The sequence below is a fragment of the Pseudomonas sp. B21_DOA genome, from assembly GCA_030544685.1.
Taxonomy (GTDB): domain Bacteria; phylum Pseudomonadota; class Gammaproteobacteria; order Pseudomonadales; family Pseudomonadaceae; genus Aquipseudomonas; species Aquipseudomonas fluorescens_AO.
Window position 1 is genome coordinate 5,065,769 of sequence record CP086683.1, and the last position, 57,671, is coordinate 5,123,439.

41 protein-coding genes and 17 pseudogenes (1 of these 58 cut by a window edge) are annotated in these 57,671 nt (G+C 61.1%); 24 read left to right on the plus strand and 34 right to left on the minus strand.

The window, feature by feature from the left end; all coding sequences use genetic code 11:
- Positions 1–2,333: pseudogene (locus LJU32_23365) on the plus strand (HD domain-containing protein) (it extends 610 nt beyond the left edge of the window).
- Here LJU32_23365 and LJU32_23370 read toward each other — a convergent pair.
- Together LJU32_23370 and LJU32_23375 are read right to left on the minus strand one after the other, a co-directional pair.
- The gene (locus LJU32_23370; GenBank protein WKV88357.1) at positions 2,334–2,816 is read right to left on the minus strand and encodes a GAF domain-containing protein; all 483 of its coding nucleotides are present in this window, start codon (positions 2,814–2,816) and stop codon (positions 2,334–2,336) included.
- A complete protein-coding gene (locus LJU32_23375; protein ID WKV88358.1) occupies positions 2,813–3,703 on the minus strand; it encodes an ATP-binding protein in 891 nt (296 codons plus the stop codon). Before LJU32_23375 ends, LJU32_23370 begins: the two co-directional genes overlap by 4 nt.
- Before the next feature lie 165 nt (positions 3,704–3,868).
- On the opposite strand from LJU32_23375, the gene LJU32_23380 reads away from it, so the two are divergent.
- Complete coding sequence (locus tag LJU32_23380) at positions 3,869–6,190, plus strand: response regulator (protein ID WKV88359.1); 2,322 nt, start codon at positions 3,869–3,871, stop codon at positions 6,188–6,190.
- On the opposite strand, the gene LJU32_23385 is transcribed toward LJU32_23380, so the two are convergent.
- From LJU32_23385 to msrB, 3 genes are all read right to left on the minus strand, one after another.
- On the minus strand, positions 6,174–6,632 hold the full coding sequence (locus LJU32_23385; GenBank protein WKV88360.1) for a MarR family transcriptional regulator: 459 nt from the start codon (positions 6,630–6,632) through the stop codon (positions 6,174–6,176). The two genes, LJU32_23380 and LJU32_23385, sit on opposite strands and share 17 nt — an antisense overlap.
- On the minus strand, positions 6,629–7,114 hold the full coding sequence (locus LJU32_23390; protein WKV88361.1) for a glutathione peroxidase: 486 nt from the start codon (positions 7,112–7,114) through the stop codon (positions 6,629–6,631). Before LJU32_23390 ends, LJU32_23385 begins: the two co-directional genes overlap by 4 nt.
- Positions 7,115–7,219: 105 nt before the next feature.
- The gene (gene msrB, locus LJU32_23395; GenBank protein ID WKV88362.1) at positions 7,220–7,615 is read right to left on the minus strand and encodes a peptide-methionine (R)-S-oxide reductase MsrB; all 396 of its coding nucleotides are present in this window, start codon (positions 7,613–7,615) and stop codon (positions 7,220–7,222) included.
- Positions 7,616–7,839: 224 nt separating this feature from the next.
- Between msrB and LJU32_23400 the strand changes: the two genes are divergently transcribed.
- Both LJU32_23400 and htpX read left to right on the plus strand, forming a co-directional pair.
- Entirely contained in the window at positions 7,840–9,051 is a 1,212-nt protein-coding gene (locus tag LJU32_23400) for a pyridoxal phosphate-dependent aminotransferase (GenBank protein WKV88363.1), read from the plus strand.
- A gap of 303 nt (positions 9,052–9,354) precedes the next feature.
- The gene (htpX, locus tag LJU32_23405) at positions 9,355–10,242 is read left to right on the plus strand and encodes a protease HtpX (protein WKV88364.1); all 888 of its coding nucleotides are present in this window, start codon (positions 9,355–9,357) and stop codon (positions 10,240–10,242) included.
- A 169-nt stretch (positions 10,243–10,411) separates the two neighbouring features.
- On the opposite strand, the pseudogene LJU32_23410 reads toward htpX, so the two are convergent.
- Positions 10,412–11,067 (minus strand): annotated as a pseudogene (locus tag LJU32_23410) (thiopurine S-methyltransferase).
- A 104-nt stretch (positions 11,068–11,171) separates the two neighbouring features.
- Between LJU32_23410 and LJU32_23415 the strand changes: the two are divergent.
- Positions 11,172–11,937 (plus strand): annotated as a pseudogene (locus tag LJU32_23415) (dioxygenase).
- Positions 11,938–12,039: 102 nt separating this feature from the next.
- Here the strand turns inward: LJU32_23415 and LJU32_23420 are convergent.
- Complete coding sequence (locus tag LJU32_23420; GenBank protein WKV88365.1) at positions 12,040–13,713, minus strand: DEAD/DEAH box helicase; 1,674 nt, start codon at positions 13,711–13,713, stop codon at positions 12,040–12,042.
- Between the two features lie 420 nt (positions 13,714–14,133).
- Between LJU32_23420 and LJU32_23425 the strand changes: the two are divergent.
- A pseudogene (locus LJU32_23425) lies at positions 14,134–14,924 on the plus strand (crotonase/enoyl-CoA hydratase family protein).
- Between the two features lie 131 nt (positions 14,925–15,055).
- On the opposite strand, the pseudogene LJU32_23430 reads toward LJU32_23425, so the two are convergent.
- Positions 15,056–15,810, minus strand: a pseudogene (locus LJU32_23430) (spermidine synthase).
- A 151-nt stretch (positions 15,811–15,961) separates the two neighbouring features.
- On the opposite strand from LJU32_23430, the gene LJU32_23435 reads away from it, so the two are divergent.
- Positions 15,962–17,308, plus strand: a complete 1,347-nt coding sequence (locus LJU32_23435; GenBank protein WKV88366.1) for a 3-deoxy-7-phosphoheptulonate synthase class II — start codon at positions 15,962–15,964, stop codon at positions 17,306–17,308.
- 97 nt (positions 17,309–17,405) lie between these two features.
- Here LJU32_23435 and LJU32_23440 read toward each other — a convergent pair.
- Both LJU32_23440 and LJU32_23445 read right to left on the minus strand, forming a co-directional pair.
- Positions 17,406–18,631, minus strand: a pseudogene (locus LJU32_23440) (winged helix-turn-helix domain-containing protein).
- Between the two features lie 64 nt (positions 18,632–18,695).
- Positions 18,696–18,917, minus strand: coding sequence for a DUF1127 domain-containing protein (locus LJU32_23445; GenBank protein WKV88367.1), 222 nt, complete (start codon positions 18,915–18,917; stop codon positions 18,696–18,698).
- A gap of 97 nt (positions 18,918–19,014) precedes the next feature.
- Between LJU32_23445 and LJU32_23450 the strand changes: the two genes are divergently transcribed.
- Entirely contained in the window at positions 19,015–19,869 is an 855-nt protein-coding gene (locus LJU32_23450; GenBank protein ID WKV91183.1) for a LysR family transcriptional regulator, read from the plus strand.
- Here the strand turns inward: LJU32_23450 and LJU32_23455 are convergent.
- Positions 19,859–20,606 (minus strand): annotated as a pseudogene (locus LJU32_23455) (sulfite exporter TauE/SafE family protein). The gene LJU32_23450 and the pseudogene LJU32_23455 sit on opposite strands and share 11 nt — an antisense overlap.
- A gap of 109 nt (positions 20,607–20,715) precedes the next feature.
- Here LJU32_23455 and LJU32_23460 point away from each other — a divergent pair.
- The 4 genes from LJU32_23460 to LJU32_23475 all read left to right on the plus strand — a co-directional run bounded on the left by LJU32_23460 (position 20,716) and on the right by LJU32_23475 (position 24,011).
- Positions 20,716–21,672 carry a LysR family transcriptional regulator gene (locus LJU32_23460; protein ID WKV88368.1) on the plus strand — a complete coding sequence of 319 codons (957 nt, stop codon included), beginning with the start codon at positions 20,716–20,718 and terminating at the stop codon, positions 21,670–21,672.
- A 75-nt stretch (positions 21,673–21,747) separates the two neighbouring features.
- Positions 21,748–22,203 carry a MarR family transcriptional regulator gene (locus LJU32_23465; protein ID WKV88369.1) on the plus strand — a complete coding sequence of 152 codons (456 nt, stop codon included), beginning with the start codon at positions 21,748–21,750 and terminating at the stop codon, positions 22,201–22,203.
- A gap of 340 nt (positions 22,204–22,543) precedes the next feature.
- Positions 22,544–22,963: an organic hydroperoxide resistance protein gene (locus LJU32_23470; GenBank protein ID WKV88370.1), complete on the plus strand. Its 420-nt coding sequence runs from the start codon at positions 22,544–22,546 to the stop codon at positions 22,961–22,963.
- A gap of 37 nt (positions 22,964–23,000) precedes the next feature.
- A complete protein-coding gene (locus LJU32_23475) occupies positions 23,001–24,011 on the plus strand; it encodes an alpha/beta hydrolase (GenBank protein ID WKV88371.1) in 1,011 nt (336 codons plus the stop codon).
- Between the two features lie 89 nt (positions 24,012–24,100).
- Here LJU32_23475 and LJU32_23480 read toward each other — a convergent pair whose 3' ends face one another.
- Together LJU32_23480 and earP are read right to left on the minus strand one after the other, a co-directional pair.
- Positions 24,101–24,670: an elongation factor P gene (locus LJU32_23480; GenBank protein ID WKV88372.1), complete on the minus strand. Its 570-nt coding sequence runs from the start codon at positions 24,668–24,670 to the stop codon at positions 24,101–24,103.
- Between the two features lie 48 nt (positions 24,671–24,718).
- On the minus strand, positions 24,719–25,861 hold the full coding sequence (earP, locus tag LJU32_23485) for an elongation factor P maturation arginine rhamnosyltransferase EarP (GenBank protein ID WKV88373.1): 1,143 nt from the start codon (positions 25,859–25,861) through the stop codon (positions 24,719–24,721).
- 125 nt (positions 25,862–25,986) lie between these two features.
- Here earP and LJU32_23490 point away from each other — a divergent pair, with 125 nt between their 5' ends.
- The gene (locus LJU32_23490) at positions 25,987–26,403 is read left to right on the plus strand and encodes a hypothetical protein (protein WKV88374.1); all 417 of its coding nucleotides are present in this window, start codon (positions 25,987–25,989) and stop codon (positions 26,401–26,403) included.
- Positions 26,404–26,405: 2 nt separating this feature from the next.
- Positions 26,406–26,888, plus strand: coding sequence for a GreA/GreB family elongation factor (locus LJU32_23495; GenBank protein ID WKV88375.1), 483 nt, complete (start codon positions 26,406–26,408; stop codon positions 26,886–26,888).
- Between the two features lie 9 nt (positions 26,889–26,897).
- Here LJU32_23495 and cysB read toward each other — a convergent pair whose 3' ends face one another.
- The 5 genes from cysB to LJU32_23520 all read right to left on the minus strand — a co-directional run bounded on the left by cysB (position 26,898) and on the right by LJU32_23520 (position 30,853).
- Positions 26,898–27,872: an HTH-type transcriptional regulator CysB gene (gene cysB, locus LJU32_23500; protein WKV88376.1), complete on the minus strand. Its 975-nt coding sequence runs from the start codon at positions 27,870–27,872 to the stop codon at positions 26,898–26,900.
- Positions 27,873–27,985: 113 nt separating this feature from the next.
- Positions 27,986–28,489 (minus strand): universal stress protein, encoded by a 504-nt coding sequence (locus tag LJU32_23505; GenBank protein WKV88377.1) that lies wholly within the window; start codon positions 28,487–28,489, stop codon positions 27,986–27,988.
- A 97-nt stretch (positions 28,490–28,586) separates the two neighbouring features.
- Positions 28,587–29,492, minus strand: coding sequence for a 5'-nucleotidase (locus LJU32_23510; protein WKV88378.1), 906 nt, complete (start codon positions 29,490–29,492; stop codon positions 28,587–28,589).
- A 21-nt stretch (positions 29,493–29,513) separates the two neighbouring features.
- Complete coding sequence (locus LJU32_23515; protein WKV88379.1) at positions 29,514–30,470, minus strand: putative 2-dehydropantoate 2-reductase; 957 nt, start codon at positions 30,468–30,470, stop codon at positions 29,514–29,516.
- Positions 30,467–30,853, minus strand: a complete 387-nt coding sequence (locus tag LJU32_23520) for a thioredoxin family protein (GenBank protein WKV88380.1) — start codon at positions 30,851–30,853, stop codon at positions 30,467–30,469. The genes LJU32_23515 and LJU32_23520 overlap by 4 nt, the downstream gene beginning before the upstream one ends.
- Here LJU32_23520 and LJU32_23525 point away from each other — a divergent pair.
- Both LJU32_23525 and LJU32_23530 read left to right on the plus strand, forming a co-directional pair.
- Positions 30,852–31,294 (plus strand): annotated as a pseudogene (locus LJU32_23525) (PilZ domain-containing protein). The gene LJU32_23520 and the pseudogene LJU32_23525 overlap by 2 nt on opposite strands.
- Before the next feature lie 128 nt (positions 31,295–31,422).
- A pseudogene (locus LJU32_23530) lies at positions 31,423–32,498 on the plus strand (3-deoxy-7-phosphoheptulonate synthase).
- 60 nt (positions 32,499–32,558) lie between these two features.
- Here the strand turns inward: LJU32_23530 and LJU32_23535 are convergent.
- Positions 32,559–32,840: an N-acetyltransferase gene (locus LJU32_23535; protein WKV88381.1), complete on the minus strand. Its 282-nt coding sequence runs from the start codon at positions 32,838–32,840 to the stop codon at positions 32,559–32,561.
- A gap of 638 nt (positions 32,841–33,478) precedes the next feature.
- Between LJU32_23535 and oprI the strand changes: the two genes are divergently transcribed.
- Positions 33,479–33,730, plus strand: coding sequence for an outer membrane lipoprotei OprI (gene oprI / locus LJU32_23540; GenBank protein WKV88382.1), 252 nt, complete (start codon positions 33,479–33,481; stop codon positions 33,728–33,730).
- Between the two features lie 126 nt (positions 33,731–33,856).
- Here oprI and LJU32_23545 read toward each other — a convergent pair.
- From LJU32_23545 to LJU32_23555, 3 genes and pseudogenes are all read right to left on the minus strand, one after another.
- Positions 33,857–34,827: pseudogene (locus LJU32_23545) on the minus strand (L,D-transpeptidase family protein).
- Positions 34,828–35,038: 211 nt separating this feature from the next.
- A complete protein-coding gene (locus LJU32_23550) occupies positions 35,039–35,332 on the minus strand; it encodes a hypothetical protein (GenBank protein WKV88383.1) in 294 nt (97 codons plus the stop codon).
- Between the two features lie 57 nt (positions 35,333–35,389).
- On the minus strand, positions 35,390–35,995 hold the full coding sequence (locus LJU32_23555; GenBank protein WKV88384.1) for an arylesterase: 606 nt from the start codon (positions 35,993–35,995) through the stop codon (positions 35,390–35,392).
- A 10-nt stretch (positions 35,996–36,005) separates the two neighbouring features.
- On the opposite strand from LJU32_23555, the gene LJU32_23560 reads away from it, so the two are divergent.
- From LJU32_23560 to greB, 3 genes are read left to right on the plus strand one after another with little or no spacing between them, the layout of a single operon-like run.
- Complete coding sequence (locus LJU32_23560) at positions 36,006–36,689, plus strand: ABC transporter ATP-binding protein (protein WKV88385.1); 684 nt, start codon at positions 36,006–36,008, stop codon at positions 36,687–36,689.
- Positions 36,689–39,193, plus strand: a complete 2,505-nt coding sequence (locus LJU32_23565) for an ABC transporter permease (protein ID WKV88386.1) — start codon at positions 36,689–36,691, stop codon at positions 39,191–39,193. The genes LJU32_23560 and LJU32_23565 overlap by 1 nt, the downstream gene beginning before the upstream one ends.
- Before the next feature lie 34 nt (positions 39,194–39,227).
- Positions 39,228–39,725 carry a transcription elongation factor GreB gene (gene greB, locus LJU32_23570; protein ID WKV88387.1) on the plus strand — a complete coding sequence of 166 codons (498 nt, stop codon included), beginning with the start codon at positions 39,228–39,230 and terminating at the stop codon, positions 39,723–39,725.
- Between the two features lie 6 nt (positions 39,726–39,731).
- On the opposite strand, the gene LJU32_23575 is transcribed toward greB, so the two are convergent.
- The 3 genes and pseudogenes from LJU32_23575 to LJU32_23585 form a co-directional block, all read right to left on the minus strand.
- A complete protein-coding gene (locus tag LJU32_23575) occupies positions 39,732–40,040 on the minus strand; it encodes a class I SAM-dependent methyltransferase (GenBank protein ID WKV88388.1) in 309 nt (102 codons plus the stop codon).
- A gap of 247 nt (positions 40,041–40,287) precedes the next feature.
- Positions 40,288–40,721 (minus strand): annotated as a pseudogene (locus LJU32_23580) (DoxX family protein).
- 113 nt (positions 40,722–40,834) lie between these two features.
- Positions 40,835–42,255 (minus strand): annotated as a pseudogene (locus LJU32_23585) (transglycosylase SLT domain-containing protein).
- A 234-nt stretch (positions 42,256–42,489) separates the two neighbouring features.
- On the opposite strand from LJU32_23585, the gene LJU32_23590 reads away from it, so the two are divergent.
- The 3 genes and pseudogenes from LJU32_23590 to LJU32_23600 all read left to right on the plus strand — a co-directional run bounded on the left by LJU32_23590 (position 42,490) and on the right by LJU32_23600 (position 45,576).
- Positions 42,490–43,296 carry a TatD family hydrolase gene (locus tag LJU32_23590; protein ID WKV88389.1) on the plus strand — a complete coding sequence of 269 codons (807 nt, stop codon included), beginning with the start codon at positions 42,490–42,492 and terminating at the stop codon, positions 43,294–43,296.
- A gap of 206 nt (positions 43,297–43,502) precedes the next feature.
- Positions 43,503–44,983, plus strand: a pseudogene (locus LJU32_23595) (methyl-accepting chemotaxis protein).
- Positions 44,984–45,210: 227 nt separating this feature from the next.
- Entirely contained in the window at positions 45,211–45,576 is a 366-nt protein-coding gene (locus tag LJU32_23600; GenBank protein WKV88390.1) for a terminase, read from the plus strand.
- Position 45,577: 1 nt separating this feature from the next.
- On the opposite strand, the pseudogene LJU32_23605 reads toward LJU32_23600, so the two are convergent.
- From LJU32_23605 to LJU32_23615, 3 genes and pseudogenes are all read right to left on the minus strand, one after another.
- Positions 45,578–46,371: pseudogene (locus LJU32_23605) on the minus strand (thioesterase family protein).
- 233 nt (positions 46,372–46,604) lie between these two features.
- Positions 46,605–47,363 (minus strand): CHAD domain-containing protein, encoded by a 759-nt coding sequence (locus tag LJU32_23610; protein WKV88391.1) that lies wholly within the window; start codon positions 47,361–47,363, stop codon positions 46,605–46,607.
- A 105-nt stretch (positions 47,364–47,468) separates the two neighbouring features.
- Complete coding sequence (locus LJU32_23615; protein ID WKV88392.1) at positions 47,469–47,747, minus strand: hypothetical protein; 279 nt, start codon at positions 47,745–47,747, stop codon at positions 47,469–47,471.
- A gap of 214 nt (positions 47,748–47,961) precedes the next feature.
- Here LJU32_23615 and LJU32_23620 point away from each other — a divergent pair, with 214 nt between their 5' ends.
- Complete coding sequence (locus LJU32_23620; protein ID WKV88393.1) at positions 47,962–48,999, plus strand: patatin-like phospholipase family protein; 1,038 nt, start codon at positions 47,962–47,964, stop codon at positions 48,997–48,999.
- Between the two features lie 147 nt (positions 49,000–49,146).
- On the opposite strand, the pseudogene LJU32_23625 reads toward LJU32_23620, so the two are convergent.
- The 6 genes and pseudogenes from LJU32_23625 to kdpF all read right to left on the minus strand — a co-directional run bounded on the left by LJU32_23625 (position 49,147) and on the right by kdpF (position 57,327).
- Positions 49,147–49,844: pseudogene (locus tag LJU32_23625) on the minus strand (response regulator).
- 48 nt (positions 49,845–49,892) lie between these two features.
- The gene (locus LJU32_23630) at positions 49,893–52,544 is read right to left on the minus strand and encodes a sensor histidine kinase KdpD (GenBank protein ID WKV88394.1); all 2,652 of its coding nucleotides are present in this window, start codon (positions 52,542–52,544) and stop codon (positions 49,893–49,895) included.
- A gap of 152 nt (positions 52,545–52,696) precedes the next feature.
- A complete protein-coding gene (gene kdpC / locus LJU32_23635; GenBank protein ID WKV88395.1) occupies positions 52,697–53,242 on the minus strand; it encodes a potassium-transporting ATPase subunit KdpC in 546 nt (181 codons plus the stop codon).
- Between the two features lie 227 nt (positions 53,243–53,469).
- Positions 53,470–55,525: pseudogene (gene kdpB, locus LJU32_23640) on the minus strand (potassium-transporting ATPase subunit KdpB).
- A gap of 10 nt (positions 55,526–55,535) precedes the next feature.
- Positions 55,536–57,229 (minus strand): annotated as a pseudogene (gene kdpA / locus LJU32_23645) (potassium-transporting ATPase subunit KdpA).
- Between the two features lie 8 nt (positions 57,230–57,237).
- Positions 57,238–57,327: a K(+)-transporting ATPase subunit F gene (kdpF, locus tag LJU32_23650; GenBank protein ID WKV88396.1), complete on the minus strand. Its 90-nt coding sequence runs from the start codon at positions 57,325–57,327 to the stop codon at positions 57,238–57,240.
- Between the last annotated feature and the right edge of the window lie 344 nt (positions 57,328–57,671).

Consider the following 57,671-nt stretch of genomic DNA (forward strand, 5'->3'; position numbering starts at 1 on the left):
ACGTATTTTTTCCACCCATAACGTCGGCACCACCCTGGCCCGACGCGCCGGCGAGCATGCCGTGATCGGTGCCGACCTGACGCTGGCCGCGTTGTCGACGACGCTGAACAAACATCGGGTCACCGCGTCGACCGAAATCGCCTTGTACGATGCCGATGGCAATGCCGTGGCTTATCCCGACAGCAGTCGCCTGATCGTCGATGACCGCACCGCGCGGCTCGCCAGAGCCGCCGATCTCAGCCCGGAGTTGAGCGCGCTGTTGAGCACTGAAAATAACGGCAAGCGCCTGCAGGTCAACGGTCGACAGTGGATTGTTGCGCGCACGAGTATTCAGGAAGGCGGACCGAAAGGTCTGCAATTGGCGCTGCTGGTGCCGGAAGACGAATTACTGGTGGATGCATTCCGCATGCGCTGGCAAGCCGCGCTGATTACCCTGACCATCCTCTTGCTGTGCCTGCCATTGGGCTGGGTGATTTCGCGGATTCTGGTCAAGCCGCTGCACGCCCTGGTCAAGGAAGCCGATGCGATCCGCAGCTTCGACTTCAATTTTCCGCTGGCGCGACGCTCCCTCGTACTGGAAGTCGATCAATTGAGCCTGTCAATGGCGCGGATGAGGGAAACCCTGGGGAGCTTCTTCCGGATCACCGACAGCCTGTGCGCCGAAACACGTTTTGCCCCGCTGCTCGAGCGCGTGCTGTTCGAAACCGTACAGATTGCCCAGGCGCAGGCCGGTCTGATCTACCTGCGCGAAGCCGATGGTGCGCGCATGGAACCTTATGGTCTGATCATCAACGGCGTGCCCCAGGCACTGGAGGCGTTCGATATTCAGGGGCGTGACCTGCACAAGAACACCGGGCCGGCCTGGTTCGAACAACTGGTCAGCGCGAACAATGTGGTCAGCCACCTGGGCTTCGATCAGGCGGGCGACTTGCAGAAAATCCTGCTGGCCATGGAATCGCCGCGCATTCATCTGATCGGTATCCGCCTGCACAACCAGCATGACGAAACCATCGGCCTGCTGATTTTGCTGGTCAATGACAGCGGCGCGCCGAGCGATCTGGAAAAGCTGCGGCCCGACCGCATCGCGTTTTTGCAAGCCGTCTCGGGCGCGGCGGCGGTCAGCATTGAAAGCCAGCGCCTGCAGGCCCGGCAAAAACAGTTGCTGGACGCGTTCATCCAACTGCTCGCCAGCGCAATCGACGCCAAGAGTCCGTACACCGGCGGCCATTGCCAGCGCGTGCCGGAGCTGACGCTGATGCTCGCCCAGGCTGCCGCCGCCAGCCAGGAACCGGCCTTCAGCGCCTATCAACCGAGCGAAGATGAATGGGAGGCGCTGCACATCGCCGCGTGGCTGCACGATTGCGGCAAGGTCACGACGCCGGAGTACGTGGTCGACAAAGCCACCAAACTCGAGACCATCCACGACCGCATCCACGAGATCCGCACCCGCTTCGAAGTGCTCAAGCGTGACGTGTGGATCAACTACTGGCAGACGCTGGCGGCAGGCGCAGACGAAGCTGCGCTGGCCGCTCGCGCGACCATGAGTTGCTGACGCTGGATGAAGATTTTGCCTTTGTCGCCCGCTGCAATCTCGGTGGCGAGGCCATGGCCGAGGCCGATCTGCAACGCCTTGAGCAGATTGCCAAGCGCACCTGGATGCGCACACTCGACGATCGCCTCGGTGTGTCCTGGGAGGAAAACGGCCGTCAGGCAAAAACGCCGGCGCCGGCGTTGCCCGTCAGCGAAAGGCTGCTCGCCGACAAACCCGAGCACCTGATCGAACGCAACCAGAACGAACTGATCCCGGAAGACAACCCCTGGGGCTTCAAGCTCGATGTGCCCACCTACAAATACAACCGCGGTGAGCTGTACAACCTGAAGATCAACCGTGGCACGCTGACCCGCGAAGAGCGCTACATCATCAATCACCACATGGTGCAGACGATCATGATGCTCAGCCACCTGCCCTTCCCCGGCCACCTGGACAGCATTGCCGAGATCGCCGGCGGTCATCATGAAAAAATGGACGGCACCGGCTATCCGAAACGGTTGAAGCGCGAGGAAATGAGCCTGCCGGCCAGAATGATGGCAGTTGCTGATATTTTCGAAGCGCTGACAGCGGCCGATCGGCCTTACAAGAAAGCCAAGACGCTGAGCGAGGCGCTGGGGATCATGGCGACCATGTGCCGTGAAGCGCACATCGATGCGCCACTGTTTGGCCTGTTCATCAACGAGGGGTGTACATGCAGTACGCGACGCGGTTTCTCGATCCAGCGCAAATCGACAGCGTGGACACGGCCAGCCTGTTGCACAAGGCTGGCCTCAGCGGTTGATCAGCAGTCGGTCAGGCGCAGGAAAATCGCCGCCAGCTGCTCGATGCCGGCCTGATCTTCGGCGCCGAAACGCGCCAGCTTCGGGCTGTCGAGGTCGAGCACGCCGATCAGGCGACCGTCCTTGACCAACGGCACAACCAGTTCGCTGTTGGACGCGCTGTCGCAGGCGATGTGGCCGGGGAATGCATGCACATCCTCGACGCGCTGGGTCTGCAGACTGGCAGCAGCGGCGCCACATACGCCACGGCCGAACGGGATGCGCACGCAAGCGATCTGGCCCTGAAACGGGCCGAGCACCAGTTCTTCGTTGCGATTGAGGTAGAAACCGGCCCAGTTCAGATCATCGAGCTGGTTGAACAGGAACGCGGAAAACTGCGCGGCATTGGCGATGAAATCGCGCTCGTCCGCCAGCAGCGATTCCAGTTGCGCGGCCAACATACCGTAGCCTTCAAGGCCCCGGCCGCTGTGTTGCAAATCAATCATGCCTTGTGCTCCAGCAATTTCAGTCCCACCCAGTAGCGGGCGAATTGATACGCGCAACGTCCGTTGCGATTACCGCGGCCGGTGGCCCAGCGCACGGCGAGAATGTCCAGTGCTTCGTCGCGCTCCCAGCTCAGGCCGGCCTTGGCAGCCAACTGGCCGATCCAGTGTTCGACGACATTGAGGAAATGTTCTTGGGTAAACGGGTAGAACGACAGCCACAAGCCGAAACGGTCCGACAAGGCAATCTTGTCTTCCACCGCTTCGCTCGGGTGCAATTCGCCGTCGACGCGCTTCCAGTTTTCGTTGTCGCTTTCCTTTTCCGGCACCAGGTGGCGGCGGTTGGAAGTGGCGTACAGCAAGACGTTGTCGGGGGCCTGCTCGAGCGAACCATCGAGCACGCTTTTCAGCACGCGGTAGTCACCTTCGCCGGATTCGAACGACAAGTCATCGCAGAACAGCACGAAACGTTGCGGCAATTTGGCGACTTGCTCGACCACTCGTGGCAAGTCCGCCAGATGATCGCGCTCAATTTCGATCAGACGCAGGCCCGCGCCAGCGTGTTCGGCAAGCAACGCACGCACCAGCGAGGACTTGCCGGTACCGCGCGAGCCCCAGAGCAAGGCGTGGTTGGCCGGCATGCCATCAAGAAATTGTTGTGTGTTGCGGCCCAACTGCTCCAGCTGACGGTCGACGCCGATCAGGTCCGACAGGCGCATGTCGAGGCTGACTTCCAGCGGCAGCAGATAACCGCTGCGCCCGTCACGCTGCCAGCGCGCCGCCAGGCAAGTGTTCCAGTCAATCACAGGACGCGGTGCCGGCAACAGCGGTTCGATTCGCGCCAGAACCGACTCGGCGCGTTCAAGAAAAGCATTCAATCGTGAATCCACGTCTTCTCCTCGGGCACTTTCACAGTGATGATGACGATCCAGCGACCCTGCACAGATAGAAGTGCCCGAGCAAGCCTTGTTACAAGGCGATTCGGGAACCTCGGTATCCATACATGATCGACTATGCTTGAGCAGCGAAGGGAAACGGAAGTGGTTCAACACCCCATGGATATCAAATTCACCCACCGGCTGTCTTACAAGCAAGCCAGGCTTACCGTGCTGGTCGGGTTCATTCTGGGCACCCTGCTCAGTCTGCTGCAGATCGGCATCGATTATGCCAGCGAAGACGCGTCCATCAACCGTGAAATCCTCGCGCTGCTGGAAATCAGCCACAATCCGGCCTCGCGCATCGCCTATAACATCGACGCCGAACTGGCGCAGGAACTCACCCTGGGCCTGCTGCGCTCGCCCGCGATCATCGCCGCGCAACTGATCGACAACAACGATACCGTGCTGGCCAACGTCAAACGCCCGGAGCTGCAGAGCAACTACCGGCTGATCAGCGACTTCCTGTTCGGCGCCAAGCGTCATTTCGAAGACCGCCTGTACCTTGACCACTTGCCCAACGAATCCCTCGGCGTGCTCAAACTGGAAGTCGACACTTACGCCTTTGGCAGTCGCTTCCTGCGCCGCGCCGAAGTCACCCTGCTCAACGGTTTCGCCCGCAGCCTGCTGCTGACCGGGATCCTCCTGGCGCTGTTCTACGTGATGCTGACCAAGCCGCTGGTGCGGGTCATCCGTGAACTCAGCGGCCGTGATCCACGCAGCGCCGAGCCGACCACGCTCGAGTGCCCCGCCGGCCACGGCAACGATGAAATCGGCGTACTGGTCAAAGTTGCCAACCAGCAATTCGAGAACATCGCCACCGAAATCCAGCAACGGCGCACAGCGGAAAACCGCCTGACCGAATACCTCGCGCAACTGGAAGACATCGTCTCGGCGCGCACCGCCGAGCTCAAGGCCATCAATACCCGCCTCAGCCAATCCAACGAAGAACTCGAAGCGGCGCGCCGCACTGCGTTGGACATGGCCGAAGCACGTTCGGCGTTTCTGGCCAACATGAGCCATGAAATCCGCACGCCACTCAACGGGTTGCTGGGGATGATCGCGCTGTCGCTGGACGGCCCGCTGAACGCCGAGCAGCAGCAACAACTGTCGATTGCCCACGATTCGGGCAAGGTGCTGGTGGAGCTGCTCAACGATATTCTCGATCTGTCGAAATTCGACGCCGGGCAACTGGAGCTGGAAAACATCCCGTTCGATCTCGGTTCGTTGATCGAAGATACCGCCAACCTACTTTCGCAGAATGCCGCACCGAGCGTCGAATTGACCTGCCTGATCGAGCCGAACTTTCCGGCGCTGGTGCTGGGCGACCCGACGCGAGTGCGGCAGATTGTCAGCAACCTGTTGTCGAATGCGCTGAAATTCACCCGCTTCGGTCGGGTCGATGTGCGTTTGTCAGCTCACAAGGATGGCGTGCGCATCGAAGTCTGCGACACCGGCATCGGCATCGCCCAGGAAGCCCAGGTGAAAATCTTCCAGCCGTTTACTCAGGCCGGTGCTGGTATCACCCGGCAATACGGCGGCACCGGGTTGGGTCTGGCGCTGACGTACAACCTCTGCGAAGCGATGCAGGGTCGTCTGACCATCAGTTCCGAAAGCGGCTTCGGCAGCCAGTTCTGTGCCGAGCTGCCACTGCCCTCTCACACCCGCGCGTTGGTACCGGAGCCGTTACGCGGCAAGGTTCTGGCGATCACCGCTGCCAGCAGCGGTCTGGCGGAGTTGCTGAAAAGCTTGTTGCCGGTTTGGGGGCTGGAGTACATGCAACGCACCATCGACGATTCGCGGCTGGGCCTCAATCCCGACGTGGTGATCACCGATTGCCCGGAATGCCTGTTCGGTTTGCGCCCGAGCATCACTGCGCCGATCTTGCTGGTGACGGCTTACGGCAGTTTTCTGCCCAGCGAAGAAGCCGCCGCCCTCGCCCCGCTGCAACAGCAAGCCCGGCCGCTGGCGCGTAATGCGCTGCACCAGCATCTGCGGCGGATTCTGCAACCGGATGTCGGCACCCTCAGTGAATCGCAAGCGGACGCCTCGCCGTCCGCGCGTCGCGGCAAGGTGCTGCTGGTCGAGGACAACCCCGTCAACCAGTTGGTCGCCAAAGGCATGCTCGGCAAGCTTGGCTGCGACGTGGTGGTGGCCGGCCATGGTGCCGAGGCGCTGGATCAGCTGGAATTCACCGATTTCGATCTGGTGCTGATGGATTGCAACATGCCGGTGATGGATGGCTATGAAGCCAGTCGGCAGATTCGCCAGAGCGGGCGCTGGCCGAATCTGCCGATTGTCGCGCTGACTGCCAATGCCATGTCCGAAGAGCGCGAACGTTGCCGCGCGGCCGGCATGAGCGACTATCTGGCGAAACCGTTTCGCCGCGAAGAACTCGCGGCGTTGCTCGATCAATGGATGCCGACTACGACAGCGCTTTGATCTGCCCGAGCAAGTGATCAAGGCCGGCGCGCAAGTCGTTGAGCCGGTCGAGATCAACGCCGCTGTCGCACAGCAGCCGCGCTTTCAGCGGCCCGACCTGCTCACGCAACGCCCGTCCGGCAGACGTCAGGCTCAAATGAACCTCGCGTTCATCACGTGCCGAACGTCGGCGCTGGACCAGATCAATCTGCTCCAGACGCTTGAGCAACGGCGTCAACGTGCCCGAGTCCAGCGCCAGACGCTCGCCCAAGGCCTTGACCGTCGGTTGCTCCGGCGCAGCATCCTGCCATTCCCACAGCACCAGCATCGCCAGGTACTGCGGGTACGTCAGGCCCAACTGATCGAGCATCGGCTTGTAGGCGCGAATCACCGCCCGTGAGGCCGCGTACAGCTTGAAGCACAACTGGCTGTCGAGCTTCAGCGAGTCACCCGGCTGGTTCATTTGAGCAGAGCTTCGATCTCGCCGCTCAAGTCCTGCGGCTTGGTCGTCGGCGCGAAACGCTTGACCATCTGGCCGTCCTTGCCGATCAGGAACTTGGTGAAGTTCCACTTGATGCCTTGCGAACCGAGCACGCCGGGAGCGCGTTTCTTCAACTGCACGAACAGCGGATGAGCATCGGCGCCGTTGACGTCTATCTTTTTGAACAGCGGGAAGCTGACGCCGAAATTCAATTCGCAGAACTCGCTGATGGCGCCCTCGTTGCCCGGTTCCTGCTTGCCGAACTGGTTGCAAGGAAAGCCCAGCACCACCAGCCCTTGGTCCTTGTAGGTCTGCCAGAGCTCTTCGAGGCCCTTGTATTGCGGAGTGAAGCCACACTTGCTCGCCGTGTTGACCACCAACACGGCTTTGCCGGCGTAGTCAGCCAAGGTTTTTTGCTCACCTTTGATGGTGATGCAAGGGATATTCAGCAGGTTGTCGCTCATGGGTCGGCTCCGCAATTATCAGGAAGGCGCAAACATAACGAGCAATTGAATTGTGTGCAATTCAATTAACCGAAACAAAGGCGACACAACCTGTCGCCTTGTTCGTTACTCGCGGGGCTTGAGATCCAGGCACACCGAGTTGATGCAATAACGCAGGCCGGTCGGCGGCGGGCCATCCGGGAACACATGACCCAAGTGCGCATCACAGCGCGCGCACTTCACTTCAGTGCGGATCATGCCGTGGCTGGTGTCACGAATTTCGGTCATCGCGCTTTCGCCAATCGGCGCATAGAAGCTCGGCCAGCCGCAGCCAGAGTCGAATTTGGTCTTGGAATCGAACAGCGGCTCGTTGCAGCAGACGCAGTGGTAGACACCGTCGGTCTTGGTGTCGTTGTATTTGCCCGAGAACGGGCGCTCGGTGGCACTCAGGCGGCAGACGTTGTACTGCTCGGGGTCGAGCATGGCCTTCCACTCTTCCAGGGTTTTCTGCAACTTTTCCATCATCACACCTCAGCGGCTGAAAAAGCCCGATCTGTACCTTTTCCACGGATCGGGCGGCACGTATGATTGCGCCTCGTCACGCGCCAGTCTGGCAGCCAGACCGGGCGCATTCAAACGGATTCTGAGCACAAAAGCGCCAGACCTCCGCCTGTGCGAAGACGCAGCAATCCCAGTACGGTTGTCCATTTGCCGCCTGGATCGTTCATTTTCGGGATCACATCGCCATGCAGTTCAGCAAATCGAACAAGCTCGCCAACGTCTGCTACGACATTCGCGGCCCGGTGCTCAAGCACGCCAAACGACTGGAAGAGGAAGGCCAGCGCATCCTCAAGCTGAACATCGGCAACCCGGCGCCGTTTGGTTTCGAAGCGCCGGACGAAATCCTTCAGGACGTGATCCGCAACCTCCCCACCGCGCAAGGCTACAGCGATTCCAAAGGCCTGTTCAGCGCGCGCAAGGCGGTGATGCAGTACTACCAGCAAAAGCAGGTTGAAGGCGTCGGCATCGAAGACATCTACCTGGGCAACGGTGTGTCCGAGCTGATCGTGATGTCGCTGCAGGCGCTGCTCAACAACGGCGACGAAGTGCTGGTGCCAGCCCCGGACTATCCGCTATGGACCGCCGCCGTCAGCCTCGCCGGCGGTAACGCTGTGCATTATCTGTGCGACGAAGGCGCCGACTGGTTCCCGGATCTGGCTGACATCAAGGCCAAGATCACCCCGAACACCAAGGCCATGGTGATCATCAACCCGAACAACCCGACCGGTGCGGTGTACTCGAAGGAAGTGCTGCTGGGCATGCTGGAAATCGCCCGTGCGCACAACCTGGTGGTGTTCTCCGATGAGATCTACGACAAGATTCTGTATGACGATGCCGTGCACGTCTGCACCGCGTCGCTGGCACCTGACCTGCTCTGCCTGACCTTCAACGGCTTGTCGAAATCCTACCGTGTGGCCGGTTTCCGCTCCGGCTGGATCGCCATCTCCGGGCCGAAACACAACGCGCAGAGCTACATCGAAGGCATCGACATGCTGGCCAACATGCGTCTGTGCGCCAACGTGCCGAGCCAGCACGCGATCCAGACCGCGCTGGGCGGTTATCAGAGCATCAACGACCTGGTGCTGCCGCAAGGTCGCCTGCTGGAACAGCGCAACCGCACCTGGGAATTGCTCAACGACATTCCCGGGGTCAGCTGCGTCAAGCCAATGGGCGCGCTGTACGCCTTCCCGAAGATCGACCCGAAGGTCTGCCCGATCCACAACGACGAAAAGTTCGTCCTCGACCTGCTGCTTTCCGAGAAGCTGCTGGTGGTGCAGGGCACGGCATTCAACTGGCCGTGGCCGGATCACTTCCGTGTGGTCACCCTGCCCCGCGTCGATGACCTGGAAATGGCCATCGGCCGTATCGGTAACTTCCTCAAGTCCTACCGCCAGTAATAGGCCATTAGTGCGCAACGGATTGCCCGTTGCGCGCTGTCTGATTCAGCAACACATCTTTGTCCCGCACCTTTGCAGCCCTTCTACACTTGCGATGCGAGCCGTAAAGGCCTGTCCGACCTAATGCGCGCGGGGCGAAAGGGTGTGTCAGCTGTATCGGAATCGAGGGTGGGAATTTTCTTTCCCCTCAGGAAACTGCTGTAGGACACAGTTTGAAATAGTCACTCGGTTGAATAGCCCGGTGCCGCACCTTATATACCCCGCAGTACGCTACATCTTTAGCTTGAGGAGAGTTCTACAACCATGATGCGCATCCTGCTGTTTTTGGCCACTAACCTGGCGGTCGTGCTGATAGCCAGCATCACCCTGAGCCTGTTCGGCTTCAACGGGTTCATGGCGGCCAACGGGGTCGACCTCGACCTCAGTCAGCTGCTGGTTTTCTGTGCGGTCTTTGGTTTCGCCGGCTCGTTGTTCTCGCTGTTCATCTCCAAGTGGATGGCCAAGATGAGCACCGGCACGCAAATCATCAGCCAGCCACGCACCCGTCATGAGCAATGGCTGCTGCAAACGGTCGAGCAACTGTCGCGCGAAGCCGGGATCAAGATGCCTGAGGTCGGGATTTTCCCGGCCTACGAAGCGAATGCCTTCGCTACCGGCTGGAACAAGAACGACGCGCTGGTCGCGGTCAGCCAAGGCCTGCTCGAGCGTTTCTCGCCCGATGAGGTGAAAGCCGTACTGGCTCACGAAATCGGTCACGTAGCCAACGGTGACATGGTGACGCTGGCGCTGATCCAGGGCGTGGTGAACACCTTTGTGATGTTCTTCGCGCGGATCATCGGCAACTTCGTCGACAAGGTCATCTTCAAGAACGAAGAAGGCCAGGGCATCGCCTATTACGTGGCGACCATCTTCGCCGAACTGGTGCTGGGCATCCTCGCCAGCGCAATCGTCATGTGGTTCTCGCGCAAGCGCGAATTCCGCGCCGACGAAGCCGGCGCCCGCCTGGCCGGTACCAGCGCGATGATCGGCGCACTGCAACGTCTGCGTGCCGAACAGGGCCTGCCGGTGCACATGCCCGACACCCTGAACGCCTTCGGCATCAACGGTGGCATCAAGCAGGGCTTCGCCCGCATGTTCATGAGCCACCCGCCGCTGGAAGAGCGTATTGACGCACTGCGTCGTCGCGGTTGATTTGATCGAAGTGAAAAGAAGGCCCGCAGTGATGCGGGCTTTTTTGCATCTTCAGATCATGCGTTGTCAGCAAAGTCCCATTCGCTAGCAGGCTCGCTCCCACCTTTGGAATGCGTTCCCCTGTGGGAGCGAGCCTGCTCGCGAAGACGCCGGAGCTGCTAACAGAAAACTATCTGGAAGAAACCCGATAGACCCGCTCCACCAACCACTCAACCCCGCCCTGCAGAAACTTCGGGCTCTCAGCCAGAATATCCCGCTCTTGCAGGTTCTCCACCTGCCAACCCTGGCCCAGCAAGCGCTGCACCTCATCATCATTCACCGCAAACGGCGGCCCCGGAATCTGCGTCTGATCGTAATCCAGGGTAATCACCAGCCCTTTCACCCTCGGCGCCAGCAACTGCTGCAGATGCGCCGCGTAGCGCTCGCGCATCGCTTCCGGCAAGGCAATCAGCGCGGCACGGTCATACAATGCCGTGCAATCGGCGACATCTTCCGTCGTCAGCGCAAAAAATCTCCGCACCACAGCTCGACGGCATCACTGCGATACACCTTGAATGCGCCCTGCTCGCTGATCTGCGGTTCAATCTTGTGCTCAACGAAAAAATCCTCGACGGCCCTTTCCGACAGCTCCACTCCAAGCACCTGATGTCCCTGCCCGGCGAGCCAGAGCAGATCCAGACTTTTCCCGCACAGCGGCACCAGCACGCGCGCTGACGGTGCAATCGCCAGCTCCGGCCAATAGCGCTGCAAATACGGGTTTGCCTCAAACTGGTGAAAGCCGATCTGGTTCGAATCCCATTTCTTGTACCAAAATTCTGGCTGCATGGATCACTCCCGAAAAACCGATGAAAAACCGCAGAAACTTATATTAGATTCAGATCGATGATCTGGCTGAAGATGGCTCATCTTAATCGTTCAGGAGCCCGTCCATGTTGCCCAGCCTGTTTATCTCCCACGGCTCGCCGATGCTGGCGCTGGAACCTGGTGCCAGCGGCCCGGCACTGGCGCGACTGGCCACCGAACTGCCGCGCCCCAAAGCCATCGTCATCATCTCGGCGCACTGGGAAAGCCAAGAACTGCTGGTCAGCAGCCATCCGCACCCGGACACCTGGCACGACTTCGGCGGTTTCCCCGAGCGCTGTTTGAAGTGCAGTACCCGGCCCCGGGTAATTCGCAACTGGCCGCAGAGGTGGCTGAGCTGCTGAACGCCAATGACCTGCCAGCGCGGCTCGATCCGCAGCGACCGTTCGATCATGGTGTTTGGGTGCCGCTGTCATTGATGTATCCGCAGGCCGACATTCCGGTAGTGCAAGTCTCGCTGCCGAGTCGTGGCGGGCCGGCGTTGCAGACGCGGGTTGGCCGTGCGCTGGCGAGCCTGCGCGAAAAAGACATCTTGTTGATCGGCTCCGGCAGCATCACCCATAACCTGCGGGAGCTGGACTGGCATGCCGGGCCGGAAAGCATTGAACCGTGGGCGCGGGATTTTCGTGACTGGATGATCGACAAGCTGGCGGCCGACGATGAAACGGCACTGCATGATTATCGCCAGCAGGCGCCGAATGCCGTGCGCAGCCATCCGAGTGATGAGCATCTGTTGCCGTTGTATTTTGCGCGGGTGCCGGTGGGAGGTTTAGCGTGGCGCATCAGGGATTCACGATGGGCGCGCTGGGCATGGATATTTATCGCTTCGGTTGAAGCATTCGCGAGCAGGCTCGCTCCCACAGGAGCCAAAAAAGGCAAAAAAATCCCCGAACCAGTCGGGGATTTTTTATGTGCGATCAATCAGCCCGGGGCGGATCAATCTTCGCGGTAGCGACGCAGCTTGAGCTGCTTACCGGCCACGCGAGTGTCCTTCAGTTTGGTCAGGAGCTTTTCCAGACCTTCTTCCGGCAGCTCGACGAGGCTGAAGCTGTCACGCACCTGGATGCGACCGATCGCTTCACGGGCCAGACCGCCTTCGTTGAGGATGGCGCCCAGCAGGTTTTTCGCAGCGATACCGTCACGCGCACCCAGCGCGGTACGGCAACGAGCACGGCCTTCGCCCAACGGCATTGGCGCGCGACGCTCGCGGTCACCACGATCAGGGCGATCACCGGAACGTTCAGGACGGTCGCCACGCGGTGCGTTGTTCGGCACCAGTGGACGTTCCTTCTCGATCGCCGCCAGGTTCAGTGCTTGACCGTTGGTAGCCTTGCGCAGCAGCGCAGCGGCCAGTGCACGTGGGGTGCAACCGATGTCAGCGGTCAGGCGATCAAGCAGCTCGCCGTGGGTCGATTCGGCATCACCCACCAGCGGCGACAGGCTGTTGGTCAGTTTCTTGATGCGCGCATCGAGAACAGCCTGAGCGTCCGGCAGACGTACTTCGGCAACCTTCTGCCCGGTTACACGCTCGATCACTTGCAGCATGCGGCGCTCACGCGGAGTCACCAGCAGCAGCGCACGACCTTCGCGACCGGCACGGCCGGTACGGCCGATACGGTGCACGTAGGACTCTGGGTCGTACGGCATGTCAACGTTGAATACGTGAGTGATACGCGGAACGTCGAGACCACGGGCAGCAACGTCGGTGGCGACAACGATGTCCAGACGGCCATCTTTGAGCGAGTCGATCACGCGCTCACGCTGGTTCTGGGCGATGTCACCGTTCAACGCGGCGGCTTTGTAGCCTTTGGCGTCGAGGGCGCTGGCCAGGTCCAGGGTCGCTTGCTTGGTGCGCACGAACATGATCAGGGCGTCGAAGTCTTCGACTTCCAGCAGGCTGAGTACGGCCGAGGTTTTCTGGTCAGCGTGAACCAACAGGTGAGCCTGTTCGATCGCGGTAACGGTCTGGGTCTTGGTCTGGATCTTCACGTGTTGCGGATCGCGCAGGTGGCGTTCGGCAATGGCGCGGATCGACTGCGGCAGGGTCGCCGAGAACAAAACGGTCTGGCGGGTCGCTGGCAGAGCCTTGAAGATGACTTCCAGGTCATCCATGAAGCCCAGCTTCAACATTTCGTCGGCTTCGTCGAGAACCAGATGGTTCACGGTCGACAGGACTTTCTCGTCGCGACGCAGGTGGTCGCACAGACGACCCGGAGTGGCGACAACGATCTGTGCGCCATTACGGATTGCCTTGAGTTGCGGGCCCATCGGCGCGCCGCCGTAAACGGCCACGACGGTGACGCCTGGCATTTGCTTGGCGTAGGTTTCAAAAGCGGTTGCTACTTGCAGCGCCAACTCTCGGGTTGGCGCCAGGATCAGGGCTTGCGGTTCGCGCTTGGCAGGATCGATGCGGTGCAGAATAGGCAGTGCGAACGCGGCGGTTTTACCGGTACCGGTTTGCGCCTGGCCAATCATGTCCTGGCCGGCCATGATGATCGGGATCGATTGCTGCTGAATCGCCGAAGGCTCTTCGTAGCCGGTCGCTGCGACGGCTGCAAGAATATTCGGGTTGAGATTAAAAGCGGCGAATCCGCCGGTTTCCTGGGTCATGGGTCTGCCTCTAAGTGCATCCGCAAAGACCCATGCTCCAAAGCTGCGCATGCCGTGTTGAGACTCAAGAGTCGCCCTGGCAGCTTTGTCGGCGGGGATTTGCGAAAACGAATGAATGAAGATGAATCGTCAAGGAAGAGCCCGCAGTGCGGACGTGCAGCCGAAGCTGACTTCGGGAAATTGCGCTACCTAAACGCGGCCCGGTTAAAGGCCGGCGCGCACTATACCGGATTTTGCCCAAAAAGGGAGCTTTTTTTATCGCCACAATCCGTGTGTCACCGCCGTGTAACGGGCTTTTGCGGATAATCGTGCAACGGTCTATTTTGCAAAGGCCCGGCCCTGTGGGCGATGCCGCTAAAACGATTCACCGACCTGCGGCAAAGCGCCGCGCCTTCGCCCTTCCCGCTTGAGGATTTAGCCATGAATCAGCCCTGCGCCGGCCGCGTCAGCCGAGAACGTCGTGGCCACGTGCACCTGATCGGCCTTGATCGGGCGGCCAAGCGCAACGCTTTCGATATCGACCTGCTCAATGATCTGAGCCTGGCCTACGGCGAATTCGAAGCTGACCGCGAAGCGCGAGTGGCGGTGGTGTTTGGCCACGGCGAACACTTCACCGCCGGGCTCGATCTGGTCAACGCCAGTGCAGCACTGGCCGAAGGCTGGCAGGTTCCAAGCGGCGGGTGCGATCCCTGGGGTGTTTTCGTCGGCCCACGGGTGAGCAAACCGGTCATCGTCGCCGCGCAGGGTTACTGCCTGACCATCGGCATCGAGCTGATGCTGGCGGCAGACATCAACCTGTGCGCGAGCAATACCCGCTTCGCGCAGATGGAAGTGCAGCGTGGGATCTTTGCTTTCGGTGGTGCGACTTTACGTTTCCAGCAGATCGCCGGCTGGGGCAATGCGATGCGCTGGTTGCTCACTGGCGATGAGTTCGATGCCCACGATGCGTTGCATCTGGGCTTGGTCCAGGAAGTGATGGCCAGCGAAGACTTGCTGCCCCGAGCGATCGAACTGGCCGAACGGATTGCCCGGCAGGCGCCGCTGGGCGTGCAGGCGACGTTGATGTCAGCGAGACAGGCGCGTTATGAGGGTGAGACAGCGGCGGCGCAGGCGTTACCGGCGCTGGTGAAGAAGTTGCTCGCCACTGAGGATGCCCGGGAGGGGTGCGGTCGTTGGTGGAACGGCGGCCTGGGGTTTTCAAAGGGATCTGAAAGATGTTGTGACTATCAGGACGCCTTCGCGGGCAAGCCCGCTCCCACAATGACCGAGTCGTCCACACGTTTTACGTACGGCGCGAATCCTGTGGGAGCTGGCTTGCCAGCGAAGGGGCGGTACTGCCGGCTCAGGTCGCCGGGCGAATCGCGTTGATCAACGATTGCAACGAATACCCCAACCGCGGCGCCAGCGCTTCGGCCCGTTGGGTCAGCGCCTGCATGTCCAGTGCCTGATCGAGATCGGCCGGGACAATCAGAATCACGTTGCCCTCCTTCACCGGCAATTCCCAGTAGTGCCGGTGATAGAGGCCACGCAACAACGCCGCGCCCAGCGGTTTGCCGTCGTCGGTGGCCCACTGGTTGATCACCAGCCAGCCGCCCGGATTCAAGCGCTTCTGACAGTCGCCAAGAAAACTCCACGCCAGATGCCCGACACCGGGGCCGACATCGGTATAGAGGTCGACGAAAATCAGATCCGCCGGCTCGGCAGTCGGCAGCAATTCCAGCGCATCGCCGACGCGGATGTACAAACGCGGATCATCGTCCAGGCCGAGATATTCGATGGCCAGACGCGGCACGTCCGGGCGCAGTTCGATGGCTTCGACGTCTTCCAGCGGCAGAAACTTCAGGCAAGCCTGGGTCAGCGTGCCCGCCCCAAACCGAGAAACAGTGCGCTCTCCGGCTGCTCGTGGCACAGCGCGCCGATCAGCATGGCGCGGGTATAGTCGTACTCCAGCCAGCTCGGATCGGCGGTGAACACGCAGCTCTGCTCGATCGCATCGCCGAACTCGAGAAAGCGGTAATCGGCCACTTCCAGCACGCGAATCACGCCGAACTCATCCTGTACTTCGGCGAGCAGATGCTCGACGCGCTCCTCAGTCATTTCGTCTCCTGATGGTCACCGGGCGCGGTGACGCGATGGCACCGCTGTGGCGCCGTGGCAAAGCGGCGATTGTCGGCGATGGGGCGGGAGCAGGTCACGCACTAATTGCTGCTAACATGGCGCTCCCCTGCGTACGAACTTCGAGACCGTGATGAGCCAACCGTGGAGCCCTGACAGCTGGCGCGCCCTGCCGATCCAGCAACAACCGCAATACCCCGACGCCGCGCACCTGCGCCAGGTCGAGCAGACCCTGGCCAGCTATCCGCCGCTGGTGTTCGCCGGCGAAGCGCGCGAATTGCGCCGCCAGTTTGCCGAAGTCACCCAGGGCCGCGCGTTCCTGTTGCAGGGCGGCGATTGCGCGGAAAGCTTCGCCGAATTCTCCGCCGCGAAGATCCGCGACACCTTTAAAGTGTTGCTGCAAATGGCAATCGTCATGACCTTCGCCGCTGGCTGCCCGGTGGTCAAGGTCGGGCGCATGGCCGGCCAGTTCGCCAAGCCGCGTTCGGCCAACGACGAAACCATCGGCGGCGTGACCCTGCCGGCCTACCGTGGCGACATCGTCAACGGCATCGGCTTCGACGAAAAGAGCCGCGTGCCGGATCCGGAACGTCTGCTGCAGTCCTACCATCAGTCCACGGCGACCCTGAACCTGTTGCGCGCTTTCGCTCAGGGCGGTTTTGCCGACCTGCATCAGGTGCACAAGTGGAACCTGGATTTCATCGCCAACTCGGCGCTGGCCGAGAAGTACAGCCACCTCGCCGACCGCATTGATGAAACCCTCGCGTTCATGCGCGCCTGCGGCATGGACAGCTCGCCGCAACTGCGCGAAACCAGCTTCTTCACCGCCCACGAAGCGTTGCTGCTGAACTACGAAGAAGCCTTCGTGCGCCGCGACAGCCTGACCAACGATTACTACGACTGCTCGGCGCACATGCTGTGGATCGGCGACCGCACCCGCCAGCTCGACGGCGCGCACGTCGAATTTCTGCGCGGGGTGAACAACCCGATCGGCGTCAAGGTCGGCCCGAGCATGAATCCCGATGATCTGATTCGCCTGATCGACGTGCTCAACCCGGACAACGATCCGGGCCGCTTGAACCTGATCGCGCGGATGGGCGCGAACAAGGTCGGCGATCATCTGCCGGCACTGATCCGCGCGGTCCAGCGCGAAGGCAAGCAGGTGCTGTGGAGCTCCGACCCGATGCACGGCAACACCATCAAGGCCAGCAGCGGCTACAAGACCCGTGACTTCGCGCAGATTCTTGGCGAGGTGAAGCAGTTCTTCCAGGTGCACGAAGCGGAAGGCAGTTATGCCGGCGGCATTCACATCGAGATGACCGGGCAGAACGTCACCGAGTGCATCGGCGGCGCCCGACCGATTACCGAGGATGGCTTGTCCGACCGTTATCACACCCACTGCGATCCGCGGATGAATGCTGATCAGTCGCTGGAATTGGCGTTTTTGATTGCCGAAACCCTGAAGCAAGTCCGGCGCTAGACCGAGTCGCCATCTTCGCGAGCAAGCTCGCTCACACACAGGACCTGTGGCCTACACAAAACCAATGTGGGAGCGAGCTTGCTCGCGAAGGGCCAGCTCAGATACCCTCAACCTGCGCGAACGCGACTCTGAGCCGAGCCGCACTCTCGCGCTGACAATTCAACTGCACCCGCTCAAGCCCCAGCCAACCCGCCATTCGCCGCAAATTCAGCGCCAGCGCCGACATCCCCTCTTCATCCAGCCCCGGCTCTTCCTCGTGAACCGCATGCACCGCCAACTGCCCTGCTGCCCGTTCGGCACGCAGATCAACCCGCGCGGCGATCCGCTCGTTGTGCAAAAACGGCAGCACGTAATAGCCGTAAACCCGCTTGGGCTGCGGTGTGTAGATTTCCAGACGATAGCGAAAATCGAACAGGCGCTCGGTGCGACTGCGTTCCCAGATCAGCGAGTCGAACGGCGACAGCAGCGCGATGGCAATGACCTTGCGCGGCACTTTGGGCTCCGGCAGGCAATAGGCGATCTGCCGCCAGTCGGCGACTTCGCACATCTGCAATTGCCCCGCCTCAACCAACTCAGCCAGACGCGGCCGCGCATCCGCAGGGCTCAGACGGAAATAATCGCGCAGGTCTTTTTCCGTACCAATACCCAATGCTTGCGCCGCATGCAGCAGCAAACCGCGTTGCGCCTCGGCCTCGTCCGGTTGGGGCTGCTGCAGAATCGCTGCCGGAATCACTCGCTCGGGCAAATCGTACAAGCGCTCGAAACCGCGTCGCCCCGCTACTGTGACCTCACCGGCGGCGAACAACCATTCCAGCGCATGTTTCTCGGCACTCCAGTCCCACCATGGCCCGGCCTTGTCTTCGCGGGTTGACAGACTGCCGGCCCCCAGCGCGCCCGCTCCTCCACCGCAGTCAGCACGCGGCGGATGGTTTCCTGCTGTTCGCGACCAAACTTTGCCAGTTGCTGATAGATGTCTTCGCCACGCTTGGCGCGTTGCATGCGCCAACCCAGCAACGGGTACATCGACATCGGTAACAGCGACGCTTCGTGGCCCCAATATTCGAACAGCGTGCGCCGACGCCCCGAACTCCAGGCAGCCTGGTCGAGCAAGTCGGAAGGATAGGAACCGAGACGGGAAAACAGCGGCAGGTAGTGCGAGCGCACCACGGCATTGACGGAATCGATTTGCAGCAGGCCCAGCCGTTCGATCAGCCGGTTGAGATGACTGGCATTGACGGTCGGCAGCTGGCGCCCGTTGAACCCTTGGGCGGCCAGCGCCAGACGTCGCGCCTGTTTGAGGGAAAAGGACACTGTCGCGGGCATTTATTCCTCCATGTCTGCTCGCAACCTACCTCACCTGAAAGGGGTTTGTGTAGCGATAGCCTCATCATTTATGCATCGGGTCGTCCCAGAACGGCCGCACGGTTTCGTGTTCGACATCGGCGCGGCTGATGCCGATGTCCTTCAGCGCCTCATCGCTCAGACCGGCGAGCATTTCCCGTTCACGATGCAGCTCATACCAACGGCTGAATTTGTGCAGCAGATCGGACACGATATGGCCATGGCCGGACAGCTGTTCTTCGTTCACATACTCTCTTTGACCTTTCATCGTCTTGCCTCCTTTTGTGGATGGCTCAAGTCTCGCGCCGGCGCTAAGATCAATCCAACGAATGTTTCTGATGGCATGCATCACGGAGATTCATCAATTGTCCGCCTACCCCAGTATCGATACCGATGTCCTGCGCACCTTCGTCGCGATTGCCGATCAGGGCGGTTTCACCCGTGCTGGCGAGATGGTCAACCGCACCCAGTCGGCGGTGAGCATGCAGATGAAACGCCTGGAAGAGGATGTGTTGCAGCGCCAACTGTTCGAGCGCGATGGCCGTCAGGTGCGCCTGACGGCCGAAGGCCAAGTGCTGCTCGGTTATGCGCGGCGCATCCTCAAACTGCACAGTGAAGTGTTCAACACCCTGCGCGAGCCGCACATGGTCGGCACCGTGCGCATCGGTACGCCGGATGATTATGTGATGCGATTTCTGCCGGGGATTCTGTCGCGGTTCGCGCAGTTCTATCCGCTGATCCAGATCGAGGTGCATTGCGAGTCGAGCAAACAGTTGCTGCAACGCACCGACCTGGATTTGTCGATCGTCACCCGTGAGCCGGGCAACGAGATTGGCCAGTTGCTGCGCAAGGAGCGCTTTGTCTGGGCCGAGGCGCAGAACTTCAGCGCCCACGAACAGACGCCGCTGCCCCTGGCGATGTTCAACAGTGATTGTTTCTGCCGTTTGTGGGCGTGCAATGCGCTGGACGCGATGGGCCGCGATTACCGCATCGCCTACAACAGCAGCAGCCTGTCGGCGCTGATGGCCGTGGTCAGCGCAGGGCTAGCGATCACCGCGCAACTGGAAAGCCTGATCACCCCGGACATGCGCATCCTTGGCGCCGCCGAAGATCTGCCGCTGTTGCCCGAGGCGAGCATCATGCTGATCCGCAATCTGAACAATCCGTCGCCGATCACCGAGTGCCTGGCCGAGCACATCGTCGAGGGCTTCAAACTTTAAACGCGAGCATCACCGCACACAGCACCAGGAACCCGCAGAACAGCCCACGCAGAATTTTTCCGGCATGGCGTGGGCCACTTTCACGCCCCAACTGATGCTGAGCAGACCTCCGACCGCCAGAGGCAGGCCGATCATCCAATCGACTTCGTGGTGCACCGCGTAAGTCACCAGCGTCACCCGGTGCTCGGCAAGGCCAGCGCCAATGACAAGCCCTGAGCGACCACTTGCGTGGTGCCGAACAGGCTGGTCAGCACTGGCGTGGCGACCACTGCGCCGCCGACGCCGAACAAGCCGCCCATGGTTCCCGACGCGGCGCCGAGCACGCCCAGCCACGGCCACGAATAGCGCATCTCGGCAGTCGGCGCTGGGCGCGGACCGAACATCTTCAACAGGTTGTAGGCCGATAGCGCCACCAGAAAGGCGACAAAACCGATGCGCATGGTTTGCGCGTCGATGCCCACCGCCCAGATCGAACCAAGCCAGGCAAAGCAGAAACCCATCACTGCCAGCGGCAGCGCATGGCGCAACTCGATGCGATTGCGCTGGTGATAACGCCACAGCGCGAGCATCACGTTCGGTACCACCATCACCAACGCCGTGCCTTGGGCGATCTGCTGATCAAGCCCAAACCACACGCCAAGCAACGGAATCGCAATCAAGCCACCGCCAATGCCAAAGATCCCGCCCAATGTGCCAAGGGCAGCGCCGAACAGCAGGTACAACAGAAAATCCATCACAACGGTAATCCTCTAACGACAGGTGGCCAATGCTACGCATTCACGCCTAGCAGGGAAACGCACAGCAACGCACAATGGCTATGCCGATTCTGCACAAGCGTGGTTTCCCATGAACCTCAATCAATTGACCGATCAGCTCGGTCTCTTTCTCGATGTGCTGGAGAGTGGCAGCTTTTCTGCCGCTTCGCGCCGTCATCCGCTGACACCTTCTGCCGTGGCGCGGCGCATCGACAGCCTGGAAAGTGCCGTCGGCAGCCAGCTGTTCGTGCGTAGCACCCATGCCGTGCTACCGACTTCGGCCGGACTGGCCTTTGCCGAACGAGCGCGACGGATCATCGCCGAGTTGCAACTGGCACGCGCCGAGGCGGTGTCGTTGAGTAGCGCACCGGAAGGGCTAATCCGCATCGATGCGCCAGCAGCCTTCGGGCGGCGGCATCTGGCACCGGTGATTGCCGACTTTCTCTTGCTGTACCCTGGACTGGATGTGCAGATGCACCTGATCGACAGCTTCAGCGACATGGCCGGCAGCAGCCTGGGCAAGGTCGATCTGGTGCTGCGTACCGGGCAGTTGGCCGATTCGCGCCTGGTTGCCACGCCACTGGCGAGTATGGTCCGCGTCGCCTGCGCCAGCCCTGACTACCTCAAGCAGCGCGGCGTGCCCGAGTCCCCAGTGCAATTGAGCGAACACGACGGGCTCGACTGGGAAGGCCTTGCTCCGCCCTTCGCCTGGAAATTCGAAGTCGACGGGCAAATGCAACTGCACCGGCCATCGCGGGTGCGCCTGAGCGCCAACAATGCCGAAGCCCTGGCGTGTGGCGCGGCGGCGGGTCTGGGCGTCGCACACCTGCCGACCTGGCTGGCCAGCGACTACTTGCTGCGTGGCGAACTGGTGCCGCTGTTTTGTGAAAATGGCCTGCCGCCGCCGGAGTCCACCGGCATCTACGCGCTGCGCATGGAACAGCAGGTCCATTCGCGCAGTCGTTTGTTGCTGGAATACCTCAAAACCCGCTTCAGCCCGGTGCCGCCGTGGGATCTTGCGCTGCAACGACAATTCGCCCGGCACTGACGCCGGGCATATTTATCTGGCGCATTAAAGATTCGAGCGCTAGATTAAAAAACGATCAACGATCAAGGCTTTGACATGACTTCCGAACGCGACAACTGCGACGACCTGCTGCTCGACAATCAGGCATGCTTCGCCCTGCACTCGACCTCGCTGATGATGACCAAGGTCTACAAGCCGCTGTTGCAGGCGCTGGGCCTGACCTATCCGCAATATCTGGCGATGATGGTGTTGTGGGAGAAGGACGGTCTGACTGTCGGAGAAATCAGCGCACGCCTGCTGACCGATCCGGGATCGCTGACGCCATTGCTCAAGCGTCTGGAAGCCGAAGGCCTGCTCAGCCGCACCCGCAGTCGTGAAGATGAGCGAGTGGTGATTGTCGAACTGACCGCAGCAGGCCGCGCCTTGCGCGACAAGGCGCAGACCGTGCCGCAGTGCATTCTTGGCGCCAGTGGCTTCACCCTGGAACGTCTGCAGAAGTTGCAGGCCGAGCTGCAAGCGCTGCGCGGACATCTGCAAGACAGCCTGACCTGATCCTCATTTCCGAGCACAACACTGTCCCTGTGGGAGCGGGCTTGCCCGCGATGGCGACCTGTCAGCCGACATCATTTTGACTGACACTCCGTCTTCGCGGGCAAGCCCGCTCCCACACTGATTTCGGCGCCAACAAAAAATATTTTTCACGCCTGTATTTCCTCGCCAAGCCGTCTAAATCAAGCCTTGCGTCCCCCTTCCAGGCTTAGCCATTGAGCAAAACGTGCTTTTTATTAAAAATTTATCTTGCGCGCTAAACATTAGCGCTATACATTCTCTTCACACCTACTTAGCGCGCAAACAATTAGCGCACAAAACCACAACCAATGAGGCTCACACCATGCAAACTCTCTACACCGCAATCGCAACTTCCACTGGCGGCCGTGACGGTCGTGCAATCTCTAGCGACAACGTACTCGACGTCAAACTGGCCACCCCGAAAGAACTCGGCGGTGCTGGCGGCGCGGCGACCAACCCTGAGCAACTGTTCGCTGCCGGTTACTCGGCCTGCTTCATCGGCGCACTGAAATTCGTAGCCAGCCAGACCAAGCGCAAGATTCCTGACGACGCGTCGATTACCGCCCATGTCGGCATCGGCCAGATCCCTGGCGGTTTCGGTCTGGACATCGATTTGCACATCAGCCTGCCGGGTCTGGAACAAGCTGACGCGCAGTCGCTGGTCGACGCCGCTCACCAGGTCTGCCCGTACTCCAACGCCACCCGTGGCAACGTCGATGTGCGCCTGCACGTAACCGTGTAATCACTCAAGCCCCCGGCCCGAACAAGGAAAAATGAACATGAACACTTTCAGCAAAGTCTTGACCGGTACCCTTCTCGCCCTGTCGGTACACAGCGCTTTTGCCGGTGATGTCGAACACAACACCCAGGCATTTCTCGATGCGCTGAATTCAGGCAGCGGCAAGCCGATTGAGCAGTTGTCGCCCAAGGATGCCCGCGCCGTGCTGGTCGGCGCGCAGTCCGGGGTCAAACTGACGCTGCCCAAAGCCGATGTCAGCGAGAAAACGGTGCAGGTCGATGGTCAACCGCTGAGCCTGACCATTGTCCGGCCGGCCGGGGTCAAGGGTGAGCTGCCGGTGTTCATGTTCTTCCACGGCGGCGGCTGGGTGCTGGGGGACTTCCCGACTCACGAACGTCTGGTGCGCGATCTCGTGGTCGGTTCGGGAGCGGCGGCGGTGTTCGTCAATTACACCCCTTCACCGGAAGCGCATTACCCGGTGGCGATCAACCAGGCCTACGCTGCGACCAAGTGGGTGGCGGAACATGGTAAAGAGATCAATGTCGACGGCAAGCGCCTGGCCGTGGCCGGCAACAGCGTCGGCGGCAACATGGCCGCAGTGGTTGCGCTGATGGCCAAGGACAAGGGCACCCCGGCGATCAAATTCCAGGTGCTGCTGTGGCCGGTGACCGATGCCAACTTCGACACCGGTTCGTACAACCAGTACGCCGAAGGGCACTTCCTCACCCGCAACATGATGAAGTGGTTCTGGGACAACTACACCACCGACGCCAAACAGCGCAACGAGATCTACGCTTCACCGCTGCGCGCTACTACCGCACAGCTCAAAGGGCTGCCGCCTGCACTGGTGCAGACTGCCAGCGCCGACGTGCTGCGTGATGAAGGTGAAGCTTACGCACGCAAACTCGACGAGGCCGGGGTTCCGGTAACGTCGGTGCGCTACAACGGCATGATTCACGATTACGGTTTGCTCAACGTGGTCAGCCAGGTACCGGCGGTGCGTTCGGCGATGTTGCAGGCGTCTGAAGAACTGAAGCAACACTTGAAGTAACCACCGTCCCACAGGGTTCCGAGCGTTTCTAACAGGCACAAAAAAACCCGACTCAATGGTCGGGTTTTTCTTTCCGCAAAAAGCAGTGCTTATTTCGCACGGCCTTTGTAGGAACCGCCTTCGCGGGTATCGATCTCGATCATGTCGCCGATTTCGATGAAGTCGGCAACCGACAGCTCGGTACCGTTCTTCAGTTTGGCAGGCTTCATCACCTTGCCGGAAGTGTCACCGCGAGCGGAGCCTTCGGTGTAGTCAACCTGACGCACGATGGTGGTCGGCAGTTCTACGGAAACCAGACGCTCTTCGAAGAACACGGCTTCGCATACGTCGGTCATGCCTTCTTCAACGAAAGGCAGAACGCTTTCGATGTCTTCGGCGTTCAGCTCGTACATGGTGTAGTCAGTGGTGTCCATGAACGTGTAAGTGTCACCGCTGATGAACGACAGGGTGGCTTCTTTACGATCCAGGATCACGTCGTCCAGTTTGTCGTCCGCACCGTAAACGGTTTCGGTCTTGTAACCGGTCAGCAGGTTCTTCAGCTTGGTCTTCATGATCGCGCTGTTACGGCCCGACTTGGTGAATTCAGCTTTCTGAACCAGCCAAGGATCGTTGTCGATACGGATCACGGTACCGGGTTTGAGTTCTTTACCAGTTTTCATTGCGAATATCCGAATTTGGATGGGATTTACAAAAATCTAGGCCGCGTATCATATCCAATTTAGGTAAAACTGTACCAGCGCCGTGGCAAGATCCGCCTGCAAGGCCTGTTCCAGACACCATACTTCGGCGTTTTTCTCGAGTTCCGGCCAATGATTCCGCACCGCCAGCCAGTGCTCGCCGATCGGTTGCCCGGCGCTCCACGCTCGCCACAGACCGTTCATCGCCTGCGCCGCGGCGGGCGAAAGGCCGTGAGTGTAGAGCGCGAGAAAAGCATCGAGCTTGTCCAGATGGATGTCATCGTCCTGCTGATAGATGTGCCAGAGCATCGGCCGCCCCGCCCATTGCGCGCGAACGAATGAGTCTTCACCGCGCACCGCGTTGAAATCGCAGCACCACAGTAAGTGGTCGTATTGATCCTGACGGACAAACGGCAGCACTTGCACGGTCAGTGAATCGCGCACGTGAATCGCGCCGACCGTCAGGGTTTCCACTTCCAGCCAGCGCGCCACATCGCCGAGAATCCGCCCTTCCGGCACCAGCAGGTGAGTCGGCTGCGCGTCGGTCGCCAGCACATCAAGCCAACTGGCCAACCCGGGGTTTTCATAAGCGAACAGCGACATCAATTGCGCGTCGGGCGCAGGATCAATGCCCAGGCCTTGCAGGAAATGTCGCTGCGCCGGCCGATCCTGCTGAAACTGCCAACGCTGTTCTAGCAGTCCGCGCTCACGCAGCAAGCCACCGGTGCCCGGCTTGAAACCTGGAAAGAAAAAGAACTTCTGCACCGTTTTGTATTTCACCGACGGCAAGCCGTGGCAGCCGGTAACCCAGTCTTCGGCGCTGAGATAATCGAGGTTGAGCCACAGCGGCGGCGTTTCCCGCGCAGCCATGCTGTCCATGTAATCAGTGGGCAACTGACAGGCGAAGGCGGCGATGACTACGTCGGCCGCCTCGGCGTGCAGCCATTCGCTCGGCCACTGACGCACCTCGACACCCTGCTGCCGCTGCTGCGCAACATCGACATCGATCTCTGGGCAAATGCGCTCGAACGCGCGCAGATCATCCACCCACAGGCGCACCGGCAAGGCATGCTGGGCCACCAGCTGCCGGGCCAGGCGCCAGGTCACGCCGATGTCACCGAAGTTATCGACCACGGTGCAGAAAATGTCCCAGCGGGGTTTCGCTTCAGGCATGCCGTTCTCCCGTTGGCAAAAGACCTCGATTGTCCGCATAAATGCGCTCGCGCAGAAGAGCCGACGGCGATTAATCTTCGTGCGACAATCGCCACTTGCCCGCAACCATCCGCCAGGAGGCCGCCATGCCCTACCGTCCGAATCCGCGTCGTCCCTTGCCTGTTCAGCTTAGCGCGCTGCATCTGACCGGCAGCATTGCGCTGGGCCTGTGGCTGGGGTTCCTGGCGATTGCGCTGACCTGCTGGCTGCTTTCGCGCTTTATCTTTCCCGAGCAACTGGCCCCTGTCGCGCAAGCGGTGCAGCAGCGCGTCAATCCTCCGGCTGTGGCGCCCGTACAGGTACAGCCGGACATTCCACCGCAAAGTCCGCTGTTCCAACAGTACGAAGAAAACCTGCGCAAGAATGAACAGCAGGCCCGACTGGATCAGGCGCGCGCCAATTCGCGTAACGCGTCCAATCCGAAATGCCAGTTCTGGCTGCAGCAGGACCAGACCGCGCCGACCGAAAAGAGCCGCGCCAACGTTTTGCAATTCTGCGATTGATCATGAACAAACACAGCGTCCACCAGTTGATTCTCGACAAGCTGCGCATCGACCTCGACATCGCCGAACGCGCCGCGCAAACCGCTTACGAAACCGCGACCCACGAAGAAAACATCGCCGAAAACAAGTACGACACGCTGGGGCTGGAGGCGTCGTATCTGGCGGCGGGTCAGGCGAAGCGGGTTGAGGAAATCCGCCAGTCACTGGCGCTATGTCAGAACCTGACGTTGCGTGCCTACGATGAAAATCGCGGCATTGAAGTCGGCGCCCTGCTCGGCCTGGAGGACGAAAAGGGTCGCGAGCAATGGCTGTTTCTGGCGCCGGATGCGGCGGGGCTGAAAGTCGACGTGGTGGGTCAGCCGGTTACCGTCATCACCCCGCGCTCGCCGCTGGGCAAAAGCCTGCTGGGCAAGTTCGAGGGCGATGAGGTGGAGATTCTGGTGGCGGGCACCCGGCAACAGTTTGCTGTCACCAAGGTGCTCTGAAGCGGGTGTTTAGTGAACGGGCAGTTCGACGCCGTCGAACAGCTCTTCGAGCTCTTGCTTGTTGTGGCACTGAATGGCCTTGGCCATGACTTCGCGGGTCAGGTGCGGGGCGAATTTCTCGATGAAGTCGCACATGAAGCCACGCAGGAAAGTGCCACGACGGAAACCGATCTTGGTGATGCTCGACTCGAACAGCTCGCTGGCATCCAGCACCACCAGGTCGTTATCGAGTTTGGTATCGACGGCCATTTTAGCGACGATGCCTACGCCCAGACCCAGGCGCACGTAGGTTTTGATCACGTCGGCGTCAGCAGCGGTGAACACCACTTTCGGCGTCAGGCCGCGATGGCTGAAGGCTTCGTCGAGCTTGGAGCGGCCGGTGAAACCGAACACGTAAGTAACGATCGGGTATTCGGCCAGCGCTTCGAGGGTCAGCTTCGGCAGCTTGGTCAGCGGGTGGCCGTGGGGTACGACCACGCAGCGGTTCCAGCGGTAGCACGGCATCATCACCAGATCACCGAACAGCTCCAGCGCTTCAGTGGCAATGGCGAAATCGACGGTGCCGTCAGCGGCCATTTCGGCGATCTGCATCGGCGAGCCCTGATGCATGTGCAGGGCCACGTCCGGGTATTGCTTGATGAAATTGCTGATCACCGGTGGCAGCGCATAACGCGCCTGGGTGTGGGTGGTAGCGATCGACAGGGTGCCCTTTTTCTCGTTGGAGAATTCCTGGGCAATCTGCTTGATGCTTTCAACCTTGCGCAGGATTTCACCGGCGGTGGTGATGATGCGCTCGCCGGCCGGGGTAACGCGGGTCAGGTGCTTGCCGCTGCGGGCGAAGACTTCGACGCCCAGTTCATCTTCCAGCAGGCGGATCTGTTTACTGATACCCGGTTGCGAGGTGTACAGGCTTTGGGCGGTAGCGGAAACGTTGAGGTCGTGGTGCGCCACTTCCCAGATGTAGCGCAGTTGTTGAAGCTTCATATCAATCCCTCAAAGCAGGTAGACGCCACGGGCATCAGCGACGGTATATAACTATATTAATGGTTCGAAGAATAAATCTAGAACTTTTTTATCAAAACGCCATTATTCCTGCTTCAGCGATCCTCACGCCGCCGGCGTTCCATCAGCGGCACCAGATAGACCGGCACCTTGGCCAATTGCAGGACCCGCGCCGCCGTGCGCCCCAACGGTGTTTCCGCACCGACACCATGGCTGTGACTGCCGACGATCAGCAGATCGACCGAGAGCTTGTGCACCTGATCGAGAATCACCTGCGACGGATCACCCTGCAGCACGCGCACCGCGCGAATGCGCTGCAGATCCTGTTCGCCGTCGTCCCCCAGTTCTTCACGAAAGCTGTCGAGCACCCGTTGTTCGATATTGGCGATGACTGTTTTCAGACCCTGACTATGGAATTCGTTCAATGCCTGTTCGTCGAGATAGCTTTGCAGCACCGACTCGGCAAACAGGCCCATGGGTTCCACCGCGTGTACTACATACAGATCGGCATTGAAGGTGCGCGCCAAGGCCAGGGCATGCTGCATCACGAACGGTGCGTACAGACCGAGGTCGGTGGCATACAGCATTGAGCGAATCATGGGACCTCCTCGCGAGCCAACGATGGCGGAGATTGATTCAGCTTAGCAGTGCCTTGGCGAGTACGACGTGCGACGCAACGTCCTGAATGAAAAGGCTCTAGATCGACGGTTCGTTGCTGATGCCATGGGGCACGTGGCCGGTGGCGACCACTTCGCGAGCCAGTTCGCAATGACCGGTCTGGTCATCGAAGAACACGTCAGCGGCGAAGGCTTCGAGGAACGCCGATTTGGTCAGGCCACCGAGAAACAGCGACTCATCGAGGCGGATATCCCATTCCCGCAAGGTGCGAATCACTCGCTCATGGGCCGGCGCCGAACGCGCGGTCACCAGCGCTGTGCGGATCGGGCAATCGTCATCGGGAAACTCGCGCTGCAACAGATTGAGCGCTGCCAGAAAGCCCTTGAACGGGCCACCGCGCAAAGGCTCGCGTGCCGACTCGCGTTCCTTGGCCTGAAACGCTTCCAGGCCGCCGGACTGATAAACGCGCTCGGACTCGTCGGAAAAAATCACCGCGTCACCGTCGAAGGCAATACGCAATTCATCACTGGCGGCGCGGCTGGCGCCACCGGAGAGAATCGTTGCAGCGGCGAACCCGGCGTCCAGCGCCGCACGCACGTCTTCGGCGTGGGTCGAGAGAAACAGGTCGCAGCCAAACGCCTTCAGATACGGATACGGACTGCGCCCGCCGACGAACGCCGCACGAGAAATCGCCAGGCCGTAATGATGAATCGAATTGAACACGCGCAGACCGGTGTCGGCGCTGTTGCGGGAAACCAGAATCACCTCGACCCGCGCGCGGCCGAGGCGACTGTTCAGGCTCAGGAGTTTTTCCACCAGCGGGAACGCATCGCCCGGCGCGAGGATTTCGTCTTCGTGCTCGATCTGGTATTGCCGATAGGCTTCGACGCCGCTCGACAGGTAGACCTTGTGGCTTTCGCTCAGGTCGAACAAGGCGCGCGAGGAAATCGCCAGCACCAGTTTGTCATCGATGTTATTGGCCATGCCTTCCCCAGAACAACCGACTCAGGTATTGCGTCGGTCGATAAAACCCAAATGGCGATACAGCGCCTCGATGCGCGGCAACTCGCAGCCTGCCGCTTTAGCCGCCGCCAGTGGCCGGGCGTAGATCGCCTCCAGCTCCAGCGGGCGTTTGTGTGCAAAGTCGTGGTACATGCTCGGCCAGTAATCGGGCATTTTTTCCGTCATGGTGAACAGGTACTCGGCATAGCCGGGCGGGATCTCGTATCCACAGGCCCGGGCGCCCTGCACCACTTCCGCCATCAACGCCTGAATCGACAGGCGGCTGTCAGCATCAGCCATCAGCGCTTCGGTTCCCGCCCCGAGTAATACTGAGAGTCCGTTGTAGGGAATATTCCACACGAGCTTTTGCCAGCGCGCCTGATGAAGGTTGGCCATCGCTTGAGAGTCGATGCCGGCGGCACGGAACAGCCCGGCGCCCTCCTCGACGATCGCCATACGCGCTACTTCATCAATGGCCGAGCCGCTGTGATAACCGACATTCACCGCGCCAAGGGCCTGATGGGTGATCTGCCCCGGCCCTTGGCGGTGCACGCAAATCAGGCACAGACCACCGAGCAGATGCAGCGAATCCGGCAACAGTGGTCGCAGGCTGTCTTCGACATCCAGACCGTTCTGCAGCAACAGCACTTTTGCGTCAGGTTTGGCGGCCTGAATGATCGCCGGGGCCAGACCGGCATTACTGGTGGTCTTGGTGCCGACCAGCAGCCAGTCACAGGGCGGCATGTCTTCGGCAGCGGAATAGGCATTGGCCGGATTCAGCGTCAACGGCCCATGCACCGCACTGTTGATCTGCAAACCGCGCTCAGCCACTGCGGAAAATTCGCTGCGCAACAAGAAATGCACGTCGAAACCGGCACGCGCCAGCATCACCCCGTAAAACCCGCCGATCGCACCGGTGCCGATAATCCCCACCACCGGTTTGTTGACTGTCTCGCTCATGGCAACTCCTCTGCAATTCGACCCAGCGCCTGCGCTACTGCCTGGTTGAGTTGGTCAACCGTCAGACGAGTGTGCACTGCGCCAAAGAACTCGCCGTCGCGCACCACAAACAGCGCCGGCAAATGAAACACCTGATAACGCTCGACCAGCCCGCCATTGTTGCCGGCGTCGATCCAGCACAGCCGATTGATCGCCAGCGGCAATTCCGGCAACACCTCGCGGGCATAACGACAACTGGCGCAGCCGACGCTGGTGAAGATCACCAGAGAAACCCCGCGCATCGCCAGCAGCCGCTGGTCGGCGTCGAAGTCGGTCAGCTCGGATTCGACCACTATACTGGGTGAAACAATGTCAGATGGCCGACACAGGGAGTCTGTGCTCATGGGACGTTTCATTCCTCATCCGGACGAAGTGCCGGTTGAATTGACGTTACTCAAGCCTGAATGCATTTCCAGACAACAGCTGCACACTATCAGCCTCGGCGGCATCGCTTGCAATTACCACCGCGCCTGGCGCCACGGCACTGCGCTGCAAGTACGCATGCCGACGCTGAATGCCGACTTCTGTTGCCCGGGCTACGTGGCCTGGTGTCTGCGGCGTAAAAAGGCTATCTGGTGGGCATTGCCTTCACTGACGAACAGACCCTGTTCAGCGCGCGAATGGGTGAGCAGGTGTGTCAGATCGAACGCTATTCACGCATGCAGGACAGCCACGACGATCTGCAGGATAGTCAGGCGCTGGCCCTGCAGTGGGTCGAGGAGCACGCCGAAGAGTTCTCCCACGACAACCTGCGCAAGGCTTTTGCGCAGCCAGCGCTGGACTAAAGCACGGTTTGCCCATTGTCGAGCAGCGTCTGACGCGCTAAGGTTCGGCTCCCCGACGCGCTAAATCTGCTGTGCTCCGCCGCGCGGGGATCGCTGGCGGCCGGCACCCGTGACCTGACGAGTAAACGATGGCTGATTTACCGATCAACGACCTAAACGTCGCCTCTAACGAGACCCTGATCACTCCCGATCAGCTCAAGCGTGATATCCCCTGAGCGACGCCGCCCTGCGCACCGTCACCAAGGGCCGCGAAGTCATTCGCAACATTCTCGATGGCACCGACCACCGTCTGTTCGTCGTGATCGGCCCGTGCTCGATTCACGACATAAAGGCTGCCCACGAATACGCCGATCGCCTCAAGGTGCTCGCCGAGGAAGTCTCCGACACCCTGTATCTGGTCATGCGTGTGTATTTCGAGAAGCCGCGTACCACTGTCGGCTGGAAAGGTCTGATCAACGATCCGTACCTGGACGACTCGTTCAAGATCCAGGACGGTCTGCACATCGGTCGTCAGTTGCTGCTCGACCTGGCCGAGAAAGGCCTGCCGACCGCGACCGAAGCCCTCGATCCGATCTCCCCGCAGTATCTGCAGGATCTGATCAGCTGGTCGGCCATCGGCGCGCGTACCACCGAATCGCAGACTCACCGCGAAATGGCTTCCGGCCTGTCTTCGGCCGTCGGCTTCAAGAACGGCACCGACGGCGGCCTGACCGTGGCGATCAACGCCTTGCAGTCGGTGTCCAGCCCGCACCGTTTCCTCGGCATCAACCAGGAAGGTGGCGTGTCGATCGTCACCACCAAAGGCAACGCCTACGGTCACGTGGTGCTGCGTGGCGGTAACGGCAAGCCGAACTATGATTCGGTCAGCGTGGCCCTGTGCGAGCAGGCGCTGAACAAGGCGAAGATCAAGCCGAACATCATGGTCGATTGCAGCCACGCCAACTCCAACAAGGACCCGGCCCTGCAACCGCTGGTGATGGAGAACGTCGCCAACCAGATCCTCGAAGGCAACCAGTCGATCATCGGCCTGATGGTTGAAAGCCATTTGAACTGGGGCTGCCAGGCAATCCCGAAAGACCTCGCCGACCTGCAATACGGCGTGTCGATCACCGACGCCTGCATCGATTGGTCCGCTACCGAAAACACCTTGCGCAGCATGCACGCCAAGCTCAAGGACGTGCTGCCGAAACGTCAGCGCACCTAAGTTGCGTTTTGTGCGCATAAAAAAACGCCGGACATTGTCCGGCGTTTTTGTGTGTGCGGTTCAGATCTTCGCGGCGCGACGCTGATGGCGTTCCATATATCGCTCGACGTAGGAGCAAGACGGGATCACCGTGTAGCCCATTTCTTCGGCGTATTGCAGCGCGCGTTCAGTCAGCGCTGCGGCAATGCCACGGCCGCGCAGGGCATTGGGCACGAAGGTGCGGTAGATATCCAGGGTCTGCTTGCCCAGATCCATGTAGGTCAGGTAAGCACGATGACCGTCCACAGTGGTCTCGAATTGATGACCAGCCTGGTCATGGTGGATGGACAACGCCTCGCTCATCACTACTCCTCGCGGGTCTTGGATTGTGACCCCTACCTTACCGATGTTTTCCCGGCGAAGGAACATCTACGCCACCCCGTGCCTGATGGACACCGAGAAGAGCCACACCGATCTCGCGCAATCTGACACCTGCTGAATAGTAGGCACCATTGGCGAAAATGCTCAAGGTACGCTCGTCATCGGACGGTTTGCGTTCAAGGCTTCGATGCTCGCAGGTTCGGTCGCAAGACAATCTTTGCGTGCCGCTTGCCTGTACATTGCCGGGAATGTTGAGACTTAAGACGTGCAACCTTTTTTAAAGTCACCTGAACATCAACAAAGATACGCGAAGCGCTTCGCAGAACCTGAACAAAAGTGTGGACGAATTCATTTAGAAAGACTTTAGCCGAAGTGACAAAAACAGCATCCGAGCACGGGAACTTTTTCCGTTTGAGTCGCTCACGCCGGGGCTTGCAGCTGGATATTTTTTATACAGTGCAGTTAAAAGTTGCTCGAAAAAGAATCAACGCCTACAATTTTTTTGCTTCTTGCGCTACGTCAGTTTACTTACTACAAGTAATGGGTAGTATGTACGCCGGCTATTTCCTCAATCGTGAGGAGACAGCCACTTAATTTGAAAGTCCTTGAAGGGGAACACGATGAACAACGTTCTGAAATTCTCTGCTCTGGCTCTGGCCGCAGTTCTGGCTACCGGTTGCAGCAGCGCATCGAAAGAAACCGAAGCACGTCTGACCGCTACTGAAGACGCAGCTGCTCGCTCCCAGGCTCGTGCAGACGAAGCTTACCGTAAAGCTGATGAAGCTCTGGCTGCTGCTCAAAAAGCACAACAGACTGCTGACGAAGCTAACGAGCGTGCTCTGCGCATGCTGGAAAAAGCTAGCCGCAAGTAATAATCCCTCGGGATTGTTATCGAGCCGATCCGGTTTTCCGGGTCGGCTTTTTTGTGCCCGACTCTTTTCTCCGGGCAATAAAAAACCCGCCGACGCTGCTCGCATCGGCGGGTTTCCTGTCAGCGCTTATTGCTGCAGATCGATCGGCGCACTGCTGACCATCGGCGCCGAAGCATTCGGCACGGCGATCTCTACCGGCAGGCCGTCTTCGGCCGCGACCACATCACGCACCACATCCCAGTTCATGCGCAGGTTGCTGGTGATGTCTTCACGCTTGAGCATCGCGTTGATCACCGCCGTGTGCTTGTCGACCACCGACGGGTTGCCCTTGTCGTCGAGCGGCGTGTGCGCTTCCAGATAGACCTTGCCGCCGCTGCGACCGAACTTGTACGGGTCGTTGATGATGCGCACCGAGGTGCCCACCGGGACCATGCCGGCCATTTCCAGCACGTTGTTGTTGAACATGCGGAAGCAGCCATGGCTGGTGCGCATGCCGATGCCGAACTTCTTGTTCGAACCGTGGATCAGGTAGCCCGGTGTGCCGAGGGTGAACTTGAACGGGCCCAGCGGGTTATCAGGACCGGCCGGCACCACATTCGGCAGCGGATCACCGTCAGCGGCGTGTTCGGCCTTGATCGAGGCCGGAGGCGTCCAGGTCGGGTTCGGTGTCTTGGCGATGATCGAAGTGTGCGCGATCGGCGAACCCCAACCTTCACGGCCGATGCCCAACGGGAAGGTGTACACCACGTCGCGTCCTTTCGGATAGTAATAGAGACGGTATTCGGCGAGGTTGATGACGATGCCTTCACGCGGGCCCGGCGGTAGGATGAAGCGCGTCGGCAGAACGATCTCGGTACCGGCGCCCGGCAGCCAGGCATCGATGCCCGGGTTGGCCGCAACCATTTCCGAATAACCCAGATCGTAGGTGGTGCCCAGGTCGGCGAAGGTGTCTTCGTACTTGGCTTTGATCACCTGCACCTGGCCGACGATGTCCTCGCCGGGTGGTGGCAGGGAAGCTCCAATGCAGCAAGGGGACCGGCCACACACAGGGCGGCAAGTGACAGGCAGCGGGTGACGGCAGGAAAGCGCGGCAACATCCGGAAAATCCTTCGCATGATCATCAAGGGTATAAGGGCGCGATTGTACACCGCGGCTTGGGGATTCGGGAGGCCACGCAGTTGCAGGCGACAGAGTGCTTTCAAGGTGGGAGCGAGCCTGCTCGCGAAAGCAGTGTGTCAGCGACCATAAATGTCGATTGATGAAACCCCTTCGCGAGCAGGCTCGCTCCCACACTTTGATCTTGAGCGCTCAGAGCTCGAATCGCAGCTCGGGCCAGATCGGCGACGTACCGCGCTTCTGCGATTCGAGAATCGCCCGGCACAGCGAGCACAGGCGCTGATCCTGAAACACCCGCCGATCGACATTCGACCAGCGCGGTTGCGCCGGCAGCAGACTGCCGCAGAGCGTGCGGTCAGCCGAGCCACCGAGTTCCAACTGACGCGTCACCAGATGCACCCGCACTTCCTGGCAGGCGAACAGGTCCAGCTGCTCGTCAGGCTCGATCAGTTGGTAGGCAAACAGGGACCAGGCAGGACGCGGCATTGGGGGCTCCAAATTAGGGGGCGCCACATTAGCCGAAAGCCTGCCACTAGAAAAGCCTCATAACAGCGGTTTTAGCGTCGGCCAGACATTTTCCAGCAACTTGCCCTGAGCCCCGGCAGCCGGGTGCAGACCATCCGCCTGCATCAGGTCCGGATGGCCGCCGACGCCTTCGAGAAAAAACGGCACCAGCGGGATGTTTTTCTCGTCGGCAAGCTTGCCGTAAACCTCGGCGAACGAATCGGTGTAGCGCTTGCCATAATTGGGTGGCAACTGCATGCCGAGCAGCAGCACTTTCGCGCCGCTCTGCCGCGAGCTGTCGATCATCGAGGCAAGATTTTGTTGCAATTGCGTTGGCGGCATCCCGCGCAGGCCGTCATTGCCACCCAGCTCGAGGATCACCAACTCCGGCTTATGCTCTGCAAGCAGCGCCGGCAGCCGCGCCTGGCCTCCGGCGCTGGTGTCGCCACTGATCGAGGCGTTGACCACTTTATCGTCGAAACCCTCCTGTTTGAGCCGCTGCTCGAGCAGCGACACCCACCCCAGACGGGTATCCAGGCCGAAACCGGCGCTGATACTATCGCCAACGATCAGGACAGTACCCGCCGCTGCGTTCTGGGCCATGCACATCAAGGCCAGGCCAGCACTCAAAAACCATACACGCATCGGATTCTCCATGGGCGCAAGCATTCTCACCGCGAAGAACCTCAGCAAAGTGGTCCCTAGCGCGGAAGGTGAACTGACTATCCTGCACGAACTCAGCCTGGAACTGAACAAGGGCGACAGCCTGGCCATCGTCGGCGCGTCCGGTTCCGGCAAATCCACCCTCCTCGGCCTGCTCGCCGGCCTCGACCTGCCCAGCAGCGGCGAAGTCACCCTCGCCGGCCAGGGCCTGAGCAATCTCGACGAAGACCAGCGCGCACGAATCCGCGCCGAGCACGTCGGGTTTGTCTTCCAGTCGTTCCAGTTGCTCGACAGCCTCAATGCGCTGGAAAACGTCATGCTGCCGCTTGAACTCGACGGCCGCAAAGATGCCCGCGAGCGCGCCACGCAATTGCTCCAGCGCGTCGGTCTCGGCCAGCGCCTGACCCACTCGCCGCGCCAGCTCTCCGGCGGTGAACAGCAACGTGTCGCCATCGCCCGCGCCTTCGCCGCCGAACCGGATGTGCTGTTCGCCGACGAGCCGACCGGCAACCTCGACAGCCACACTGGCGAGCGCATCAGCGACTTGCTGTTCGAATTGAACAAGGAACGCGGCACCACCCTGGTGCTGGTGACCCACGACGAACGCCTGGCTCATCGCTGCCGGCGCCTGATCCGTCTTGAAGCCGGGCTGCTGGTCGCCCCTCTGGAGCCTTGATGGCACGTCTGCCGCTGTTGCGTCTGTTCAGCCTTGCCCTGCGCCAGCTCATGCGCGATGCCCGCGCCGGTGAGCTGCGCGTGTTGTTCTTTGCGTTAGTGGTGGCCGTCGCGGCGAGCACCGCGATCGGCTACTTCGGCGCCCGTCTCAACGGCGCGATGATGCTGCGCGCTACCGAGTTTCTTGGCGCTGATCTGGTGCTGGAAGGCAGCTCGCCGGCCCGCGAGGAGCAAATCCGCAGCGGCACCGAACTGCGCCTGAATCATGCGCAAGTGGTGGAGTTTTCCAGCGTCATTGCCACTGACAACGGCATTCAGTTATCCAGCATCAAAGCCGTCGACCGTGCCTATCCGCTACGTGGGGAGCTGAAAAGCGCGCCCGCACCCTTTGCCCAGGAAGAAGTCGGCGGCGAACCGCAACCCGGTGAAGCCTGGGTCGAGGCGCGTCTGTTGACCGCGCTGGATCTGAAGATCGGCGACAGCATCGATGTCGGCATGAAGACCTTGAAGCTGACCCGCGTGCTGACCTACGAGCCGGATCGCGCCGGCAACTTCTACAGCCTGACGCCACGGGTGCTGATCAACCTAGAAGACCTCGCCGCCACCGGCGTGGTGCAACCGGGCAGCCGGGTGAGTTATCGCGAACTGTGGCGCGGCGAACCGCAGGCGCTGGAGACCTATCGCGAGTTGATCAAACCGGGGCTGGCTGCGAACCAGAGAATTCAGGATGCCCGTGACGGTAACCGGCAAATTGGCGGTGCGCTGGGCAAGGCTGAGCGCTATCTGAACATGGCCAGCCTGGTTGCGGTGTTGCTGGCTGGTGTAGCAGTGGCGTTATCGGCGAACCGTTTCGCCAGCCGGCGTTTCGATGCCAGTGCCTTGCTGCGCTGCCTCGGCTTGTCGCGCCGGGAAACCATGGTGCTGTTCAGCCTGCAACTGACTGTGCTTGGACTGGTCGCGGCGGTCAGCGGCGCCCTGCTCGGCTGGCTGGCGCAACTGGGGCTGTTCGCCCTGCTGCATGATTTGTTGCCGAATGATGTGCCACCGGGCGGCCTGTTTCCGGCGATAGCCGGAATTGGCACCGGGCTGGTGGCGCTGGCCGGTTTTGCCTTGCCGCCATTGGCTGCACTGGGTCGCGTGCCACCGCTGCGGGTGTTGCGCCGCGACATGCTGCCGATCCCCTCGAGTACATGGATGGTCTACGGCGCGGCGCTGGGTGCGCTGGGCCTGATCATGTGGCGCCTGAGTCTCGACCTGTTATTGACCTTCGCGCTGCTCGGCGGTGGCGTGGTCGCCGCGCTGGTGCTGGGTGGCCTGCTGTTGTTGCTGCTACAAAGCCTGCGCCGCATGCTCGCCCGCGCCTCGTTGCCCTGGCGTCTGGGCCTTGGCCAGTTGTTGCGCCATCCATTGGCGGCGGCCGGGCAGTCGCTGGCGTTCGGTCTGATCCTGTTGTCGATGGCGCTGATCGCGCTGCTGCGCGGCGAACTGCTCGACACCTGGCAGAACCAGCTACCGAAAAACGCGCCGAACTACTTCGCGCTGAATATCCTGCCAGCGGACAAACAGGCTTTCGCCGATCACCTGATCAAGGTGTCCGCGCAAGCGGCGCCGTTGTATCCGGTGGTGCCAGGGCGACTGATCAGCATCAATGGCGAGCCGGTGCAGCAAATCGTCAGCAAGGACTCGGCCGGTGACCGCGCCATCCAGCGCGACCTGAGCCTGACGTGGGCGGCGGATCTGCCGGCCGGCAACAAGCTCACCGCCGGCTCATGGTGGAGCGGCCAGCCGTCCGACGACGTGCCGGAGGTTTCGGTGGAAGGCAAGGTTGCCGAAAGCCTGAAACTCAAACTCGGCGATCACATGGTGTTCAGTGTCGGCGGGGTCAATCGGGAAGCGAAGGTCACCAGCCTGCGCGAGATCAACTGGGACAATTTCCAGCCGAACTTCTTCATGATCTTCCAGCCTGGCACCCTGAAGGATCTGCCGGCGACCTACCTGACCAGTTTCTATCTGGCGCCGGGGCACGATCAGCAGATCGTCGAGCTGTCGCGGACCTTCCCGGCGGTGACCATCCTGCAGGTCGAAGCGTTGCTCGAACAACTGCGCAGCATCCTCGCTCAGGTCACCCTGGCGGTGGAATATGTGCTGTTGTTTGTTCTGGCTGCGGGGATGGCGGTGCTGTTCTCCGGTCTGCAAGCGACGCTGGATGAACGCATCCGCCAGGGTGCGCTGTTGCGCGCGCTGGGCGCCGAGCGGCAGTTGCTGATCAAGGCGCGGCGTATCGAGTTCGGTTTGTTGGGTGCGGTCAGCGGTCTGCTCGCGGCGATCGGTTCGGAGGTGGTCAGTCTGGTGCTGTACCGCTTCGCTTTTGATCTGCCATGGCATCCGCATCCATGGCTGCTGGTGCTACCGGTGATTGGCGCCGCGCTGATCGGTGGTGCCGGCGTGTTCGGCACCCGTCGGGCGTTGAACGCCAGCCCGCTGACAGTGTTGCGCGAGGGTTGATAGACTCACGCGGTCTTAATCACAAGAAGTCGCCATGAGCCGTTATCGCCCTCCCCGCACCGCCGGCACCGCGCTGATCACCCCTGAAGGTGAAGCGCGGATGCGCGCCGAATTCCATGAGTTGTGGCATGTGCGTCGCCCGCAGGTCACGCAGGCGGTGAGTGAAGCGGCCGCGCAGGGCGATCGCTCGGAAAACGCCGAGTACACCTACGGCAAGAAGATGCTGCGCGAAATCGACAGCCGTGTGCGCTTTCTCACCAAACGCCTGGAAGCGCTCAAGGTGGTCAGCGAAAAACCCAGCGATCCGAACAAGGTCTATTTCGGCGCCTGGGTGACCATCGAAGACGAAGACGGCAAGCAATCGCGCTACCGCATCGTCGGCCCCGATGAACTGGACCTTAAACAGGGTTTGATCAGCATCGACTCGCCGCTGGCCCGCGCGCTGATCGGCAAGGCACTCGACGCGGAAGTGCGGGTGCAGACGCCGACCGGCGAGCAGTTCGTTTACATCGTTGCGATTGAATACCCGTAAGACTGATCAGCGCCGAGTGATCAGGCCCTGCCGCGCTACGCGGGTCAGTTGCTTGATCATTTCCGGCGCATCTTCTGCGCTCGGCGCCTGAATCACCGCCAGATCGAAGCTGTCCGTAGCGAAACGCGCCAGCGACTCGCCATCATCGACAAACTGGATCAGGAACGCGGCAGGGCCGCCGCTGCGACGTGGCCAGCCATCGAGATAACGCAACAGCGTCGGCTGGTGTTTGCCGCCAAGAAGGATTTTCGGGTTGCGCTGGGTGACATGTGCCGTGATCGGCGCGGGACGTGCTGGAGGGCGTAGTGCGTTCATCGTGTCGTGTCTCTGCCTCAAAAGTCTGCATGGCAGGTGAGAGGCAACACCGAACCAGCGCTTTAGCGGTATTTCGAAGCCCTGTTCCGGCTTCTGACGGTAACTGTAGAAGTCACCTGGCGCCCCGCAAGTAGCTGTTTAAATCGGCGCATGGGCAACATCCTAGAGAACGTGACCGACCAGTGTCAAGAATCCCCACAACAAAAAAGGCCCGCGCAATGCGGGCCTTTGCCTTGAGTTAGAGCGCTCAACCGGCGATGGCGCGATCCGCTGAGAGCTTGCCGGCACCTTCGATCAGTACCGCGATGCTACCGGCCAGCAGAGCCAGGGCGAACTCATAACCGTTGTTGGCCATGAACAGACCGTTGCCGATGTGCACCGAGAAGATCGCCACCAGCGAGAGGAACGCCAGACCGAGTGCCGCCGGGCGCACCAGCAGGCCGATGATCAGCGCCAGACCGGCGAAGAACTCGGTACCGCCAGCCAGCGAGGCCATCAAATAGCCCGGGTCAGGCCGATGCTTTCCATCCATTGCGCGGTGCCGGCCAGGCCGTAACCACCGAACAGACCAAAGAGTTTCTGCGAACCGTGGGCGGCGAAGATCACGCCGACAGCAATGCGCAGGACAGTCAGGCCGTAACCGGCGCGGGTGAACAGAACCTTGTTGATCAGAGAGCTCATGGTGCATTCCTTGTTGTGCAGAAGTGTTTGTGTGTTTGGGTTGGTCGCTATATTAATCAGTTTATTTCATGTTTAAAGCGCAAAAAATTCGCCATAACAATCGAATTATTAGATTATTTCCGTGTAACCACTTTCTGCTGCCGGGGCTCGAGCGACTCACGCTCCCGGTCAAATGCCAGGTAATACTTGTTCACGCTATTAACATAGCTGACGGCGCCCATCCCCACCTGCTCCATGGCGATGCGCTCGACCTGGAAGAACCACTGGTTGGGATTGAGGCCGCGGCGGCGGGCTTCGGCGCGCATGCCCTGCACGCGCTCGGGGCCGATGTTGTACGCGGCGAGGGTGAAGGCCATGCGCTCACGCTCGTTGAGTTTCGGGCTGCTGAAGAACTTGCGGCGGATCATCGCCAGGTACTTGGCGCCGGCCTGTACATTCGCATCGAGATTCTGGATATTGCTCACGCCGACCCGCTGCGCGGCGGACGGGGTGATCTGCATCAGCCCGGTCGGGCCGCTGCCGCTGCGAGCGTTGGGCTGCAGACGCGATTCCTTGAACGCCAGCGCCGCCAGATTAAGCCAGTCCATGTTCTGCGCATCGGCGTGCTTCTGCAGGGTCGGACGGAGTTTTTCCAGGCGCTGGCGATCGGCTTTGGCCAGCGGATTGTGCACCTGATACAAGCGTCGATAGATGCGCAGAAACGCGGCGTCTTCATCCGACGGTTTCTTGTAACCGGTGAGAAAGCGATCGATGCTCGCGCGCAACATTGAAGCGTCGCGGCGCACAAACCAGTGCTCCTCGCCCGGCTCGCCGAGGCTCAGTTGCCGGTCGAGGCGCAGCTTCGGCAGGATCTTGCCCCAGCGCTCGGCAATCGGTTGTTCGACAATGGTCAGGTGGAAAATCCCGCCCTGGACCATTTCCAGCACGTCCTCCACGGCCAAGGTTGGATCGACCCATTCGATATTGATCGGCGCCAGTTTGTGCAGCGCCAGTTTCTGGTTGAGCTGACTGACCACCTCCCCGCTGCACTGCCGGTGGGCAGCGCCAGGGTTTTGCCGGACAGTTGCTCGACCTTGGTGTAACGGCGCTGGCCTTTGATGCCGACCAGCACCAGCGGTACGTTGCTGGCAATCGGCTCACTGCTGGCGACCGCATAGCCCGAGGGCAGATCGAGCAATTCACCGGGCGCGACCATATCGCCTTCGCCGCGCTGCAAGGCGCCGAGCAATTGATCCTTGGCTTTGGGAATGATCTTGAGGGTGACTTCCTGGCCGTCACGAGCATGGCCATTAAGGTATTGCTCGAAAGCGCGCAGTCGGTGGTACTCGACACCGATGGCCTGACCCTGGACTTCGCCGGAGCTGTTGCGGCTCTGATTGACCAACACCCGCAACACGCGGCTGCTGCGAATATCGGAGAGATCGCGAACCTTGCTCGCCGGCACGGCTTGCAGCGGCCCGGGCAGGCGCGCGACCGCCGTCATCGGCAGCAGCAACGCAGCACACAACAGCAGCAGAACCGAGGGACGATGCATCCACTCTCCGAAAAGAATACGGGGCGATTCGTCGCAAAAGAGACGGCATCACCGACGAAAACAGAGCGCTTTGAGCGCTGATAAAGTGCGAGAGACTGGCACAGTGATGGCATTGCCGCCACCCCGGAGTCCTTCGCGGCCTCAACAGACAGCCATAAGTCGTTGTAGTTCTTGGCTTTTCTTATAAATCTACAGCTCTGATATGCTTTCCGGCCTTCGGCCCGAGGTAGCACCATGCAACTCATCGATATCGGCGTCAACCTGACCAACCCCAGTTTCGCCGACAAACACCAGGCCGTGCTCGACCGCGCCTACGCCGCCGGCGTCTGCCAACTGGTGCTGACCGGCACCAGCGTCGATGGCAGCGAGCAGGCGCTGGAACTGTGCCAGCAACTGGATGAAAGTGGCCAACGGCTGTTCGCCACCGCCGGTATCCACCCGCATTCGGCCAGCGACTGGAACGTTGACAGTGCTCGTCGCCTGCGCAGTCTGTTGAACGAATCCAGCGTCGTCGCGGTAGGTGAATGCGGGCTGGATTTCAACCGCGACTTCTCCCCGCGCCCGCAGCAGGAAAAGGTTCTCGAAGAACATCTGGCGCTGGCCGTCGACCTGCAATTGCCGGTGTTTCTGCACGAGCGCGATGCCAGCCAGCGCCTGCTGGAGATCCTCAAGGACTTCCGCGATCAACTGCCGGCGGCGGTGGTGCACTGCTTCACTGGCGAGCAGAAAGCCCTGTTCAGCTACCTCGATCTGGATCTGCACATCGGCATTACCGGCTGGATCTGCGATGAGCGCCGAGGCACGCATCTGCATCCGCTGGTGAAAGAGATCAAGCCGGGACGGCTGATGCTGGAAAGCGACGCACCGTATCTGCTCCCGCGCACGTTGCGGCCGAAGCCGAAAAACGGCCGTAACGAGCCGGCGTATCTAACCGAAGTGCTGCGAGAGGTGGCGTTGCACCGTGGCGAGACCGAGGAAGCGCTGGCCGCGCATAGCACCGCGTGTGCCCGGGCGTTCTTTAAACTCCCCATTCTCCCCTGACTGCACACGTCCCCTGTGGGAGCGAGCCTGCTCGCGAAGGCGGTGGATTAGCTACAAATGGGCTGAATGACGCAGCGCTTTCGCGAGCAGGCTCGCTCCCACAATAGATCTCGGCATCTGTTGATTCATATCAAAACTCCCGAATCTGTATAGCGGCACAATAATGGCACCTTGCCAAAACTGTTCCGCTATCAGAGAAGACCTCCATGGGTGCCTGGCTTAGCAACATCTCGCTGAAATACAAATTCTGGGCGGTCAACGCGGTCGCCTTTGTCACCACCCTGCTGCTCGTACTGTACGCCGTACATCTCGAACAACAGGCCCGCAGCCACGCCGCGCAGGTGTCCGCGCAGGCGCAGGCGCAGTTGCTCAAGGCCTGGCCGCTCGGGCAACCGTTGCCCAAGTCCGCTCAAGTGCTGACCTTCAAGCGCGGTGAAGCGCCGCGTCTCAATGATCAACCGCTGCTGGAAATCAGCGGCAGCGTCGGTTGGAACGCCATCAATCATCTGCCGCTGTTTGGCGAAAATCCGTTGATCGGCGCCGAGGTGTTCAGCCGGGCCGACGGCGAGCAAGTGGCGGTCATCGCCTGCGCGCCGAGCCTGAGCCAAGTGTTCAGCGAGCGTTTCGCCAACTATGCACTGGCGGTCTTCATCCTGATGCTGGCGATGCTCGGTGCTTCGCAACTGCTGATCCGCTTTTTGCTCAGCCAGCTCAACACGTTGAAAGACGTGATGCTGCACGTTGAAAAAACCGGCGACCTCTCTGCTCGCGTGCCGCTGGTGGGCAAGGACGAAGTCGGGCAAATGGCCAATGCCTTCAATGCCATGCAGGCCGGTTATCAACGCGTCGTAACCACAGTTGCCAACACCGCACGACAACTGGATGACGGGGCTGCGCGGCTGGCCTCGAGCATGAATGATGTGCGCCAAGGCATGCTCGGCCAGCAAAGCGAAACCGACCAGGCTGCCACCGCGATCAACGAAATGACCGCCACCGTTTATCACATCGCGCAACACGCCGGCGCTACTCGTGACCTGTCGAAAACCGCCGACGGCCTCGCCGGTAGCGGCCAGCAGGTGGTGGCGCGGGTGCAGCAGTCGATTGCCGGGCTGTCCAGCGGCGTGCAGCAGACGGCAGAAATGATTCAACGGCTGGCCGAGGACAGTCAGAAGATCAACGGCGTGGTCAGTGTGATTCACAGCATCGCCGAACAGACCAATCTGCTCGCGCTCAACGCGGCGATCGAAGCGGCCCGCGCCGGGAGATGGGGCGCGGCTTTGCCGTGGTCGCCGATGAAGTACGCAACCTCGCCAAGCGCGTGCAGGCGTCCACGGACGAGATCACCGGCATGATCGCCGCGTTGCAGGCCGGCACCCGCGATGCGGTGGATTTCATGCAGGAGAGTTCGTTTAAGGCCGACGACTGCGTGCAGCAGGCCCAGGAGGCTGGCGCGGCGCTGGCGGAAATCAGCGGGGCGGTGGCGCAGATGCGCGAAAGCAACACGCAAATTGCCGTGGCGGCGGAACAGCAGAGTCAGGTTGCCGAGGAGATGAACCGGGCGGTGGTGAGTATTCGTGACGTGACCGAGAACACTGTGCAGCAGACGGTGGATTCGGCGACGACCAGTAATGAGTTGGCGACGCTGGCCGGGGAGTTGAACAAGGCGATAGGTCAGTTGAAACTCTAATGGCCTCTTCGCGGGCAAGCCCGCTCCCACAGGGATTTTCGACAATCAACAATTGTGCGTACACCGAGCACACTGTGGGAGTGGGCTTGCCCGCGATGCCGTCCGCTCAGGCGACATCAGATTTGCCATTGCCGCTATCAGCTCAATAGCCAACCTTGATTCGCCGCCCTCCGCGACCGGGCCTATTCTTCAAGCATGTGTTCAACATGGATCGAGGAGTAGCAAACATGGGCAAACGTCACCCCAACCTTCCCGCGTGGCAATGGCGCGCCTACCCGGGCAATCACCAGCATCCGGCCAATCTGGTCCTGCACCTGATTGCCGTGCCGCTGTTCATTGTGGCGTTTCTGTTGATCGTGTCGGGGGTGTTCAGCTTGAGTCTGGCCAGCGTCGCCATCGGTGTGATCGGGATTGTCGCGGCGCTGGGTCTGCAGCGCCACGGCCACAGCCTGGAAGCGCAAGCCTCCGAGCCGTTCAGTGATCGCAAAGACGCCGTGTCACGTTTGCTGGTCGAGCAGTTTCTGACCTTTCCGCGGTTCTTTCTCAGCGGTGGCTGGTGGCGCGCCTGGCGTGAGCGCCACCGTCGGCATTGAGTCAGGCGAAGATCGTTACGGTCTGCCGGCTCATGGCAATCAGCTCCCTTTCGCACTCCACAGCTTCGCGGCGACATGGCCGTAACCGTCGGCTGCGTATTCGATATCGGCCAGGTATTGGCACCAATCCAGCGTGCTCAAGTCGTGTAACGGCTGCACGAATTCGATGGTCCAGGTCAGCGTGCTGCCCGGTGCCGGTTTCTTCAGATACGGCAACAGCGCCGGTGGCCAGGCATCCACCAGCGCCAGCAGATGCGCCTCGTTGACCGGCTCCTCTTTGACATCCCCACGCAAGCGCACCCAGCCGCCCATCAAGCGCGATGGCGTGCCGGAGAACGGAATCCCGCCGACGCTCCAGCGCATCGCCAGATGGCGCAGGAATTCCGGGGTCACGCCTTTGATGTAGGGCAGCTCCTGGCATTCGTCCCAGTGTTTCATGGTGGGCGCCGGGTAGGCTTCGACGGCGACTTCCGAAGGCCGCGAGGCACCGAAGCTGCCCTGAATGATCGTCACCACCTGACCATTCTGCATGGCGCGGCCCAACACTTGGCTGACGGCTTTGCCTTCACGCAGCACGTCGACTTCGAAACTCACCGGCACCTCCGGCTCGACCGGGCCGACAAAGGTAATCGCCAGCGAACGCACCGGGCGCTCCGTCGGCACCCTGGTACGCATGACTTCAAATTGCAGCGCAGCCACCAGCCCGCCAAAACTGGCGCGGCCCTGCCCCCATTCGGCGGGGATGGTCACTTCAGGTTGTTGGCGGACAGCATCAAGCAGATCGCAAAAGCGCATGGCAACCTCGGAAAACGAAAAAGGGATGCGCGGATCTTAACCAGCGCAGGGCGGCGGCGCAGCGTCTATTCCGGTCAAATGGGCTGACAGATAGGCCTTGCGCCAATATCCGTCACGCCGAAATCCCATGTAGGAGTGAGCCTGCTCGCGATAGCGATTTATCTGACAATGAATTGTCGACTGACAGACCGCTATCGCGAGCAGGCTCACTCCTACAAGGGGATGCGGCGATATCAGGATTTGAAACACGTCGCGCTGAGTTTTTCCAGCACTCGATCGGCCTTCAGCTCTGCCTTGATCAACCCTGCCTGCCAGGTGGCCACGCACGGTTGCAGATCGGCCTCCTGCTCGGCGCGCGCCAGCCATTGCCAGCAATCGTGCCAGTCGCCCAGTGCGCCTTGCGCGGATTTCAGGCGTTTGTAAGCCGGTTTCGGCAAGCGATCCAGCTCGGGATAGGCTTCGATGCCATAGCGCACGCGCTTGATCAGCAGGCGCAGACGATGGCGGTCATGGGCGGGATCGTGCAGCGCCGCGTCGAGCTTCTGCCATTGTTTGCCCAAGCGTTTTTCAATGCGTTTATCCAGATCCTTGAGCAAGCCCTGACGCTGGGACGCGCGCAAAAAGCGTGGAAAAGCGTCAAGAATCATCAGCAGCGAAGCCAATTCCGCACTCGCCGCCAGCGCCGGATACGCCTCGGCCATCTGCGCCAGACGCCGCTGCGCAGCCTCAGGTTGGTCATGCTCGAGCAGATACGCCGCCAGCACTTCGCGATCACGCCACGGCGTGGTCAGCTCGCCCACCGCCGAAGCCGCCGCCTCCAGCTGCTCGACACCCGGCAAGCCGCGCAACGGCCGCAACAGACTGCGCAAGCGCCGCACCGTAGTGCGCAAATCATGCAACGCCTCCGGATCAGTACGCGCAGTCAAGCGCGCCTGACAGGCCAGCAGCCGCACATCCAGGCTCAACACATGAGCCACCAAGCGATCGATCATGGGGGTCTACTCCGTAGACAGCTTCAAGTTGCAAGCTGCAAGCTTCAAGCTGAATGGGGTCGCTTTGAGCTTGCCGCTTGCAGCTTGAAACTTGCAGCTGCTTTTTTATCTTCCTGCGCGGGATTCGCGAATGTAGAAACGGGCTTTCTCGGCTTTCTTGCTGCAGCCTTCGAAGCCTTCGAATTGTTGCTGGGTCTTGGCGGCGGTCAGCAGCGACAGCGCTTTGGAATAGCTGACGGTGCCGGCGAAGCCTTCGGCCTTGGCCAGGTCCAGTTCGTGCCAGGCCGCGTCGAGTTGGCTGCCGCAGCTGTCGCGGTACGCGGTTTTGCCGGCGCAACCGGCCAGAACCAGAGCCATCAACGGTACACAGATCCAGGCTTTCATCACTCACACCTCAAGGTAGGTCAACAGTCGTGCAGGTAAGACGGTCAAGCGGCGAAAAAGTGCCTCGCTGACCGGTCAAACCACGTGGCGCAGAGCATAGCGCGCAAGCTTGCACCGCGAACGAAAAACGACGTCACCGCTTCGCGCAACGACCTTGGCGATTGAGCCGCTTGGCCGATGCGTGCATTGTGCAGGCTTGTCCGGAGGAAGTTTGATGAAAAAGCGTGTCGCACTGGTGCTGGGCTCCGGTGGCGCCCGGGGCTATGCCCATATCGGCGTTATCGAAGAAATTGAAAAACGCGGCTACGACATCGCCTGCATTGCCGGCTGTTCGATGGGCGCGGTGGTCGGCGGGATCTATGCCGCCGGCAAACTGGATGAGTACCGGCGCTGGATCGAAAGCCTTGATTACCTCGACGTGCTGCGCCTGGTCGATGTGAGTTTCCGTCTCGGCGCGATTCGCGGTGAAAAGGTCTTCGGGCAGATCCGCAAGATCGTCGGCGAGATCAATATCGAGGACCTGCGCATCCCCTACACCGCCGTCGCCGCCGATCTGACCAACCAGCAGGAAATCTGGTTTCAGGAAGGCTGCCTGCACCAGGCCATGCGCGCCTCTGCGGCGATTCCCAGCCTGTTTACCCCGGTGATGCAGGGCAACCGCATGCTGGTCGACGGCGGCATTCTCAATCCGTTGCCGATCGTTCCGGTGGTGTCGAGTCACTGCGATCTGATCATCGCGGTCAACCTCAACGCCACCAACCAGCGGCAGTACAAGTTGCCGGTGATCGAGCGGCCAGCAGCGTTTCGTTCGCGCTTCGACAGCCTGATCAACTCCCTGGGTTCGAAGTTGCCATTCCGGCGTAAACAGGCCGAGCAATTGTTGAAGCTGGAACAGGAAGCCCTGCGCGCCGAGGCGGCGGAGATCAATCCGTGGCTCGAAGGCGTCGAGCCGGAAAGCCAGCAACCGGCCGCCGCCCCGGAACGCGAGGGTGCACCGAAATCCGCCACCGGTTCGTTCATCATCGATAACGTCGGGCCGGCGTCGTTGCTGGATCTGATCAACCAGAGTTTCGAGGTCATGCAGACCTCACTGGCGCAGTACAAGATTGCCGGGTATCCCCCGGATATCCTGATCAACGTGCCGAAGCGGGTGTGCCGGTTTTTCGAGTTCTACAAGGCGCCGGAATTGATCGCCCTGGGGCGGGAAATTGCCAGTGATACGCTGGATCGGTATGAGCAGGAGCAGGGTTAATTACCTGAAGGCTGTGGGTGAATGTTCCGGCCTCATCGCGGGCAAGCCCGCTCCCACAGGGTTCTCGGGGGAATGAAATCTGGGTGATACATAGCTCACTGTGGGAGCGGGCTTGCCCGCGATGGCGCCCGACCATACAACACAAAACTACAACCCATCAGCACTCAACAACCGATACCCCACCCCCGCCTCAGTCACGATAAACCGTGGCCGGGTCGGGTCATCCGCCAGTTTCTGGCGCAGATGCCCGACCACGATGCGCAGGTAATGACTGTCCTCGGTGTGCGTCGGCCCCCAGATATCCTTGAGCAATTGCTGCTGGGTGATCACCCGCCCCGGATGCCGCGCCAGTTGCGCGAGCACGGCGTATTCCTTGCGGGTCAGGGCGACTTCAGCGCCATCGAGCAGCACGCGCCGATAAGCCAGATCCACGGTCAACGGGCCAAAACTCAGCGCCGCTGGCTGCGCCTCCCCGCTGGTGCCTGACGCAACAAAGCACGAACACGGGCGAGAAATTCCTGGATGCCGAACGGTTTGGTCACGTAGTCGTTCGCGCCGCCATCCAGCGCTTCGACCTTCTGCCCTTCACTGGCACGCACCGACAACACCAGCACGGGCGTGGTCGCCCACTCGCGCAACTCGCGCAGCACCTGCTGACCGTCCATATCCGGCAGGCCGAGGTCGAGCACCACCAGGTCCGGTTTGCTCAGCGCGGCTTGCGCCAGGCCTTCGGCACCGGTGCCGGCCTCGAGCACTTTATAGCCCTGTGAAGCGAGGCTGATGCGCAGGAATTTGCGGATCTGCGGTTCGTCGTCGATGACCAAAATGGTCGCGGTCTGGCTCATGAATTCACATCAACACAAAAGAGTCGCAAGAGAGTAGCGCAGTCGACTTCATGCTTCACCGTCCATGCCCGGCTGCGCCTGCAATGGCAGGTGCAAGGTGATGCAGGTGCCACGCCCGTCGATGCCGTCAGCCACGGAAATATGCCCACCGTGAGCGCCGACCATGCCCTGACAGATCGCCAGTCCCAACCCCGTGCCCTGCCCGCCGCGATCTCCGCGCGCGGCGGTGTAGAACATGTCGAAAATCTTCGCTCGGTCCTCTTCGGGAATCCCCGGGCCTTCATCGCTGACCGAAAAGAAAATCTGCTGCTCATCGGCGCCGGCACGCAATTGCAGGCGGCCGTGGCTGGGCGAAAAGCGCGCGGCGTTCTCCAGCACGTTGACCAGCGCCTGTTCGATCAGCGCCGCGTGCACATACAGCAGCGGTAATTCGGCCGGTACTTCGGTGCTGACGTGCAGCGGCGCCAGTACGGCGCGCAGGCGATTGAGCGAACTGCCGACGATATCGGCCGGCGATACCCAGTCCCGCGCCAGCTTCAAGGCGCCGTGGCCGAGCCGAGTCATGTCGAGCAGGTTCTGGATGTAGCGGTCGAGGCGTTCGGCCTCATCGCGGGTGCCTTCGAGCAACTCGCGGCGATCCTCCAGCGGGATCGCTTCGCCGAGAGCCAACAGGCTATCGATACTGCCGCGCATGGCCGTCAGCGGTGTGCGCAAATCGTGGGACACCGAGGCCAGTAAGGCGCTGCGCAATTGTTCGGTTTCGCCGTGCAGACGCGCCGCTTCGAGGTCATCGGCCAATTGCGCGCGGGCCAGGGCTTGCGCCAACGGCTGGCTCAGCGCAGTGAGCAAACGTCGGCGCTGACCGCTCAAGCTCTGGCCTTCCTTGGCGCAAACACCAAGCAACGCCAGCGGCCCGTCCTCGACCGACAACGGCCACCACCACCAACGCCCCAGCGGCAAGGTGCCGGTGCCCTTGCCCGCCGGTTGATCGTGTTGCCAGGCCCAATCGGCGGCGGCGCGTTCGGCCTCGGTGAATTGCAGCGGTCCGCCGGTTTCGACCTTCCAGCCGCCCTGCCCGTCGCGGTCGAGCAGGCACAATTGCAAATCGCTCCAGCCTTCGAGGTGTTGCGCAGCGGCGCTGACTACGGCTTGGCGATCGGTCGCGGCGGTGAGTTTGCGCGACAGGTCGAGCAGTTCGCTGGTTTCTTCCTGGGTGTCGCGCAAGGCCTGCAATTGTCGCCGCTGCCGTGCTGCGAGATTGCCGGTGAGCGCCGCCATCAACAGGAAAAACAGCAGCGTCAGCACGTCTTCTTCGCGCTGGATGCTGAACGAGAAATTCGGTGGGATGAACAGAAAATCGTAGGTGAGAAACGACAGCGCCGCACAGGCCAGCGCCGGGCCGAGGCTACTGCGCACCGCCACCAGCAACACCGCCGCGAGAAACACCAGCGAGATGTTCGGCAGCGGCAACACGCTCGACACCGCCCAGGCCAACGCGCTGGCCAACAACGTCGCCACCAGCGCCAGCGCGTAATCGAACCACACCAGCGTCACTGGATTGCGCGGGCGCGGTTGATGCTGTTCGTGGTCACTGTCGAGGACGTTGATTTCCAGACCGTGCGCCTGACGCAGCAGGCGCGCCGCCAGGCCTCCGCCGAACAAGCGACGGCGCAAGCGTGGCCGCGACTGACCGACCAAGAGCAGACTGGCGCGGCGTTCGCCAGCGTGCTGAATCAGGGTTTTCGCCACTTCGCCGGCCCGCAACAGCACCACTTCGCCGCCGAGACGTTCGGCCAGTTGCTGGGCGCTTTGCAGACGCAAGCGTGATTGCTCATCCCGAGCGCTGCCGTTGTCGACATGCACCAGACTCCACGGCAGATGCCGGCGCTGGGCGACGCGACTGGCGTGACGCACCAGCCGTTCGGCCTGCGCATCACCATCGACGCCGACCAGCAAACGCCCGCGCACAGCCGGCGCGGCCTGACCGAGTTGGCGATAGCCTTGGGCGAGATCGTTGTCGACCTGCGCGGCAGCGGTCTGCATTGCCAGTTCACGCAGGGCGGTAAGGTTGGTCTGGGTGAAAAAAGCGTCGATGGCGGCGCGGGCCTGCTCCGGTACGTAGACCTTGCCTTCGCGCAGACGCTCGAGCAATTCACGCGGCGGCAGGTCGATCAGCAGCAGCTCGAAAGCTTCCTGCAAGACCCAGTCCGGCAGGGTTTCGCGCACCTGCACGCCGGTGATGCCGCGCACCTGATCGTTGAGGCTCTCCAGGTGCTGGACGTTGACCGTGGTGAACACGTCGATGCCGGCGGCGAGCAGTTCCTGAATGTCTTGCCAGCGCTTGGCGTGGCGGCTGCCGGGGGCGTTGCTGTGAGCCAGTTCATCGACCAGCACAAGCTTCGGCTTGGCCGCGAGCAAGCCGTCGAGGTCCATTTCTTCGAGCAGCACGCCACGGTATTCGCTGCGCACCAACGGTTGCTGCGGCAGGCCGCCGAGCAAGGCTTCGGTTTCGGCGCGGCCATGGGTTTCGACCACGCCGGCGAGAACCTTCACGCCTTGGCGCAGTTGCGTGTGCGCGGCCTGGAGCATGGCGTAGGTCTTGCCGACCCCGGGCGCCGCCCCGAGAAAAACCTTGAGCCGGCCACGGCCAGCGCGGGGCAGGTCTGCTAACAATGCGTCGGCGCGGCCGGAGTCGCTCATGCTGGGGATGCTCTCTTTCTTCTGAGGTTTGATCGTTCCCACGCTCTGCGTGGGAATGCAGCCCGGGACGCTCTGCGTCCCATAAAAGCAGACGCAGAGCGTCTATTGATGCATTCCCACGCAGAGCGTGGGAACGATCGGTATCAACTGAATTACAGGTTTTGCAGTGCCAGGTTCAGCTCCAGCACATTCACCACCGGCGGCCCCACCAGCGGTTGTTCGATGTGCTGGTCGAGCAATTGCTGCAAAGTCGATACCGGCAGGTTGCGCGCCGCCGCGACACGCGCCAGTTGATAGGCAATTGCCGCCGGTGGCAAGTGCGGATCGAGGCCGCTGGCGGAGGTGGTCAGCAAGGCCAATGGCACCGGCCCCTGCCCAGCGACCTGTTGTTTTTGCGCGTCTTCGATCACGCGGGTCGCCAGGGCCGGATTGCTTGGCGCGAGGTTGCTGGCGCCGCTGGCGACCGTGGCAAAAGCCCCGGCGGATGGCCGTGGGTGGAACCAGTTGTCACCGCTGAAATCCTGGGCAATCAGCGACGAGCCGCGGACTTTGCCGTCGGCGTCGTGGATCAGGCTGCCGTTGGCTTGGTCGGGAAAGGCGACCTGGGCGATGCCGGTGACCGCGAGTGGATAGGCGACGCCGGTGATCAGGGTCATTAGCGCTAACAGGGTCAGGGCCGGGCGTATCATTGTGGACATTTCAAGATCCTCGAATTCGTTGGACAAACTTTTGCCGGGTGTCAGGGAGATCTTTTCCCCTCACCCCAGCCCTCTCCCCAAGGGGGCGAGGGAGAAAGGGAGCCGATCTTCATGCTGTTCAAGACCTGAGTTCGGCTCGGAATTTCAGGTCGGCGAACCTCGCACAAACACCTCGGTCAGTCCCCTCTCCCCCGGGAGAGGGCTAGGGTGAGGGGCTCTTTTCAGCCTCACACCAGATGCAACGCCGTAAGCAGCATGTCGATCACCTTGATCCCCACGAACGGCACGACAATCCCGCCGACGCCATAGATCAGCAGATTGCGCCGCAGCAACGCCGCCGCACTCGCCGCCTGCACGCGCACGCCGCGCAATGCCAGTGGAATCAGCACAACGATGATCAGCGCGTTGAACACAATGGCTGAGAGAATCGCGCTCTGCGGACTGCTCAGATGCATGATGTTCAGCACGCCCAGCTGCGGGTAAATCGAGGCGAACAGCGCCGGCAGAATCGCGAAGTATTTGGCGATGTCGTTGGCGATGGAAAAGGTCGTCAGCGCGCCACGGGTCACCAGCAATTCCTTGCCGATCTGCACCACGTCGAGCAGCTTGGTCGGGTCGCTGTCGAGGTCGACCATGTTCGCCGCTTCGCGTGCCGCTTGCGTGCCATCGTTCATGGCCATGCCGACGTCTGCCTGGGCCAGCGCCGGGGCGTCGTTGGCGCCGTCGCCGCACATGGCGACCAGGCGACCGTCGTTCTGCTCGTGACGAATCCGCGCGAGTTTCTTCTCCGGCGTGGCTTCGGCGAGCACATCGTCGACGCCGGCTTCAGCGGCGATCGCAGCAGCGGTCAGCGGGTTGTCGCCGGTGACCATCACCGTGCGAATCCCCAGTTTGCGCAGCTCGGCAAAACGCTCGCGGATGCCTGGCTTGACCACGTCCTTGAGATGGATCGCGCCAAGCAATTTGCCGTCAGCACAGACCAGCAACGGCGTGCCACCGCTCTGGGCAATCTTGTCGATTTCCCGCGCCAGCGCCGGGGCCAGATCGCTACGCTGTTGACCGAGAAACGCCAGCAGCGAATCCACCGCGCCTTTGCGATACACGCGGCCCTGATAATCGACGCCGGACAAGCGGGTTTCCGCGCTGAACGGCACGGCGGTCAGGGTTTCCGGGGCCGGCTCCGGCTGCGGATGCAGGCCACGAAGGAACTCGACGATCGACTTGCCCTCAGCGGTTTCATCGGCCAGCGAGGCGAACAGCGCGCCTTCGGCCAGCTCACGGCCGGTCACACCCGGCGCGGCATACACCGCGCTGCAACGACGGTTGCCGAAGGTGATGGTGCCGGTCTTGTCGAGCAACAGCACGTGCACGTCACCCGCCGCCTCCACTGCGCGACCGGACTTGGCGATCACATTCAGGCGCACCAGCCGATCCATCCCGGCGATACCGATGGCCGACAGCAGACCGCCAATGGTGGTCGGGATCAGCGTGACCAATAACGCCACGAGGAACACCAGCGGCAGGTTGCCATTGGCGAAATGCGCGAACGGTTGCAGGGTGACGACCACCAGCAGAAAAATCAGGGTCAGGCCGATCAGCAGGATATCCAGCGCCACTTCGTTGGGGTTTTCTGGCGTTTGGCGCCTTCGACCAGGGCGATCATGCGGTCGAGAGTCGATTCACCAGGGTTGGTGGTGATCTTCACCAGCAGCCAGTCGGACACCAATCGCGTGTTGCCGGTGACGGCCGAGCGGTCGCCGCCGGACTCGCGGATCACCGGCGCCGATTCACCGGTGATCGCCGCTTCGTTGACCGCCGCGATACCTTCGATGACTTCGCCGTCACCGGGGATCATTTCCCAGCTTCGACACGCACCACATCGCCCTTGCGCAGATTGGCAGCCGGCACGATCTTGAAGCTGCCATCGGCTTGGCGGCAGCGGGCGCTGAGGCCTTCGCTGCCGGCCTTGAGGCTGTCGGCGCGAGCCTTGCCACGACCTTCGGCCAGGGCCTCGGCGAAGTTGGCGAAGAGCACGGTGAACCACAGCCACAGAGCGATTTGCGCGGCGACGAAGGTCGGCACGTCGGCATCCGGAAGGAAGCACAGCACAGTGGTGAAAATCGCCGTCAGTTCGACCACCAGCATCACCGGCGAACGCGCCAGTTGTCGTGGGTCGAGCTTGACGAAGGCTTGCACCAGCGCCGGACGCCACAGGGCCGAGATCGCGGTTTTGGCTTGTTCCGGCGCTTTGACGGCGGCGGGTTTGATTGCAGGCATATTCATGATGGATTCCTTAGAAGCCCATACTTAAATGTTCGGCGATAGGACCGAGCGCCAGCGTCGGCAAGAACGTCAGGCCGCCCACCAGCAAAATGGTCACGGTCAACAGGGTCACGAACAGCGGGCCGTGAGTCGGAAAGCTGTTCTGGCCGACCGGTGCGCTTTTCTTCATCGCCAGGCTACCGGCCAGTGCCAGCACTGGGAGGATGTAGCCGAAGCGGCCGATCAACATGCCCAGGCCGAGCATCAGGTTGTGGAACGGCGTGTTCGCGCTGAGGCCACCGAACGCCGAGCCGTTGTTGGCGCTCGCCGAGGTGTAGGCGTAGAGCAACTGACTGAAACCGTGCGGGCCGGGGTTGCTGATGGTTGCCGCAGCGCTGGGAATCGTGGCCGCAATGGCGCCGAGCACCAGCACGCCGACCGGCATCACCAACAAGGTTACGACCAGCAATTGCACCTCACGCGCTTGAAGCTTCTTGCCGAGGTATTCCGGCGTCCGACCGATCATCAGGCCGGCGAGGAACACCGCGATCAGCACGTTGAGCAACATGCCGTAGAGCCCGGCGCCGACCCCGCCGAAGATCACTTCGCCGACCATCATGTTGACCAGCGCGACCATGCCGCTCAGCGGGGTGAGGCTATCGTGCATGCCGTTCACCGAGCCGTTCGAAGCCGCCGTGGTAGTCACCGACCACAGCACCGTCGCGGTGGTACCGAAGCGCGCTTCCTTGCCTTCCAGCGGTGCAGTCTGCTCAACGGCGGCGTTGTTCAGGGTCGGATTCGGCTGATACTCAGCCCACAACGACGTCGCACCGGCGATCAGGAACAACGCCAACATGCAGGCGATGATCGCGCGGCTCTGACGCAGATCCTTGACGTAGTGGCCGAAGGTGAACACCAGTGCCACCGGGATCAGGATGATCGAAGCGACTTCGAACAGGTTGCTCCACGCGGTGGGGTTCTCGAACGGATGCGCCGAGTTGACGCCGAAGAAACCGCCACCGTTGGTGCCCAGTTGTTTGATCGCAATCTGACTGGCGGCCGGGCCGAGCGGGATCACCTGATCGACGCCTTGCAGGGTCACGGCATTTACATACTGGGCGAAGGTTTGCGGCACGCCCTGCCAGACCAGATACAGCGCCAGCAACAGGCACAGCGGCAGCAGGCCGTAGAGGGTGGCGCGAGTCATGTCGACCCAGAAATTCCCCAGGGTTTTCGTCGATTTGCGCCCGATGCCACGGCACAACGCGACCAGCACGGCGAGGCCAGTGGCGGCGCTGACGAAGTTCTGCACAGTGAGGCCGACCATCTGACTCAGATAGCTGAGGGTCGCTTCGCCGCTGTAGGACTGCCAGTTGGTGTTGGTCATGAAACTGACCGCGGTGTTGAACGCTTGGGTCCATTCCTGGCCCGGCAGGTTTTGCGGGTTTAGCGGCAGGTGATCCTGGAACAGCAGAATCGCAAACAGCAGCAGGAAACCGGCAAGGTTGAACGCCAGCAATGCCAGCGTGTACTTCTGCCAGCTCTGCTCCGCCTGCGCATCGACCCCGGCAAGACGATAGCAACCGCGCTCGACCGGGCCGAGAATCGGCGTCAGCCAGGTGCGCTGGCCCTCCATCACCTTGTAATAGAAGCGCCCAAGGAACGGCGCCGGCAGCAAGACCAGCGCAAAAACCCGAGGATCAGCCAATAGTCATAACTGTGCATAGCCGCTCCTAGTTCCGGTCCGCGCGCAATAGCGCAACCAACAGATAAATGAACAGCCCCACTGCCAACAGCAGTGACACCCCGTCCAGAACGCTCATGGAAGATCTCCGTGTTACGGCGTATTGCCGTGTGTGCAGCGATTGTCGGGAAGGAGGCTGTAAAGGAACGAGAGCGAGGGGTGTGGCGGGGCATAAAGAAAGCGTAAAGAGTGGGTTTATGCCGGCGTTACAGCAGGTTTTGCAGCGTCAGGGCGGCCCTCATCGCGGGCAAGCCCGACTCCCACAGGTTATGCGCTGGAATCAAATTCAGCGGACGACGCAGAAACCTGTGGGAGCGGGCTTGCTCGCGAAGACGGCATAACAGACTCCGCTGCTCCCAACTGGCGCACAAAACCCACACATTCAGCGCCAATCATCCCCGCTGCGACAGCTTTGAACTCATT

What these genes read in the sequence shown, in the direction of transcription:
- LJU32_23370 (WKV88357.1), bottom strand. Translation starts at nt 2,816, where the DNA reads ATGATTGATTTGCAACACAGCGGCCGGGGCCTTGAAGGCTACGGTATG.
- LJU32_23380 (WKV88359.1), top strand. Translation starts at nt 3,869, where the DNA reads ATGGATATCAAATTCACCCACCGGCTGTCTTACAAGCAAGCCAGGCTT.
- LJU32_23385 (WKV88360.1), bottom strand. Translation starts at nt 6,632, where the DNA reads ATGAACCAGCCGGGTGACTCGCTGAAGCTCGACAGCCAGTTGTGCTTC.
- LJU32_23390 (WKV88361.1), bottom strand. Translation starts at nt 7,114, where the DNA reads ATGAGCGACAACCTGCTGAATATCCCTTGCATCACCATCAAAGGTGAG.
- msrB (WKV88362.1), bottom strand. Translation starts at nt 7,615, where the DNA reads ATGGAAAAGTTGCAGAAAACCCTGGAAGAGTGGAAGGCCATGCTCGAC.
- LJU32_23400 (WKV88363.1), top strand. Translation starts at nt 7,840, where the DNA reads ATGCAGTTCAGCAAATCGAACAAGCTCGCCAACGTCTGCTACGACATT.
- htpX (WKV88364.1), top strand. Translation starts at nt 9,355, where the DNA reads ATGATGCGCATCCTGCTGTTTTTGGCCACTAACCTGGCGGTCGTGCTG.
- LJU32_23420 (WKV88365.1), bottom strand. Translation starts at nt 13,713, where the DNA reads ATGACCCAGGAAACCGGCGGATTCGCCGCTTTTAATCTCAACCCGAAT.
- LJU32_23435 (WKV88366.1), top strand. Translation starts at nt 15,962, where the DNA reads ATGAGCCAACCGTGGAGCCCTGACAGCTGGCGCGCCCTGCCGATCCAG.
- LJU32_23445 (WKV88367.1), bottom strand. Translation starts at nt 18,917, where the DNA reads ATGAAAGGTCAAAGAGAGTATGTGAACGAAGAACAGCTGTCCGGCCAT.
- LJU32_23460 (WKV88368.1), top strand. Translation starts at nt 20,716, where the DNA reads ATGAACCTCAATCAATTGACCGATCAGCTCGGTCTCTTTCTCGATGTG.
- LJU32_23465 (WKV88369.1), top strand. Translation starts at nt 21,748, where the DNA reads ATGACTTCCGAACGCGACAACTGCGACGACCTGCTGCTCGACAATCAG.
- LJU32_23470 (WKV88370.1), top strand. Translation starts at nt 22,544, where the DNA reads ATGCAAACTCTCTACACCGCAATCGCAACTTCCACTGGCGGCCGTGAC.
- LJU32_23475 (WKV88371.1), top strand. Translation starts at nt 23,001, where the DNA reads ATGAACACTTTCAGCAAAGTCTTGACCGGTACCCTTCTCGCCCTGTCG.
- LJU32_23480 (WKV88372.1), bottom strand. Translation starts at nt 24,670, where the DNA reads ATGAAAACTGGTAAAGAACTCAAACCCGGTACCGTGATCCGTATCGAC.
- earP (WKV88373.1), bottom strand. Translation starts at nt 25,861, where the DNA reads ATGCCTGAAGCGAAACCCCGCTGGGACATTTTCTGCACCGTGGTCGAT.
- LJU32_23490 (WKV88374.1), top strand. Translation starts at nt 25,987, where the DNA reads ATGCCCTACCGTCCGAATCCGCGTCGTCCCTTGCCTGTTCAGCTTAGC.
- LJU32_23495 (WKV88375.1), top strand. Translation starts at nt 26,406, where the DNA reads ATGAACAAACACAGCGTCCACCAGTTGATTCTCGACAAGCTGCGCATC.
- cysB (WKV88376.1), bottom strand. Translation starts at nt 27,872, where the DNA reads ATGAAGCTTCAACAACTGCGCTACATCTGGGAAGTGGCGCACCACGAC.
- LJU32_23505 (WKV88377.1), bottom strand. Translation starts at nt 28,489, where the DNA reads ATGATTCGCTCAATGCTGTATGCCACCGACCTCGGTCTGTACGCACCG.
- LJU32_23510 (WKV88378.1), bottom strand. Translation starts at nt 29,492, where the DNA reads ATGGCCAATAACATCGATGACAAACTGGTGCTGGCGATTTCCTCGCGC.
- LJU32_23515 (WKV88379.1), bottom strand. Translation starts at nt 30,470, where the DNA reads ATGAGCGAGACAGTCAACAAACCGGTGGTGGGGATTATCGGCACCGGT.
- LJU32_23520 (WKV88380.1), bottom strand. Translation starts at nt 30,853, where the DNA reads ATGAGCACAGACTCCCTGTGTCGGCCATCTGACATTGTTTCACCCAGT.
- LJU32_23535 (WKV88381.1), bottom strand. Translation starts at nt 32,840, where the DNA reads ATGAGCGAGGCGTTGTCCATCCACCATGACCAGGCTGGTCATCAATTC.
- oprI (WKV88382.1), top strand. Translation starts at nt 33,479, where the DNA reads ATGAACAACGTTCTGAAATTCTCTGCTCTGGCTCTGGCCGCAGTTCTG.
- LJU32_23550 (WKV88383.1), bottom strand. Translation starts at nt 35,332, where the DNA reads ATGCCGCGTCCTGCCTGGTCCCTGTTTGCCTACCAACTGATCGAGCCT.
- LJU32_23555 (WKV88384.1), bottom strand. Translation starts at nt 35,995, where the DNA reads ATGCGTGTATGGTTTTTGAGTGCTGGCCTGGCCTTGATGTGCATGGCC.
- LJU32_23560 (WKV88385.1), top strand. Translation starts at nt 36,006, where the DNA reads ATGGGCGCAAGCATTCTCACCGCGAAGAACCTCAGCAAAGTGGTCCCT.
- LJU32_23565 (WKV88386.1), top strand. Translation starts at nt 36,689, where the DNA reads ATGGCACGTCTGCCGCTGTTGCGTCTGTTCAGCCTTGCCCTGCGCCAG.
- greB (WKV88387.1), top strand. Translation starts at nt 39,228, where the DNA reads ATGAGCCGTTATCGCCCTCCCCGCACCGCCGGCACCGCGCTGATCACC.
- LJU32_23575 (WKV88388.1), bottom strand. Translation starts at nt 40,040, where the DNA reads ATGAACGCACTACGCCCTCCAGCACGTCCCGCGCCGATCACGGCACAT.
- LJU32_23590 (WKV88389.1), top strand. Translation starts at nt 42,490, where the DNA reads ATGCAACTCATCGATATCGGCGTCAACCTGACCAACCCCAGTTTCGCC.
- LJU32_23600 (WKV88390.1), top strand. Translation starts at nt 45,211, where the DNA reads ATGGGCAAACGTCACCCCAACCTTCCCGCGTGGCAATGGCGCGCCTAC.
- LJU32_23610 (WKV88391.1), bottom strand. Translation starts at nt 47,363, where the DNA reads ATGATCGATCGCTTGGTGGCTCATGTGTTGAGCCTGGATGTGCGGCTG.
- LJU32_23615 (WKV88392.1), bottom strand. Translation starts at nt 47,747, where the DNA reads ATGAAAGCCTGGATCTGTGTACCGTTGATGGCTCTGGTTCTGGCCGGT.
- LJU32_23620 (WKV88393.1), top strand. Translation starts at nt 47,962, where the DNA reads ATGAAAAAGCGTGTCGCACTGGTGCTGGGCTCCGGTGGCGCCCGGGGC.
- LJU32_23630 (WKV88394.1), bottom strand. Translation starts at nt 52,544, where the DNA reads ATGAGCGACTCCGGCCGCGCCGACGCATTGTTAGCAGACCTGCCCCGC.
- kdpC (WKV88395.1), bottom strand. Translation starts at nt 53,242, where the DNA reads ATGTCCACAATGATACGCCCGGCCCTGACCCTGTTAGCGCTAATGACC.
- kdpF (WKV88396.1), bottom strand. Translation starts at nt 57,327, where the DNA reads ATGAGCGTTCTGGACGGGGTGTCACTGCTGTTGGCAGTGGGGCTGTTC.